60 protein-coding genes and 1 other RNA gene (2 of these 61 running past the window's edge) are annotated in these 56,092 nt (G+C 50.7%); 35 read left to right on the forward strand and 26 right to left on the reverse strand.

The window, feature by feature from the left end; all coding sequences use genetic code 11:
* From VFA_RS04355 to VFA_RS04400, 10 genes are all read left to right on the forward strand, one after another.
* Nucleotides 1-739, forward strand: partial view of a hypothetical protein gene (locus tag VFA_RS04355; protein WP_004725081.1) — the 3' portion only. The gene continues 347 nt to the left of window position 1, outside the view; only the last 739 of its 1,086 coding nucleotides appear in the window; the start codon falls outside the window, past its left edge; it ends in the stop codon at nucleotides 737-739.
* 142 nt (nucleotides 740-881) lie between these two features.
* Nucleotides 882-1,259 carry a hypothetical protein gene (locus VFA_RS04360; RefSeq protein WP_038150923.1) on the forward strand — a complete coding sequence of 126 codons (378 nt, stop codon included), beginning with the start codon at nucleotides 882-884 and terminating at the stop codon, nucleotides 1,257-1,259.
* Between the two features lie 655 nt (nucleotides 1,260-1,914).
* A complete protein-coding gene (gene kduI / locus VFA_RS04365; protein ID WP_004725083.1) occupies nucleotides 1,915-2,754 on the forward strand; it encodes a 5-dehydro-4-deoxy-D-glucuronate isomerase in 840 nt (279 codons plus the stop codon).
* A 71-nt stretch (nucleotides 2,755-2,825) separates the two neighbouring features.
* Nucleotides 2,826-3,815, forward strand: coding sequence for a TRAP transporter substrate-binding protein (locus VFA_RS04370; protein WP_004725084.1), 990 nt, complete (start codon nucleotides 2,826-2,828; stop codon nucleotides 3,813-3,815).
* Nucleotides 3,816-3,871: 56 nt separating this feature from the next.
* Nucleotides 3,872-4,399 carry a TRAP transporter small permease gene (locus VFA_RS04375; protein WP_004725085.1) on the forward strand — a complete coding sequence of 176 codons (528 nt, stop codon included), beginning with the start codon at nucleotides 3,872-3,874 and terminating at the stop codon, nucleotides 4,397-4,399.
* Between the two features lie 9 nt (nucleotides 4,400-4,408).
* The gene (locus tag VFA_RS04380; protein ID WP_004725086.1) at nucleotides 4,409-5,716 is read left to right on the forward strand and encodes a TRAP transporter large permease; all 1,308 of its coding nucleotides are present in this window, start codon (nucleotides 4,409-4,411) and stop codon (nucleotides 5,714-5,716) included.
* 114 nt (nucleotides 5,717-5,830) lie between these two features.
* Nucleotides 5,831-6,595, forward strand: a complete 765-nt coding sequence (locus VFA_RS04385) for an IclR family transcriptional regulator (protein WP_004725087.1) — start codon at nucleotides 5,831-5,833, stop codon at nucleotides 6,593-6,595.
* Nucleotides 6,596-7,006: 411 nt separating this feature from the next.
* The gene (locus VFA_RS04390) at nucleotides 7,007-7,684 is read left to right on the forward strand and encodes an HNH endonuclease (protein ID WP_038150925.1); all 678 of its coding nucleotides are present in this window, start codon (nucleotides 7,007-7,009) and stop codon (nucleotides 7,682-7,684) included.
* A gap of 159 nt (nucleotides 7,685-7,843) precedes the next feature.
* A complete protein-coding gene (locus VFA_RS04395; RefSeq protein ID WP_004725090.1) occupies nucleotides 7,844-8,689 on the forward strand; it encodes an MBL fold metallo-hydrolase in 846 nt (281 codons plus the stop codon).
* A gap of 140 nt (nucleotides 8,690-8,829) precedes the next feature.
* Nucleotides 8,830-9,663: a nucleotide-binding protein gene (locus VFA_RS04400; RefSeq protein WP_004725091.1), complete on the forward strand. Its 834-nt coding sequence runs from the start codon at nucleotides 8,830-8,832 to the stop codon at nucleotides 9,661-9,663.
* A 424-nt stretch (nucleotides 9,664-10,087) separates the two neighbouring features.
* On the opposite strand, the gene VFA_RS04405 is transcribed toward VFA_RS04400, so the two are convergent.
* The 20 genes from VFA_RS04405 to VFA_RS04500 all read right to left on the reverse strand — a co-directional run bounded on the left by VFA_RS04405 (nucleotide 10,088) and on the right by VFA_RS04500 (nucleotide 26,587).
* Nucleotides 10,088-10,363 carry a hypothetical protein gene (locus VFA_RS04405; protein ID WP_004725092.1) on the reverse strand — a complete coding sequence of 92 codons (276 nt, stop codon included), beginning with the start codon at nucleotides 10,361-10,363 and terminating at the stop codon, nucleotides 10,088-10,090.
* A gap of 340 nt (nucleotides 10,364-10,703) precedes the next feature.
* A complete protein-coding gene (locus VFA_RS04410) occupies nucleotides 10,704-11,234 on the reverse strand; it encodes a copper resistance protein NlpE (RefSeq protein WP_004725093.1) in 531 nt (176 codons plus the stop codon).
* Between the two features lie 136 nt (nucleotides 11,235-11,370).
* Entirely contained in the window at nucleotides 11,371-11,658 is a 288-nt protein-coding gene (locus VFA_RS04415) for a hypothetical protein (RefSeq protein ID WP_004725094.1), read from the reverse strand.
* 74 nt (nucleotides 11,659-11,732) lie between these two features.
* Nucleotides 11,733-12,725 (reverse strand): flagellar motor protein MotB, encoded by a 993-nt coding sequence (locus VFA_RS04420; protein ID WP_004725095.1) that lies wholly within the window; start codon nucleotides 12,723-12,725, stop codon nucleotides 11,733-11,735.
* Entirely contained in the window at nucleotides 12,725-13,582 is an 858-nt protein-coding gene (gene motA / locus VFA_RS04425) for a flagellar motor stator protein MotA (RefSeq protein WP_004725096.1), read from the reverse strand. Before motA ends, VFA_RS04420 begins: the two co-directional genes overlap by 1 nt.
* A gap of 9 nt (nucleotides 13,583-13,591) precedes the next feature.
* On the reverse strand, nucleotides 13,592-14,320 hold the full coding sequence (locus VFA_RS04430) for a FliA/WhiG family RNA polymerase sigma factor (protein WP_004725097.1): 729 nt from the start codon (nucleotides 14,318-14,320) through the stop codon (nucleotides 13,592-13,594).
* 10 nt (nucleotides 14,321-14,330) lie between these two features.
* Nucleotides 14,331-14,834 (reverse strand): flagellar basal body-associated FliL family protein, encoded by a 504-nt coding sequence (locus VFA_RS04435; protein WP_004725098.1) that lies wholly within the window; start codon nucleotides 14,832-14,834, stop codon nucleotides 14,331-14,333.
* Between the two features lie 23 nt (nucleotides 14,835-14,857).
* Nucleotides 14,858-15,931 (reverse strand): flagellar hook-length control protein FliK, encoded by a 1,074-nt coding sequence (locus tag VFA_RS04440; protein WP_004725099.1) that lies wholly within the window; start codon nucleotides 15,929-15,931, stop codon nucleotides 14,858-14,860.
* Between the two features lie 2 nt (nucleotides 15,932-15,933).
* Entirely contained in the window at nucleotides 15,934-16,248 is a 315-nt protein-coding gene (locus tag VFA_RS04445; RefSeq protein WP_014204727.1) for a hypothetical protein, read from the reverse strand.
* Complete coding sequence (gene fliS / locus VFA_RS04450; protein WP_004725101.1) at nucleotides 16,232-16,618, reverse strand: flagellar export chaperone FliS; 387 nt, start codon at nucleotides 16,616-16,618, stop codon at nucleotides 16,232-16,234. The genes VFA_RS04445 and fliS overlap by 17 nt, the downstream gene beginning before the upstream one ends.
* Before the next feature lie 20 nt (nucleotides 16,619-16,638).
* Nucleotides 16,639-17,976, reverse strand: a complete 1,338-nt coding sequence (gene fliD / locus VFA_RS04455) for a flagellar filament capping protein FliD (RefSeq protein WP_004725102.1) — start codon at nucleotides 17,974-17,976, stop codon at nucleotides 16,639-16,641.
* Between the two features lie 515 nt (nucleotides 17,977-18,491).
* Nucleotides 18,492-19,319, reverse strand: coding sequence for a lateral flagellin LafA (gene lafA / locus VFA_RS04460; RefSeq protein WP_004725103.1), 828 nt, complete (start codon nucleotides 19,317-19,319; stop codon nucleotides 18,492-18,494).
* Between the two features lie 185 nt (nucleotides 19,320-19,504).
* Entirely contained in the window at nucleotides 19,505-20,317 is an 813-nt protein-coding gene (locus VFA_RS04465; protein ID WP_004725104.1) for an EAL domain-containing protein, read from the reverse strand.
* Nucleotides 20,310-22,403: a flagellar biosynthesis protein FlhA gene (flhA, locus tag VFA_RS04470; protein WP_004725105.1), complete on the reverse strand. Its 2,094-nt coding sequence runs from the start codon at nucleotides 22,401-22,403 to the stop codon at nucleotides 20,310-20,312. The genes VFA_RS04465 and flhA overlap by 8 nt, the downstream gene beginning before the upstream one ends.
* Nucleotides 22,404-22,430: 27 nt before the next feature.
* Nucleotides 22,431-23,561 carry a flagellar biosynthesis protein FlhB gene (gene flhB / locus VFA_RS04475; protein ID WP_004725106.1) on the reverse strand — a complete coding sequence of 377 codons (1,131 nt, stop codon included), beginning with the start codon at nucleotides 23,559-23,561 and terminating at the stop codon, nucleotides 22,431-22,433.
* Entirely contained in the window at nucleotides 23,558-24,334 is a 777-nt protein-coding gene (fliR, locus tag VFA_RS04480; RefSeq protein ID WP_004725107.1) for a flagellar biosynthetic protein FliR, read from the reverse strand. Before fliR ends, flhB begins: the two co-directional genes overlap by 4 nt.
* Nucleotides 24,334-24,603, reverse strand: a complete 270-nt coding sequence (fliQ, locus tag VFA_RS04485; RefSeq protein WP_004725108.1) for a flagellar biosynthesis protein FliQ — start codon at nucleotides 24,601-24,603, stop codon at nucleotides 24,334-24,336. Before fliQ ends, fliR begins: the two co-directional genes overlap by 1 nt.
* A gap of 29 nt (nucleotides 24,604-24,632) precedes the next feature.
* Complete coding sequence (gene fliP, locus VFA_RS04490) at nucleotides 24,633-25,391, reverse strand: flagellar type III secretion system pore protein FliP (RefSeq protein ID WP_004725109.1); 759 nt, start codon at nucleotides 25,389-25,391, stop codon at nucleotides 24,633-24,635.
* A 12-nt stretch (nucleotides 25,392-25,403) separates the two neighbouring features.
* Nucleotides 25,404-25,772, reverse strand: coding sequence for a flagellar motor switch protein FliN (fliN, locus tag VFA_RS04495; RefSeq protein WP_004725110.1), 369 nt, complete (start codon nucleotides 25,770-25,772; stop codon nucleotides 25,404-25,406).
* Nucleotides 25,769-26,587: a FliM/FliN family flagellar motor switch protein gene (locus tag VFA_RS04500; protein WP_038150933.1), complete on the reverse strand. Its 819-nt coding sequence runs from the start codon at nucleotides 26,585-26,587 to the stop codon at nucleotides 25,769-25,771. Before VFA_RS04500 ends, fliN begins: the two co-directional genes overlap by 4 nt.
* A gap of 565 nt (nucleotides 26,588-27,152) precedes the next feature.
* Between VFA_RS04500 and VFA_RS04505 the strand changes: the two genes are divergently transcribed.
* From VFA_RS04505 to fliJ, 8 genes are read left to right on the forward strand one after another with little or no spacing between them, the layout of a single operon-like run.
* Complete coding sequence (locus VFA_RS04505) at nucleotides 27,153-27,977, forward strand: OmpA family protein (protein ID WP_050780248.1); 825 nt, start codon at nucleotides 27,153-27,155, stop codon at nucleotides 27,975-27,977.
* Complete coding sequence (locus tag VFA_RS04510) at nucleotides 27,977-29,308, forward strand: sigma-54-dependent transcriptional regulator (RefSeq protein WP_004725113.1); 1,332 nt, start codon at nucleotides 27,977-27,979, stop codon at nucleotides 29,306-29,308. Before VFA_RS04505 ends, VFA_RS04510 begins: the two co-directional genes overlap by 1 nt.
* A gap of 13 nt (nucleotides 29,309-29,321) precedes the next feature.
* Nucleotides 29,322-29,678 carry a flagellar hook-basal body complex protein FliE gene (gene fliE / locus VFA_RS04515; RefSeq protein ID WP_014204738.1) on the forward strand — a complete coding sequence of 119 codons (357 nt, stop codon included), beginning with the start codon at nucleotides 29,322-29,324 and terminating at the stop codon, nucleotides 29,676-29,678.
* A 3-nt stretch (nucleotides 29,679-29,681) separates the two neighbouring features.
* Nucleotides 29,682-31,421, forward strand: coding sequence for a flagellar basal-body MS-ring/collar protein FliF (gene fliF, locus VFA_RS04520; RefSeq protein WP_004725115.1), 1,740 nt, complete (start codon nucleotides 29,682-29,684; stop codon nucleotides 31,419-31,421).
* Entirely contained in the window at nucleotides 31,384-32,403 is a 1,020-nt protein-coding gene (locus VFA_RS04525) for a flagellar motor switch protein FliG (RefSeq protein ID WP_038150936.1), read from the forward strand. Before fliF ends, VFA_RS04525 begins: the two co-directional genes overlap by 38 nt.
* Before the next feature lie 3 nt (nucleotides 32,404-32,406).
* Nucleotides 32,407-33,150, forward strand: coding sequence for a flagellar assembly protein FliH (gene fliH, locus VFA_RS04530; protein ID WP_004725117.1), 744 nt, complete (start codon nucleotides 32,407-32,409; stop codon nucleotides 33,148-33,150).
* Entirely contained in the window at nucleotides 33,143-34,489 is a 1,347-nt protein-coding gene (fliI, locus tag VFA_RS04535) for a flagellar protein export ATPase FliI (RefSeq protein ID WP_004725118.1), read from the forward strand. The genes fliH and fliI overlap by 8 nt, the downstream gene beginning before the upstream one ends.
* A gap of 8 nt (nucleotides 34,490-34,497) precedes the next feature.
* Nucleotides 34,498-34,938 carry a flagellar export protein FliJ gene (fliJ, locus tag VFA_RS04540; RefSeq protein ID WP_004725119.1) on the forward strand — a complete coding sequence of 147 codons (441 nt, stop codon included), beginning with the start codon at nucleotides 34,498-34,500 and terminating at the stop codon, nucleotides 34,936-34,938.
* A gap of 39 nt (nucleotides 34,939-34,977) precedes the next feature.
* Here fliJ and VFA_RS04545 read toward each other — a convergent pair whose 3' ends face one another.
* Nucleotides 34,978-36,045, reverse strand: a complete 1,068-nt coding sequence (locus VFA_RS04545; protein WP_004725120.1) for a PLP-dependent cysteine synthase family protein — start codon at nucleotides 36,043-36,045, stop codon at nucleotides 34,978-34,980.
* 171 nt (nucleotides 36,046-36,216) lie between these two features.
* Between VFA_RS04545 and VFA_RS04550 the strand changes: the two genes are divergently transcribed.
* Nucleotides 36,217-36,675, forward strand: coding sequence for an Lrp/AsnC family transcriptional regulator (locus VFA_RS04550; RefSeq protein ID WP_004725121.1), 459 nt, complete (start codon nucleotides 36,217-36,219; stop codon nucleotides 36,673-36,675).
* A 250-nt stretch (nucleotides 36,676-36,925) separates the two neighbouring features.
* Here VFA_RS04550 and tesB read toward each other — a convergent pair whose 3' ends face one another.
* Nucleotides 36,926-37,789: an acyl-CoA thioesterase II gene (tesB, locus tag VFA_RS04555; protein WP_004725123.1), complete on the reverse strand. Its 864-nt coding sequence runs from the start codon at nucleotides 37,787-37,789 to the stop codon at nucleotides 36,926-36,928.
* Nucleotides 37,790-37,927: 138 nt separating this feature from the next.
* On the opposite strand from tesB, the gene VFA_RS04560 reads away from it, so the two are divergent.
* Complete coding sequence (locus tag VFA_RS04560) at nucleotides 37,928-38,374, forward strand: YbaY family lipoprotein (protein WP_081454425.1); 447 nt, start codon at nucleotides 37,928-37,930, stop codon at nucleotides 38,372-38,374.
* Between the two features lie 60 nt (nucleotides 38,375-38,434).
* Here the strand turns inward: VFA_RS04560 and VFA_RS04565 are convergent, their stop codons facing one another.
* Nucleotides 38,435-38,737 carry a DNA base-flipping protein gene (locus tag VFA_RS04565; protein WP_004725126.1) on the reverse strand — a complete coding sequence of 101 codons (303 nt, stop codon included), beginning with the start codon at nucleotides 38,735-38,737 and terminating at the stop codon, nucleotides 38,435-38,437.
* Nucleotides 38,738-38,791: 54 nt separating this feature from the next.
* Between VFA_RS04565 and VFA_RS04570 the strand changes: the two genes are divergently transcribed.
* The 3 genes from VFA_RS04570 to ffs all read left to right on the forward strand — a co-directional run bounded on the left by VFA_RS04570 (nucleotide 38,792) and on the right by ffs (nucleotide 41,916).
* The gene (locus VFA_RS04570) at nucleotides 38,792-39,529 is read left to right on the forward strand and encodes a VP0952 family biofilm-associated protein (RefSeq protein WP_038150940.1); all 738 of its coding nucleotides are present in this window, start codon (nucleotides 38,792-38,794) and stop codon (nucleotides 39,527-39,529) included.
* A 128-nt stretch (nucleotides 39,530-39,657) separates the two neighbouring features.
* Nucleotides 39,658-41,688 carry a GGDEF domain-containing protein gene (locus VFA_RS04575; RefSeq protein WP_370447162.1) on the forward strand — a complete coding sequence of 677 codons (2,031 nt, stop codon included), beginning with the start codon at nucleotides 39,658-39,660 and terminating at the stop codon, nucleotides 41,686-41,688.
* A 131-nt stretch (nucleotides 41,689-41,819) separates the two neighbouring features.
* Nucleotides 41,820-41,916: signal recognition particle sRNA small type (gene ffs, locus VFA_RS23115), an RNA gene on the forward strand.
* A gap of 201 nt (nucleotides 41,917-42,117) precedes the next feature.
* Here the strand turns inward: ffs and VFA_RS04580 are convergent.
* Together VFA_RS04580 and VFA_RS23655 are read right to left on the reverse strand one after the other, a co-directional pair.
* A complete protein-coding gene (locus VFA_RS04580) occupies nucleotides 42,118-42,789 on the reverse strand; it encodes a LysR family substrate-binding domain-containing protein (RefSeq protein ID WP_004725129.1) in 672 nt (223 codons plus the stop codon).
* A 47-nt stretch (nucleotides 42,790-42,836) separates the two neighbouring features.
* Nucleotides 42,837-43,007 carry a LysR family transcriptional regulator gene (locus VFA_RS23655; protein WP_086027262.1) on the reverse strand — a complete coding sequence of 57 codons (171 nt, stop codon included), beginning with the start codon at nucleotides 43,005-43,007 and terminating at the stop codon, nucleotides 42,837-42,839.
* Nucleotides 43,008-43,101: 94 nt separating this feature from the next.
* On the opposite strand from VFA_RS23655, the gene VFA_RS04585 reads away from it, so the two are divergent.
* From VFA_RS04585 to VFA_RS04610, 5 genes are all read left to right on the forward strand, one after another.
* A complete protein-coding gene (locus VFA_RS04585; protein WP_038150944.1) occupies nucleotides 43,102-44,052 on the forward strand; it encodes an AEC family transporter in 951 nt (316 codons plus the stop codon).
* A 242-nt stretch (nucleotides 44,053-44,294) separates the two neighbouring features.
* On the forward strand, nucleotides 44,295-45,134 hold the full coding sequence (locus VFA_RS04590) for a PRD domain-containing protein (RefSeq protein ID WP_004725131.1): 840 nt from the start codon (nucleotides 44,295-44,297) through the stop codon (nucleotides 45,132-45,134).
* Nucleotides 45,135-45,238: 104 nt separating this feature from the next.
* Complete coding sequence (locus tag VFA_RS04595) at nucleotides 45,239-47,170, forward strand: beta-glucoside-specific PTS transporter subunit IIABC (protein WP_004725132.1); 1,932 nt, start codon at nucleotides 45,239-45,241, stop codon at nucleotides 47,168-47,170.
* 25 nt (nucleotides 47,171-47,195) lie between these two features.
* Nucleotides 47,196-48,665: a glycoside hydrolase family 1 protein gene (locus VFA_RS04600; protein ID WP_004725133.1), complete on the forward strand. Its 1,470-nt coding sequence runs from the start codon at nucleotides 47,196-47,198 to the stop codon at nucleotides 48,663-48,665.
* Between the two features lie 506 nt (nucleotides 48,666-49,171).
* A complete protein-coding gene (locus tag VFA_RS04610) occupies nucleotides 49,172-51,178 on the forward strand; it encodes a methyl-accepting chemotaxis protein (RefSeq protein ID WP_004725134.1) in 2,007 nt (668 codons plus the stop codon).
* A 36-nt stretch (nucleotides 51,179-51,214) separates the two neighbouring features.
* On the opposite strand, the gene VFA_RS04615 is transcribed toward VFA_RS04610, so the two are convergent.
* On the reverse strand, nucleotides 51,215-52,147 hold the full coding sequence (locus VFA_RS04615; RefSeq protein ID WP_004725135.1) for a LysR family transcriptional regulator: 933 nt from the start codon (nucleotides 52,145-52,147) through the stop codon (nucleotides 51,215-51,217).
* Between the two features lie 95 nt (nucleotides 52,148-52,242).
* On the opposite strand from VFA_RS04615, the gene VFA_RS04620 reads away from it, so the two are divergent.
* From VFA_RS04620 to VFA_RS04650, 7 genes are all read left to right on the forward strand, one after another.
* Nucleotides 52,243-52,719, forward strand: coding sequence for a GNAT family N-acetyltransferase (locus VFA_RS04620; protein ID WP_038150951.1), 477 nt, complete (start codon nucleotides 52,243-52,245; stop codon nucleotides 52,717-52,719).
* A gap of 288 nt (nucleotides 52,720-53,007) precedes the next feature.
* Entirely contained in the window at nucleotides 53,008-53,544 is a 537-nt protein-coding gene (locus VFA_RS04625; RefSeq protein ID WP_004725137.1) for a YbhB/YbcL family Raf kinase inhibitor-like protein, read from the forward strand.
* Between the two features lie 17 nt (nucleotides 53,545-53,561).
* Entirely contained in the window at nucleotides 53,562-54,374 is an 813-nt protein-coding gene (locus tag VFA_RS04630) for a helix-turn-helix transcriptional regulator (protein ID WP_004725138.1), read from the forward strand.
* Nucleotides 54,375-54,446: 72 nt separating this feature from the next.
* Complete coding sequence (locus VFA_RS04635) at nucleotides 54,447-54,896, forward strand: GNAT family N-acetyltransferase (RefSeq protein ID WP_004725139.1); 450 nt, start codon at nucleotides 54,447-54,449, stop codon at nucleotides 54,894-54,896.
* 30 nt (nucleotides 54,897-54,926) lie between these two features.
* The gene (locus VFA_RS04640) at nucleotides 54,927-55,283 is read left to right on the forward strand and encodes a hypothetical protein (RefSeq protein WP_004725140.1); all 357 of its coding nucleotides are present in this window, start codon (nucleotides 54,927-54,929) and stop codon (nucleotides 55,281-55,283) included.
* Nucleotides 55,283-55,885 (forward strand): class I SAM-dependent methyltransferase, encoded by a 603-nt coding sequence (locus VFA_RS04645; RefSeq protein ID WP_038150954.1) that lies wholly within the window; start codon nucleotides 55,283-55,285, stop codon nucleotides 55,883-55,885. The genes VFA_RS04640 and VFA_RS04645 overlap by 1 nt, the downstream gene beginning before the upstream one ends.
* A gap of 59 nt (nucleotides 55,886-55,944) precedes the next feature.
* Nucleotides 55,945-56,092 carry the 5' portion of a tRNA-binding protein gene (locus VFA_RS04650; RefSeq protein WP_004725142.1) on the forward strand. The gene runs 206 nt beyond the window's last position, so only the first 148 of its 354 coding nucleotides appear in the window; it begins with the start codon at nucleotides 55,945-55,947; the stop codon falls past the right edge of the window.

A 56,092-nucleotide genomic window follows, 5' to 3' on the forward strand; every position in this document is an offset into this window, starting at 1 on the left:
AGAGCAAGAGTTTGATATAAATGAAAAAAATGAGATTATCAAACTATTGGGAACTTTATATGCCGCTATTGAGAGAGGGAAGCTTGAAAGTGCACTTTCAGAACAAGAACGAGATCAAGTTATTTCAACTATAAGTAAAACAGTTGAGACTCAGCTTAACGCTAGTTTATTGGAAATGATCGAAAGTAAGTATGGAAGTGTCGTGTATCGAGACAAATTGGCTGATAAAGCTGAGAGGTTACTTAACAGTACTATATCGCGCCTCGAATCATACAATGAAGACCTCAAAAAGAAAGCTTCAGTAAATTTAATTTATGGCATTGCCTCGACTATCGGAGCAATCATGCTTTTAGTTTTTGTGCTAATGAATACACAAGCACCAGAGACAAAATCTCAAATTGACACAGTATTTTATTATACTTCTAGGTTCTTTTTAGTGTTGCTCGTTCAAGGTGTCTCCATCTTTTTCCTGAACTTATATAAATCTACGTTGAGCAATATTCTTTATATTAACAATGAGATTACAAACCACGAGTCAAAGAGAGATGCTTTAGTTATGTCTATAAACGGGAATAATGAAGATAATTTGGCCTCTGTATTAGTTGGTTTATCTTCAACAGAAAGGAACTTTATTTTGAAAAAAGGTGAATCATCGATTTTTGATAGCCGTGTTCAATCTGTTGAAACCCCAATTCCAACTAAAGTAGTAGCTGATTTGATCAAAAGTATTGGGAAATAAATACATAACAAACGCATTAAGACGGATTCGCAACACGTGGCATTTTTACCATGCGTTGGTTTTAGTGATTTAAGTGGTGTCCGGAAACATCACATTGCGTTGCTCACAACTTAAGCGGGCGTTATGTTGAAAGGAAACTAGGATGAAAGAAATAGACCCTTGGGAAAATAATTCCGTTACGAGTAAGAATAAAATTTGGTTTGTTATCGTTCTGACTGTTCTCACCTTGTACGTTGTCTTTGGGGACAAAACACAAGATGAAACTAAAAATAGCGATGTAGCAGTTAAAAGGAATGATTCAATAAAAGAACAGCCTTCACAAAGTTCGATTGAGCAATGTAGAGAAAATATTAGTACCGCCACCCATTATAAGAAGGATCGTCTTGGATATATTGGTGTGGATAAGGGGAATATATCGATGACATATTTGAATGATTTTGGCAAGGCCTATAAATTCAAGTGTGTTGGAAATAGTGTCAAGTTATATGCAGAAGGCTCTGATTCGTGGATAGTAATGTAGTACCGACATAACAAACTGTTTAAGAGAAATTCCCAACGCGTGGTATTTTTACTGTGCATTGGGGTTTTTCTCTCCAGTGCAGTCTCTATGTCTGTCTTTGTCTCCACAATGAAATCAGCTTTGTTATTGAATCCCTTTTCACTAGGGAAAAATTCATGGATGAATTTTTAGGTTTTCGGCGTCGGGAACGCCTAAAACCGTCCTGGGCCACAGCCAAAAATCCAAAGGCATTTTCTGGTTACTCTTTGTGCCAGCAAAGAGTAACTGGCGCGTGACAAACCAAGCTTCGTGATTCGATAACGTTAAAACGCGTCAAATCGCTACCATTTTAAGTCAAATCACTGCCATTTCAATCAAACAGTCGTAATTGTTGGCAAACAAAAGCAGTAAGACGGATTCGCAACGCGTGACGCTACCCACATCAACAATAATTCCTTCCCCAAAGGCCATCCATCGATGGCCTTTTTTGTGTCTGTCGTTCCGATTTACCTGTTGCTTTCTTAACCAAGTGGTCATTTTTTGTCATACTTCAAAAAAATAAACGCCGTTTCAATAATTATGATCGATTCGATCACAAATGATTTTATCTCATATATAAATGATATTGATCAAATATGAATGAGTGTTAGGCTACTTCCAACACCAGGAGGTTTCCATGCACACCAATTACAACAGCAATCCTTTGGATGCGAAAACGTACGATACCGACCGCTTGCGCGCGGAGTTTCTGACGGAAGAATTATTTAGAAACGACGAAATTACATTGGTTTACAGCCATATCGACCGTGTGGTGGCGATGGGCGTCAGCCCGGTTGAGCGTACGTTAAAACTGAATGACTTTGTCGATACCAAAGCCTTTGGCGTTGAGTTCTTCTTACAGCGTCGCGAGTTGGGCGTGGTGAACTTGGGTGGTGCGGCGACGGTGAAAACGGCGGCGCAGGAATATACGCTCAATCACCTTGATGCCCTCTATTTAGGGCTGGGCGAGCAGGATGTGGAATTCACCTCGCTGAATGCAGCAGAGCCCGCCGCGCTTTACTGCCTGAGCGCGCCGGCGCATCACACGTATCCGTCTCGCACCATTTTGCGTGAGCAAGCCCGCCATGTAGAGCTGGGGAGCAGCGAAAACGCCAACGCGCGCACCATTACGCAATACTTGCATCCCGTTGTACTGCCAACCTGCCAGTTGTGCTTGGGCGTGACGCATCTCAAGCCGGGCAGCGTGTGGAACACCATGCCCGCGCACACCCACGAGCGCCGAATGGAAGCGTATCTCTATTTCAATGTTGCACCGCAACAAGTGGTTTTCCATTTTATGGGCGAGCCACAAGAAACCCGTCATATCGTTGTTCGCGACAAGCAGTTGGTTCTGTCACCCAGCTGGTCGATTCACTCCGGTTGTGGCACGCAAAACTACAGCTTTGTGTGGGGCATGCTGGGCGAAAACCAGACGTTCGATGATATGGATTTTGTGGATATGAACACCATCCGCTAACCCCACATAACAATACTAAGACAAGACCAAGCACAGAGAACAATCACTGTACCTTACATGGAGTAATCAACATGCTGATGAACAAATCACTGAAAATTGCCACACTCGCTGCCGTTGTTGGATCTGCTTTAGGGTTTTCCAGCCTCGCGTCTGCGGCGACGGAAATCAAAGCGGCGTTTAACCAATCTGACAAACACCCTCAATATCAGGCGCTGCAAGAGTTTGGTCAGAAACTGAGCCAAGAAACCGATGGCCGTTACAAGCTGACGATTTATCCGAACGAGCTGCTGGGCGACCAACGTGCGGCGCTGGAACTGGTGCAAAACGGTGCGATTCAAATGGCCGTGGTCGCGAACCCGCTGGTGGAAAATTATGACAAAACGTTCCGCATGATCGGCATGCCGTATGTGTACAGTGGCCCGTCGCATCAGGAAAAAGTGTTTACATCCGGCGTATTGGATGATCTGTTTGCTTCCACGCAGCGTTTTGGCTTTGAAGTGCTCACCGCCTACACCGCAGGCGCGCGCAGCATGTACACCAAAGGCGCACCAACGGAAACCATCGCCGACATGAAAGGCAAGAAAATCCGCGTGATGCAATCCGACACCATGATCAAAATGCTGTCGTGCATGGGCGGAACGGGCGTGCCGATGAGCCAAGGTGAAGTGTATACCGCGGTTCAGCAGGGCGTGTTGGATGGCGCGGAAAACAACGAAATCACCTATGCCGACCTGAAACAGTACGAAGTCGCGCCTTACTTTACTGCGACGCGTCACCTGATGGTGCCGGACTTGGTGGTGATCAGCAGCTACTTCATCAACAGCATGCCGAAAGAAGACCAGGCGACGCTGCGCCGCCTTGCCAAAGAGAGCACACCTAACGAATTCAAACTGTGGAATGCGCAAATCGAACAAGCGAAAGCATTAGCGTCTTCGAAAGGGGCGACCTTCACCGAAGTCGATATCACGCCATTCCAGCAAAGCTGTCAGCAACTACAAAGCGATCTGGCGGAAACTGCCGCTCAGAAAACGCTGCTAGAGAAGATTGCCGCGCTGCAATAAGCCGTTTGAACGTTTTAGGGCCGGAGTGCGCTTCGGCCCTGTCAGGGTGAAAAAATATGTCAGAACAGCAAAAGCACGGCTTGATTGCGAAAGTCGACACCTTAAAACATTGGGTAGATAAACTGCTGTCGTGGATCTGCATCGCCATTGTGGCCTCAATGACGCTCTTGGTGACGTATCAGGTGGTGGTTCGCTACCTGTTTAACAGTCCGAGCGCGGTGAGCGAAGTGTTGTCGCGTTACCTGTTTATCTGGTTGATCTTATTTGGATCAGCGTATGTGTTTGGCCTCAAAGAGCACATGGCCATCAATTTTGTAAAACAAAAATTTGCCGAGAAAACCCAGATCGTGCTGGAGATGTTGATCGAGCTGGTCACGGTGGTGTTCGCGATTTCAATCATGATCATCGGCGGTTACAACAGTTCAGTGCGCCAAATGTGGCAAATGGACTCAGCGCTGCAAATTCCCATGGGCGTGATTTATGCGGCGATTCCTATCAGTGGCGCGTTGATGGTGTTTTATTTCCTCTACAACGAAATGCACCTGTCGATTCGACTCAAACAACTCATTCAGACCAACTCGTAGGAGCCTAGGATGGATTTAGCTCTCACAGCGTCGCTGATTATGTTTTGTGGCGTGATTTTCTTCTTGGTGATTGGTGCGCCAATTGCGATCAGCGTCGGGATTTCTTCGTTCGCGGCCATGCTGGTGATTCTGCCGGGGCAGGGCGCGATGGTGACATCGGCGCAGCGGATGTTTGTCGGCTTGGACTCGTTTGCTTTGCTGGCGATTCCGTTCTTTATTCTCGCCGGCAACATCATGAACAACGGCGGTATCGCGATACGGCTGATTAACTTCTCCAAAATTGTCAGCGGCTTCTTTCCGGGCTCGTTGGCGCAAACCAACGTGGTGTCGAACATGCTGTTTGGTTCGATCAGTGGTTCGGGCGTGGCGTCGGCCGCAGCGGTCGGCGGCATCATGTCTCCGATTCAGAAAAAAGAAGGTTACGACACCGCATTCAGCACCGCAGTGAACATTGCCTCGGCACCAACGGGCATGTTGATTCCACCCAGCAACACCTTGATTGTGTACGCGACCGTGGCGGGCAGCGTGTCGGTTTCGGCGCTGTTTATGGGCGGTTATGTGCCAGGCATTTTATGGGGCTTGGGCGTGATGATTGTGGCGGGCATTATGGCTAAACGCCGCGGTTACATCGCCAAAAACAGCATGACGATAAAAGACTGCGTGAAAGTGACTATGGACGCGATTCCGAGCCTGTCGCTCATCATCGTGGTAATTGGCGGGATTCTTGGCGGCATCTTTACCGCGACGGAAGCCTCGGCGATTGCGGTGGTCTACTCGCTGTTTCTCAGCCTTTGTTATCGCGCGCTGGATTTACGTAAGCTGCCAGAAATCTTCCTCAATACCGCGAAGATGTCGGCAATTGTTATCTTCATGCTAGCAACGTCTTCGATTATGTCGTGGGTGATGGCGTTTACGCAGATCCCGGGCATGATCGCCGATGGGCTGATGTCGCTAACCGACAACCCGATCATCATTTTGCTGATCATCAACTTGGTGCTGCTGTTTGTCGGTACGTTTATGGACCCAACGCCCGCGGTGCTGATCTTCACGCCAATCTTCCTGCCGATTTGTGTCAGCTTGGGGATGGATCCGGTGCAGTTTGGTATTTTGCTGGTGTTTAACCTGTCGCTGGGCACCATCACGCCGCCGGTTGGGCCGATTCTGTTTACCGGCTGTAAAGTCAGCGGGATCAGCATCGACCACGTCATCAAAACGCTGCTGCCGTTCTTCTTGGTGATTGTGTTTGTATTGGGCTTGGTCACGTACATTCCGGCCATTTCCATGACGCTGCCAGAAATGATGGGGCTGATTAAATAAACCCTGAGCAAGCACTCATGGTGTGGGTGCTTGCCGTTGAACAAGCGCGGCGTGCAATAGCGGCCGCGCGCGGCTTGTAGTACTCTTAGGCGGTCGTGTTGAGTAAGAATTCCTATGGAAAGCAATAAGAAAACAGAATATCGAGCGCCTGCGTTAGAGAAGGGGCTTGAGATCCTCGAACTGCTGGCCGAGCAGTCAGAACCGCTGTCGAAAAAGCAGATCGCAGAAAAGCTAAACCGCAGTATTAATGAAATCTTTCGCATGTTGTCGGTACTGATGGAGCGGCAATATATCGAGTACGACAGCGAAACCTCGTGCTATTCGCTCACGCTGAAGATGTTCGCGCTCTCCAACCAACACCCGCCGATTGCGCAGTTGCTTAAACGCGCCAACCCGCTGATGGAAGCCTTGTGTCACAAGGTGAATCAATCGTGCCATTTGTGCAGCTACAAAAATGGTGAGCTGCTGGTGATTGCCCGCGAAGAGAGCCCATACAAAATGGGATTCAGCCTGCGTTTGGGCTCGAAGATTGATATCTGCTCGTCGGGGTCGGGGATTGTGCTGCTCAGTTTCAGTGAAGCAAAGCAGCGAAAAGAGATCCTCAAAAAAGCCCGCGCCACGGCTGATGAAGTGGCACACGCGCTAAGCCACATCGACAAAACGGTCGAGCAAGGGTTTTACATCGGCGAAAGCCCGCAGATCTCCGGGGTGACCAACATCAGCGTGCCGATTTTCGGCGTGCTGGGGGAAGTGATGGCGGTGATCACGGTGCCGTACATGACACTCAACTCCAATACGGTGCATCACCACATTGAGGATATTGAACACACCAAGACGCAGTTGTTGAGTGTGGCGGGGCAGCTGAGTCAGAATTTGTGAGTGTTGTGTTTTGGAAGGGGAAGGCCATCGTTTGATGGTCTTTTTTTTTGTCTTTTTAGTGCGGGGTATGGCGGCTTGTTGCTTTAGGTTTGTCGCGTTTTGGCTTTAGGGAAATAGGCGGCTTGCGGTGTGACGCGCCAGTCACTCTTTGCTGGCACAAAGAGTAACCAGAAAGTGCCTTGGGTTTGTGGTCGCATTCCGGGACGGTTTTAGGCGTTCCCGACGCCGAAAACCTAAAAATTCATCCATGAATTTTTCCCTATGGATGAGAGGGATAGGGCGTTTCGTTGGTGTTGAAACGTGTTTGATACCTTCGGCACGTTTTGGCGGTTGGGGTTTGATTAGTTTGCATTAGTGGTTGATGATGTACGTGGTTTTATTCGATGTTATACGTTCAGGTAGTAAAGTAGTATGAGCGAAAGTTGGTCAGAAGAGGAATTAAGTGCCACTGTAAAGGTTTACTTAGAAATGTATGCCAAAGAGCAGTCAGGTGAGAACCTCAACAAAAAAGCAAGTTATCGTGATCTAGCATTAGAGTTTGGTCGTTCGGAGAAAGCTTATGAATATAGAATGCAAAACATTTCGTATATTTTCGCTTTGTTAGGACGGCAATGGGTTTCTGGACTTAAACCAGCAAAGAACGTTGGACGTAGAGTTGGTGAGCAAATAGAAAGTTTGATTGCGCGGCATGAAAACCGTCAAAGCGACCCCACAGTTGGTTTTGAAATTGAGGTTTCTTCTTATCAACAAAAAGCATCGTTTACAAAACCACAGGGAGTTAGTGAACCAATAATTACATATGTTTCTAGTGTAAGTTACGATCGCTCCGCCCAGGTCAAAGCTTGGGTTCTAAACCGTGCTAGGGGCTTTTGCGAGTTATGCAAAACAGAAGCTCCATTTACGACAGTTACGGGTAATCCTTACTTGGAAGTACATCATGTAAAACATTTATCTCTAGGTGGAACGGACACAGTATCCAATTGTGTTGCTCTATGTCCAAATTGTCATAGAGCTCTGCATTATAGCTCTGAGTCCATAAAACTTATTGAAAAGTTGTATAAAATCAACACTGAACTTATGCGTGAGTAAACGTATAACAATGCGTTTAAGAGGGATTCATGCAGCGTGGCATTTTTGATTTGCGGTTATATTTGTGGTGAGAGTGGTCTGCTGAAACTTGGTATGTGCGGCATTCACGCCTTAACGCGGCGTTAAGCGCAGATCGAATGTTCAATTTATTAGGTATTTATGGAACTTACAGCTTTAGTTGATAACACTCGGTTGGACAATAGACCCGACCTCGCGGTTGAAAGGGGGTTGTCTCTTCATGTGAATACAATGGGTCGGCAGATATTATTTGATGCCGGTAGTGGTAAAGCGTTTTGCGATAATGCTGCATTACTGGATATTGAAATTCAAAACGTAGATGCTGCTGTTATTTCTCATCGACATCATGACCATTGTAATGGTATTACACACTTTCTCGATACCAACTCTAAAGCTCGGGTGTATTTTCGAGAGTGCGAAGAAACTGACTATTACTTCAAGGCTTTTTTCTTTAAGAGTAATGTTGGTATCGATAAAGCCTTGTTAGACAATACACAGACGCGATTTACTTTCATCAATGATACAACAGAGATACTCCCTAATATTTTTGTTGTTACAAACATAAGCGACAGGTATCAAAAGCCGAAGGGTAATAAATACCTATTTACAAATTCTAGGCGAGGATGCAAGCCAGATAGATTTGACCATGAACTACTTCTGATAATCAAAGAAAGCGATGGTCTTGTAATCTTTACTGGTTGTGCTCACAGTGGTGTTCTTAATATGGTTGAAACTGCTGTTGAACTTTTCCCTAACACAAGGATTAAGGCTGTTGTCGGTGGTTTCCATTTAGTTGGGTTACCGATATTTAATAGCATCGGTGGTACAAAAGAAGAGGTTGAGGCGGTAGGGCGTAAGTTACAGAGTTATCCCATAGATAAGCTTTATACGGGCCATTGCACGGGTATGAAAGCGTATAGGTTACTCAAAGGTGTACTTGGTGACCGTCTCGAACATCTCCCAACAGGACGTAGTGTAGTCATTTAGTTTCGATGCGCTTAACAAATCAATCAAGGTGATGTGTAGCACTCGGCGGTTTCGGTATCAAGTTCAGTGTGCCTTTCAGGTTTTCTGGAGCACACCTTATTGCAGGCGTTAGCACGAAAATAATATAGACGGAGTCATATGTGAGAAAACCAAGGTTATTTATAGCTTCTTCAGCAGAAAGCTTACCGATCGCTGAGGCTGTTAATGTCAATTTAGATCACGATTTTGAAGTAACTATATGGAAAAACGGCACATTTAAGCTTTCTTCGACAACAATTGATGATTTGGTTGAAAAATCATCAACTGTAGATTTTGCACTATTTATATTCGCTCCCGATGATATTACTTCAATTCGAAGTCGTAAGGAGCATGTAGTAAGAGATAACGTTATTTTTGAGATGGGTTTGTTTGTTGGCGCTATTGGGAAATCTCGTTCGTTTATCCTAAAACCAAGAAATGTAGAAATGCATTTGCCAACAGACCTGTTGGGAGTCACGCCTGCCGATTATGAGGCAACACGTAGTGATAACGACTTGATTTCAGCAACAAATCGTGCGTGTTCATTGATTAAATCGGAAGTTGAAAGGTTAGGGTTAATTAACCATGTGGCTCTTTCTGAAAATAAGAGAATTGTTGCCAATCCTGCTAACTACGAACTAAGGGATAAAGACTATCACTTTTTAGCAGAGTGCTTAAAAAGTCAAACTAGTAACCCCGAGGGCATTTCGTTTTTTAGCATCTACAATGGGCTAAAAGTCGTTAAAGAGTCAGTATTACAGGTTTCTTTAATCAAGTTAGAAAGAATGGGGTTAGTTAGTAAAAGCGTAGAAACTGATGAACAAGGTTACGATTATTATGCCTACGCAATAACTGAACTTGGTGTAGACGAACTTCTAAAAAATGAAGATAAACTCGAACCAAAAGCAATTAATAACGAACTGCAAATGGACTTTGACGACGATATCCCATTTTAGTACTGACAAACTGTTTAAGAAATTCCCAACGCATGGCATTTTCACTATGCAGTGGGATTTTTCTTTACAGTACAGTTACCAGTCTTGTCTTTGTCTCTTCAATGAAATCAGCGTTGTCATTAATCCCTTTTCACTAGGGAAAAATTCATGGATGAATTTTTAGGTTTTCGGCGTCGGGAACGCCTAAAACCGTCCCGGGCAACGACAAAGAAACAACAGGCATTTTCTGGTTACTCTTTGTGCCAGCAAAGAGTAACTGGCGCGTGACAAACCAAGCTGCGTGATTCGATGATGCGAAAACGCGTCAAACCTCAAACACCCTTTTCAAACTCAACCAAAACGCATTCGATAGATACACAAACGCGACACACAATACCCATCAAACCCTTATGTTCAACATGATTGCTGTCGCGTGCATCATCACTTACATGATTTCACTTTTACTCTTCATCAGCTGATATTCATCCACCGCTTTCACCACGTCGGTGCGGTTAATGTATTTGGCGATAAAGTAGGGCGGAACAAAGAACACCAACATGTAGAACGACTCGTCAAATAACACGGTGGCGACTTGTGTTTCGTGGTTGAAATAGGCCATCAAAGCCAGTAGATCCAACAAAACACTGAGCAAAGCAAGTACGGTTGAAACAATTAAAACTAAGCCAAGAAAATCTCTTAGAAACATTTTCGATGCAGTCATGGCTACTCCCCCAAAAACGTCATGCCAAGTTAAAATACTCCTGCTTTTTGTGTGGTTTATTAATCGAGATCACATTTTGATTTTAGTTTGTGAAAAGTAAGTTTGATGCCCTCAGAACAAAATAAAACTTGCGATCAGCCAGACAAATCCAGCGTGGCGATGGCAGCGGGCGATGAGAAAAATAGGCGGTTCGCGGGGTGAAACACTTGGGGAATCGGCGTGCTACGCTACGTTCAATGTTACGTTTCAATGTCACGTTTACCGCCAGTTTCGACACCATAAAAAACGCCAGCATCATGCTGGCGTTTTGAGTCCGGGGGGGCGGTGAGTCCGCGACGACTTATTGTTTTTTCAGGTTGTAGAGTGTGGCCATATCGCCAGTGATTTTCTCGCCGTTGATGTCGAGTTTCATCAGCAGGTTTTCTCCGACGAAGTACTGGTTTGGTGTTTCAGAGCCATCTTCCAGCGTGATCACGCTGCCTTTGGTGTCCCAATGGAATTTGCCGCTTGATGTAAATTGACCGCCGTCTTCCTCTTTCCCTTGGTAAACCTGCGTCAGGGTGTAGGTTTCATCTTCGCTAAGCGTCAGGGTGTAGTCGATGCCAGCGCAATCGGCGCAAGGCAGCGTGCCTTTGTAGGTGCCTTGCCAATCAAGGCTGTTGAAGGCGTTGTGACCGGCTTCGACGGTTTCTGCAACGGCGCCTGCGGCGGCTGAAACGGTGTCGGTGACGGTTGAAACTGCGTTGCTGACTGCCGTTGGCAGCGTATCCACGGTGGGTTGAGATTCTGCTTGCGTTGCCGCTGTATCAGCCGTGTCACAGCCCGCCAAAATAAAAGTCAGTGCACTTAGGGCGAACATCGCTTTTTTCATCATCTTTCCTTATCTATCGAGTGAACGTGTGGACGTTGTTGTTGATGAGTATTATTCAACAGAGAAATGTCAGATGCGTCAGTCTGTCGTCATACTTTTGGCCGAGGCTGTCAGAAAGCTGTTATATCTCGGCCGCTTATATCAAAAAAAAGAAATATAGGAAGCAGATGAACGCCAGCAGCGTTGCCGAAAGCGTCGGGTAGATGATGTAAGACTCCTGCTTGTCGGTGCGCTGAAAGCAGAGAAAGCTGAGCAGAATGTTGTACATCATCAGCAGCAAACTGATGCTGGTGCCTGCGTGCAGTGTCAGGCTGGTGAGTTGCAGCAAAAAGAGCCCCAGCAGGCAGTAATCGATGACGATCAGCCAGAGGAAGGCTTTTTTCAGGCCGTCGGTTTGCGTGGGTTTGCGGGGCTGCTGATACATAACGTGCTCGGTAATCAAAAGGGTCATGGAACCGGGAAAGCTGCCCGAGGCTCAGGCGTCGGGCAGGGGACGCGTTACAACGGTTGGTCGGGCTGCTTTGTGGCCTCGGCCGGGGTCGAATACTGAATGGTTTCTTGACGCAGCACTGGCTGGTTGAACTGCGCTTGATTGCGCGCTTTGTCCAACTCGCCCGGTTGCTGATTGCCAAAGAAGGTCTCCAACACCTGCGCGGCAGGCGTGGTCAACACAAACAGTTCAATACGGCGGTTTTCACTGCCATCTGGTTCGTCGGGGTTCAGTAAAGCGCGATCCGACATGCCGGTGACCTGCAACACACGCTGTTCCGGCATGCCGCCAGCCACCAACGTCTGGCGCGCAATGTTGGCGCGGTTGGCCGACAGCTCCCAGTTGGTGCGATGGCTGAAACGCCGCTTGAACGCCGTGGAGTCGGTGTGGCCGCTGATGATGAGCGGATTTTCGACCCGCTGAAAGACCGGCGCCAGCGCCAACAACAGATCTTCAAAAAACGGCGTCAGCTCGGTGCCACCACGGCTGAACATGTGCTGTTTGTAATCGTCCTGCAGCACAATGCGCAGCCCTTGCGGCGTCACGGAGACGTGTACGTTCCCTTGCGCGCTGATCTGGCGCATCATGGCTTCAATCACTTTAGCCAGAATGGTCAACTGTTCCTGGGTATCGAAGTTGCCAGGAATGATCGCATCCGATTCCGGGCCATTGCCGTTGCCGTTATAGAACGAGGTCACGGTATGGTTGGCATCGTGCTTGCTCGGCACCGACGATTCTGAAGCCAAGTCGATTGGAGAGATGCTTTGCGAGGTATCAAACGGGTTGCCGTAGCTGCGATCAAACACGCTGGCGCTGTGCAGATGCGCGACAATCGCTTTGCGCTCTTCTTTGTTCACCACCTGCATCACCCACAGCACCAGAAACAGTGCCATCAGCGCAATCATAAAATCGGCCATGGCGACTTTCCACGCGCCGCCATGGTGAGGCTCGTCGTGACTGCGGGTTGAGCGCTTGAATACGACATGCTCCTGTTTTTGCATTATCCCTCCTGCTCCGCTAGCCATTTCTCCATGTCGTTGAACGTCGGTTTAATGTCTAGCTGAATATGCTTACGCCCTGCGTCAATCGCCAGCAGGGTCGGTTTCTTCGCCACGTAGGCCACCAGAGTGGCGCGCACGCATTCAAAAGCCGACATGTCACGTTTGACGCGCTGAGCCATGGCGTTACTTGCCGGATCAAGACAGCAGTAACAACCAAAAATGCCGATAAAGGTGCCCACCAGTGCCGCAGCAACGTGGTAGCCGATGAGGGCGATGGACCCATCGATGGCTTGCATGGTGATGATGATGCCGCCGACCGCCGCCAGAATACCAAAGCCCGGCAGTGCTTCTGCGGTGCGCTGCATTGAACGCGATGGCAGCAGCAGGTCGGTCTGAATGGCGTCGATTTCCTGTTCCAGCAGCCCCTCAAGTTCATGAGGCGACATCTGGCCCATCGCCATTAAGCGCAGGTTGTCGGTAATGAACGAAACCAGACGATAATCACGCGCAACCAACGGGTAACGGGCAAAAATCGGGCTTTGGTCGGGGCTTTCAATGTGCTTGTCGAGGGATTTAAAGCCGCCGCTGCGCACGGTTTCCAGCAGCACTTGCAGCACCGCCATCAGCTCCATGTAATACGCTTGCTCATTTTTCGGCTGCGACAACATCATACGCAGTTGGCGGCGCATCTCTTTGAGTACCTGAGGCGGGTTACCGATGATCAGCGAGCCAAGTGCCGCCCCAGCGATGATGAGAAATTCTGCTGGCTGCCAAATCGCCGTCAGGCTGCCGCCCGCCCAAACGTAACCGCCGAATACACACATCAGAACAATGATGGCACCAAGAAACTTTTGCATAAGTGGCTCCTAAGAGGACAAATATTGGTTGAGTTGTTTGAGCGCCTGTTTGTGTAGCTGACAGATGCGAGGCGGCGTCAGATCGAGCACGAGCGCGATTTCGTGTAAGTTGAGTTCGTGTTGATAGAACAGGGTCAACAGCAGTTGGTCACGTTTACTCAGTTGGCCGACCGCCTGTTCTAAACTGCGGCGAATGTGCTCATGCGTCATGCCGTCGTAATGGCCGTCGGCAAATTGCTCGACGCCCGTGTCTATCAACTGATCCAAGCTCTGCATTTCCCCCGCTAAGGAGGCATTTAAGCGCGCGTAGTAATCCTGCTCATCGGTGCCCAGCGCAGCGATGATTTCGCGATCGCTGGGTTGACGACCCAGTTTGCGGGTCAAATCGCGGGTCACGTCGTTGAGTTCGTGCGCTTGCTGGCGCGTTTTGCGTGATCGCCAGTCCAACCGACGCAGTTCATCGAGAATGGCACCGCGAATACGGCACACCGCAAACGCAGGAAAGTTCGGGTCGTCAATGTTGCCATAACGGCGCCCCGCTTCCAGCAGGCCAATCAGGCCAATTTGCTGCATGTCTTCAAGGCTGCAATGCGTGGTGGCGTGTACCCGCAGTTGGTTCGAGACCCGCTTCACCAAGTGTTGATACTGGCTGAGCAGGCGGTTTTCATCGATCGGCTGTGTCGGCGAGGCGACCTCATCCGCCATGGCATATTCGTCCTGATATTGCATATCCAACATAAGCGTGTCCTTACTGCACGACGTATTTGGTCAGCAGCACATCGTCGATGTCGCGCAGAATGTCGGTTTTCTCAAAGGCGTTGAGAATGGTCAGCTTGACCTCGTTTTGCAGGTGCTCAATCGCACCGTCCTGCTGCAAATCTTCATAGGTTTTGTCGCTGAACAGTTTGATCAGCGAATTGCGCACCACCGGCATGTAATCACCAATGTTGGCGATGCGTTCCGGATGACGAGTTTCGACCGCGATTTCCAGCATCAGAAAGTGGTTCTGATTTTTGCCTTTCACGCTCAGCACCACTTTATCCAGCGAATGAAAGCTCGGCGCTTTGGGCGATGGGGTGGTGTCGCTTAAAAACGCCAGCGGCGAGTTCGCCAGCCAGTCGCTGGATGGCTGCTCTTGCTGCGCGCTTTGCTGCTTGAGATACCAGATGCCACCAAACACGGTTCCCGCAGAGACGAGGGCGCTGGTGATGATCATCATGATAAACACGGTAATAAGTTGCTGTTTGGTCATAACCTTTATTCCTCGTTGAAACCTTAGGCGTGAGTGCTGAGCCAGTGCTCAGACAGAGAAGCGGTAAACGGCTCGTCGCCAGTGTCGCGCGCCGCGAAAATGGGGCTGGCAGCAGCCTCATCCTGAGACGAGGATTGGTGCTGGCCGCCTTGATCGGCGCCGACATTGACATCCACGTGCACAAAGTTCTGGCTTTGCAGTTCGGCGCGCAGGCGATCAGACACCTGCATCAGCGCTTCACGGGTCGCCGCGGCATTGGCATTGATCTGCACGCTGAGGCGATCGCCTTCCACGCGCACCACCAAATCCAGCTTGCCGAGATCGGGTGGATCGAGACGGATCTTGGCTTCTTGCAGGTGCTGCTGCGCTTGTAGCGTGACGCGGTCATGCAGCACTTGCAGCATTTGCTCGCCCCATTTGCCGGCTTGGGTATCAATGCGCACGCTGGCCCATTCCGGCGCATTGACCGTTGTGGTGGCACTCGGCGCGTGAACCTGAGCCTGCGCTTGGCCGTGGCTTGGCGCGCCAGAGGCTGGGTGGATGGCCTGATTGAGCGCCGCGTTTAACGCGCTGTCGAGTGGGAGCGCGGCTTTGGTCGCAGCGGGCTGGCTCTCGCTGGTGGCCAGCGCAGATTGCGCGTTGAGTTGCCCCGTTGCTGATTGTCCTGTTGCCGATGGTGCTGCTGCATTGGCGTTTACGTTTTGCGCCGCGGCAGTATTTGCGGTGTTTACGCCGCCGACGCGATGGTTCTCGGCAAACCCTTTGACCCACTGAGCCTGCGTTGGGATCGGTTGATGGGCGCTTAGCAGCGCCGCCAGCGCGGTCAGGTCGCCCAGTTCTTCTTGGGGTTGAGTCGTTAGCTCGGCTTGCTCGTTATATGTTTCCCCGTTTTGCGTTGCAGGGGACGGGCGAACGGCGTGGCCCAGCGTAAAGCGGCTTGTTTTGCTGGCATCGGCGTCGCCAAACGAACGTGCTTGATGAATATCCGAGGCGGCATCTGATTTGCCGCTGCGCGACGATGAGCTGGCAGGTGCTGCACGGCTTGTTGGCGAATGGCTTGCTGGCAAATGGTTGGCGGAAGGCGTCATGGCTTGCATGCTTAACCCTCCATGGTCATGGCGAGCTGATAGGCAAGGGCGCGTTCTTGCTGCGCACTGACCTGTACCATGTCCGATTCCAGTTCCGCAGTCGCCGCTTTCAGGGCGGCCAAAGCCGCCTGATGCGCCGCTTTGGCTTTGGCGATTTGCGGCGCCAGTTGTGGGTCGCGCAGAAACGGCTTGTGGTATTGCAGCAGTTCACGCAGCTCGCTGTCGTAGCGGGCGAGCGCGCTCCAATCCTGCAATTTTGTCGCGATGGTGATCCGCTGAGAAAGGTGGCGGAATCGCTCAGGGGAAACCTTATGCGTATTGACCAAAATTCATCCATCCTTCTTTGATATTGCCCATCACCGTTTCCACGGTGCTGAGGCGTTCCACATCGTTTTGCACGCTGGCCTGATACAGCTCCACCTGACAGAAGTCGTACAACTGGTGCAGGTTGGTTGCCAGCTCGCCACCGCTCTCCATATCGAGCGCGCTGTCGAGGCCGATCAGAATGTTCATGCACTTGTTAATGCCCGCGCCTTTTTCTGCCAATCGCCCCACGCTGATGTGGCCGCGAATGCGTTCAATCTCGTTGAGTAGGCCGTCAATGAGCATGACCACCAACTGATGCGGTGTGGCGGCGGCGGCTTGTGCATCTAAATCGACTTGTTGATACGAGTCGTAGCCCGAGTCCATTAACATAAAACGTCTCCTCGCCAGACTTAGCCGAACATCGACATGGTCTGGTTCATCTTGGTTATGAGTTGGTTCATTTGCGTGAACTGTTTCAGGTAGCGGTCATACGCCATGTCGTATTTGCGCTCGAGTGCCGTCTGTTTGTCTTCAATGCGACTGATGTTCTGTTGCAGCGCATCTTTACGTGACTTAAACAGGCCGTTAGAAAATTGCAGGTAGGGGTCAAGCAGCGAATCTAGGCTATCGAGCAAGTTACCGTCGCCGTTAAAGAACGATTCCAGCGCCGCGGTATTGGTGGTTTGCGCGTCTTCGAACTTGTCGGCGTCGATTTTCATCGTCCCGTCGCGGCTGATTTCGATGCCAAGATCGCTCAGGCGCATGCCTTCAAATTCGCCACGGACTAAGGTTTTCAGTTGGCTCTCAATTGAGCGAATGGTCGGGTCGCTCGCCAGCACGCCGCGTTGGGCATCTTCGCCGCCAATCGAGGTGTAGGTATCGATGGTTTTCATCAGGCTGTTGTAGGCCTCGATGATCTTATTCATTTGTTCTTTGGTGCCTTCTTGGTCCGCACCGACAGAAAGGCTCAATGGCGCTTCGCCACTGGTTTGCGCTTTGGTCACGGTCAGGTCGACGCCGTTGATCACGCCTTCAAAGGTGTTGCTGCTGTTGGTCAGTTGTAGGCCGGAGCCTTGGGCGCCAAGCCAAATCACGGCATCTTGCGGCGCGCTGATCTCGTTGAGGTTGGTCAACGCATCTTCAAACCACGTTTGGCCAGTGCCGGAGACGGCCACGTTGACCGAGTTGGCCACGCCGGTTTCGGTGCTCGATAGCATGAAATAGGTTTGGCCGTTCGAGCGCACCAGCGTCGCGTTCACACCCGGGTTGTTGCTGTCGTTGTTAATCGCTGACACCAGATCTGCCATGGTCGCCACCCCATCACCGTCGCTGTCGAGGGTCGAGAGATCCAATGTCATGGTCTCGCCGTTGATGGTGAAATCGAGGGTGCCGGTGGTCGGCACTTGTGTGGTGGCATCGAGGTTCGCAGGCATGCTGGCTGAGACTTGATGCGCGGTCGCAACTTGCTCCACAAACACCTGATAGCTGCCCGCCAGCGCATTGGCGTCGGCTGTCGCGGAGAAGTAACCTTCTTGCGAGATGGTGGCGCTGTTTTTCACGATGCTGCTGGTGGAACTGTTCATTTCAGTGATCGCCGTGCGAAACGCGCGCAGGGCGGTTTCCACTTTGCCCAACGCCGTCAATTGAGACTGGTATTGGGTCGATTGCGTTTGATAACGTTGCTGAAATGACTGCACATCATATGTAGCCAGCTGTGTTGCCATGGTGATTGGATCCAATGAACTCATTTGGGCGCTCCCTGTTGCTCAGTCTGCTTACCGTGGTGCGCACATCAGATGTCGCGGTAGCGTGTCGGGTTTGATAGAACCTGTCGCTAAATTCGCAAGATGTGTGCCATAGATTAAATTCTTGTAAAACAGTGACTTATTAAATTAATTGGTGAAAAACGGAAGCGGTGTTTCCTCATCGGCAGTTCCGCTTTTCCTCAGAAATCGATTCCTTGCAAATCAATTCCTCGGAAATCAATTCCAAGGAAATCAATTGTTTGGAAATCGATTCTTTGGAAATCAAGTCCTTGTCAATCAAGGTTTCTCAACGGGGTAATGCGACCGTTTGGCGCTGGGAATTAAGGGTGAATGGAAGAAAATGAGGTCGGAATCGACCCGATGAAAGCAAAGGAAAAAAGGCGCCGGCTATGTTGTCGAAAAGGAAGAGGACAGGCGCCACGAAAAAAGTAAAACGGAAAAAAGCCTCCCAACGAGCAGGAGGCAAATACAAACGTACAGATGTATGGCGTCGCTGCTTAGCGAAGCAGTGAAATGGCCATGCTTGGAATCTGGTTGGTCTGAGACAGTACGGTAGTACCGGCTTGCATCAGCATTTGGTTCTTCGTCATGTTGGACGATTCAACCGCGAAGTCAGCATCTGTGATACGGCCTTTCGCTGCGGCGGTGTTTTCAGACACGTTCGCTAGGTTGTTGATGGTGTGGTCCAGACGGTTGATGTTTGCACCCAGTGTTGAACGCACGGTGTTGATGGTATCAAACAGACCGTCAATCACAGTGATTTCCGCGTTGGATGCCGCGTTTGTGGTCAGTGCACCTGTGGTGGTGAAGTCCACGTTACCGAGGTTCGTTGAAATATCTACTGTCAGTGTTTCAGCCGCTGACGCACCGATTTGGAAATCCACCGCTGCCGCCAGTTTACCGCCTTGTAGCAGTTGCTGACCCGCACCGTAAGTGGTTTGCGTCAGGATACGCGTTGCTTCGGCTTCCAGCTCTTGGTATTCAGAATCCAGCGCGGCCAGTTCAGTGGTACCGTTGGTGCCGTTCGCGCCTTGAGTGGCAAGGTCTTTCATGCGGTATGCGATGTTTGTCAGCTCTTCCAGTGCGCCGTCTGCGGTTTGCAGCATTGAGATAGCGTCCTGAGAGTTACGCATCGCTACTGACATGCCGCGCGTTTGTGCTTCCAGTTTGTTCGCAATCGTCAGACCCGCTGCGTCATCCGCGGCAGAGTTGATGCGAAGGCCAGTGCTCAAACGTTCCATCGCAGTAGTCATCAGGTTGTTTGTGCTGTTCAGAGTGTTTTGCGTAACTAGCGATGCGTAGTTAGTGTGCATAGATAAAGCCATCTTAGTCTCCTTGGTTGTCGCTATCTTCAGGCTCTTCGGGATATTCCCTGCTCACTAACTAGAGGCGGATGGTTGCTGGCGAGAATTAATCAGAAATTGAAAAAAATTGACTAAAGGGCAAAAAAGGCAGGGATAAGGTGACGTCTATTCCAGAAATCACCCTATTTTGAGGGGCAAGCCAGGCGTTACCAGCTGTCGTTATCCGCGTCATCGAAGGTTTTAAAAGACAGCGACGTCGGAATATCGCTGAAATACCCAAAGTAATAACTCGCGCCGAGCAGTTTGTACTGGTTCAGTTCGGTCTGGCTGGCGACGCGGCCGGCGACCCATTTAAAGCGGTGCTGACGCAAAAAGCGCACGATGGGCAGAAAGGCGCTGCGATCTTCTTTGTTCTCCAGCGACACCGCGAGCTTGAGCATGTCCGGCTTATAGCGTGCAATCTGCTCAAAGTTTTCTGCCGCGGTGTAGAGTTCAAACCACTGCGCGTACGCGTTCTCGCGAATCTGTTCAACCAGTTCGTCCAACTCAGGGTGCAGCGGATGGGCAAAGTTGATCTGCACCGACGGCACCACATGAGCAAACGCCGCGCGATGAAATTGCAGGATCTGGTCGAGAAACAGCGCGCCCGCTGGCCACAACAGTGCATCGGCACGAATCGGCACCACCACGTTGCTGATGAGATCCGGATGAAAGGTTTCCATCTGAAAACGGGACTGACGCAGTGCCAGATACAGGCTGTAAAGATCGAGGCAGAACGCCATCGGCTCCGACAGCTCAAACTGATACACGCTCTGTTCGCCCTGACTGCCAAACCGCAGCGTGAGGTGCTGATACTCCACCTCGCCACTGTGCGCCTCGCGAATCGCCTGACAGGCGTGGCGAATGTCGTTGCGCTGAAAGGCGTCAAACACCAGCGCGTCGTCCTCCGTGACGATGTGCTGCTCAATAAGGTCGCGCAGATAATGGTACAGCGCTTGATGCGAAGAGAGATTAGCCAAGGTTTCCTACCACGTTGATCTGTTTGTTTTCCGGAATTTCGTTGTACGACAGCACCGCCAGTCCGTGCGAGAACGTCCGCGCGTAACGGGCAATCAGCGGACGCAGTTGTGGCATCACCAACAGGATCGGCGCCATGCCTTGCTGTTTCAACTGCTGCTTAATCAGCGGCAGGTTCTGCTGGAACTGGCCGAGAATGTTCGGTTCGATCGGGAAGCTGTCCAGCATCACGCTGCCGCTCGCCTGCGCCTGATGCAGCGAGGTCATCAGCATCTGCTCCAGTTCGTCGGACAAGGCATACACCGGAATCTCGCTCTTCTGGCCTGCCAGCAGGTTAATCAGCGTGCGGCGCAAGGCGCAGCGCACATCGGCGGCGAGCAGAATCGGGTCTTTGGTATTTTCCGACGATTCAAGCATGGTGTTGGCGATGGTGCGAATGTCTTTCAGCGGCACCTGATCGAGCAGCAGCTGACGGTACACTTTGAGCTGCTGCGCCGGGCGCAGCGCCGCGGCGAGCGCTTCCGCCAGTTTCGGCGCTTGCGCAGTCAGGCGCTGATTCATCGCATCGACATCGTCGTGGTTAAACAGCTCCGCCAGATGGGTTTTCATCACCTTACTGATGTGGGTCGCCACCACGGTGGCATCATCCACCACCTGATAACCCATATTTAGCGCGCGCGCTTTCTGCGGGTGTTCAATCCACACCGCCGGCAGGTTGTAGGCTGGATCGCTGCCGAGAATGCCGTCGATGTCGCCATAGGTTTCACCCACGGCGATTGCCATCAGGCGGTCGGGTTCAATCAAGCCCTGTTCGACCAGTTCGCCATTGAGCGAAATGGTGTATTGGTTGGGCTTGAGGCTGAGGTTGTCGCGAATCGCCACTTCCGGCAGCAAAAAGCCAACCTGCTCGGAGAGGTTACGCCGCACACCGCGAATGCGCTGCGTCAGCGGTGCGCCGTGATCTTTATTGACCAGATGCACCAGACGATAGCCAAGCGCCAGCGACAAGGTCTGCACGTGGGGAATGTCTTCCCAGCTGAGTGGCGAGTCGCCTTCGTTTTGCATCGCCTGCGAAATCGCTTCGACTTCATCGAGTGAGGTGTCGATCGCCGGGCTTTTGGCCTGACGCCAACCAGCAAAGGCCAGCGCCGCCGCAAAGGTGAAAAACGCCAGATGGGGCATGCCCGGCACAATCCCGATCACCACCATGATGCCCGCGACGGTAAACAGCGTGGCCGGCGTGGCCAGCAGTTGCTTGTGCATGGTCTGCGACATGTCGTTGTCGCTGTCGTTAATGCGCGTCACGATAATCGCCGCAGCGGTGGCCAGCAGCAAGGATGGAATCTGCGCCACCAAGCCATCACCGATGGTCAGCAGGGCGTAGGTTTTAAACGCTTCAGAGGCAGGCAGGCCATGTTCGAATACGCCAATGCTGATCCCGCCGATGATGTTGATGAACAGAATCATCAAACCGGCGACCGCGTCACCGCGCACAAATTTCGACGCACCGTCCATCGAGCCGTGGAAGTCCGCTTCGTTCGCCACTTCGCGGCGGCGATCGCGCGCGGTGTCTTGGTCAATCAGGCCGGCGTTGAGGTCGGCGTCAATCGCCATCTGCTTGCCCGGCAGGGCATCGAGCGTAAAGCGCGCCGAGACTTCGGAGATCCGTTCGCCCCCTTTGGTGATCACCACGAAGTTGATGATCATCAGGATGATGAACACCACCATACCGACCACGTAGTTGCCGCCGATCACCACTTCACCGAACGCCTGAATCACTTTACCAGCCGCGTCGCCGCCGTTGTGACCTTCCAACAGCACGATACGGGTTGATGCAACGTTGAGCGTCAGGCGCAGCAAGGTTGCGACCAGCAGAATGGTCGGGAAGATGGAGAAATCGAGCGGGCGTTTGGCGGTGGTGCTGACCAACAGCACCAGAATCGCCAAGACGATGTTAAAGGTAAACAGCGCGTCCAACAGGAGCGGTGGCAGTGGCAGAATGACCATTGCCAGTACCATCAGCAGCACAATCGGAATACCGAGGTATCCCTTGCCGGAGTTTTGCCATTGTTTTAACCGGTTGAGCATGGTTATCAGTCCTTCATTCAATGCAAATCAGTGCTGCAGATGGTTCGGAATCGAAAAGTGTGGCAGTGGCAGCGGCTGTTCACCGCTGCCACTGCGAAACGCTTTCAGCTGCAGGACGTAGGTCAGAATATGGGCCACCGCCACATACAGCTGGCTGGGCACAGCCTGCTCGATGGCAGTGGTGTAGTAAATCGAACGCGTGAGTGGCGGCGAGTGGATAATTTCCACCTGGTTGTCGCGTGCGAGGCGCTGAATGTGCAGCGCGGTTTCATCCACCCCTTTGGCGACCACAAACGGCGCGTCCGACAGCGCCGGATCGTATTTCAGCGCCACGGCGTAGTGGGTCGGGTTGACGATCACCACGTCGGCTTTGGGCACCATTTTGTCGATGCGGCGACGGGCGAACTGTTGCTGAATCTGGCGAATACGCTGTTTGATTTCCGGGCGGCCTTCGTTGTTTTTGTATTCTTCTTTGAGCTCCTGCTTGGTCATCTTCAGCTCTTTGAGGTGTTCCCAGCGCTGGTAAGGTATATCAATCACACCAAACACCAACAGGGCAAAGCCCATTAGCAGCAAGCCTTCAAACAGGATGTTCATGATCAGGATAAAGCCCTGATTGAGCGGCAGCCCCTGCATGCCCAGCATGGGTTGCAGATGGTTATCGAGATAGCCGTACAGCACGGCGAAAATGACGCTGACTTTGAGCGTCGATTTCACCAGTTCAACCAGCGAGCGGGTGGAGAAAATCCGGCTGATACCGCTGATCGGATTGAGTTTGTTCAGCTTTGGCAGCAGGTTGGCCGGGCGGAACAGCCAGCCACCGAGAATCATGCTGCTGGCGAGCGTCACCACGATGATGACCAGAAACATCGGCATCAGCAGCTCAATCACCATACCGAGGCTGTGACCCAACTGTTCAACCATCTGCATCGGATTGTCGAGATCGGCGCGGGTCAGCGACAGGTTATAGCGAAACACGCCCGCGATGGATTGCCAGATGGCGGGCAGCTGGGCGTAGAAGTAGATGGCCACGGCGAGAAAAATCACCGCGGTGGTGAACTCTTTGGCGCGGGGAATCTGGCCTTGCTCGCGCGCCTTTTTGACTTTCTGCGGCGAGGCCTTCTCGGTTTTGTCCTGAGACGAAGCTTGATCGCTCATGCGCCCCCCGCCATAAACTGATGGAGAAAGCGCAGCGTGTCATGCACCAGCGAGCCGTAGCGTCCCGGCACTCCGGAGACCGAAATCAGCACGCTGAACAGGCCGAGCAACATGGTCATCGGAAAGCCGAGTGCGTAAACGTTGAGGCTGGGTGCGGCGCGGTTCATCACGCCAAAACTGATGTTGGCCAGCAGCATCGAGACGATGGCTGGCAGCGCCAACGCCAGCGCCGCTGAGAACATCCAACTGAAAATATGGACGATACCTTGCAGCGACAACATCGTGATCCCGGAGCCGACCGGCCACACGGTAAAGCTCTGGATCAGGACATCAATCACCACTAAATGGCCTTCCAATGCCAGAAACAGCAGGGTGGTGAACACCAGAAAAATGCGGCCGAGAATGGCGACCGACAGGCCGTTCACCGGGTCGTTCATCATCGCCATGCCAAGGCCCATTTGCAGCGAAACAATTTGGCCGAGTAGGGTAAACACGGTGAACAGCATGTGCAGGATCAGGCCGAACATCAGCCCCCACACCGCCTGTTCAAACGCGAGAAACAGCGAGGTCATCGACATCAAATCGACCGCGGGCATCGCGGGCATCAAAGGCGCGGTGATCACGGTGATGGAGAGGGCCAGCAGGCTGCGCACCCAGACCGGGATCAGCAGGTCACCGAAAAACGGCATGGAAACAAACACGGCGCCGATACGGAAAAAGGGCCACCACAGTTGCCCAAGCCAGCTGGAAATCTCGGCAAAGCTCAGCTCCATCAGCCAATCATCCCCGGAATGTTATGGAACAGAAAATCAAACAGTTCCATGAACTTGCGCAGCATCCAGTGACCGGCAAAGATGACCATCAGCAGCGTCACCATCAGGCGCGGCAGAAAGCTCAGTGTCTGTTCGTTGATCTGGGTGGCGGCCTGAAAAATCGCAATGCCGAGGCCGACAATCAGACCCGGCACCACCAACACACCGACAATCAGGATCACCATCCACACGGCGTTGGAAATCAGGGTCACGACAGTTTCTGGAGTCATACAGCGTTCCTTAAATGTGCCGAGTCACGCTACTGCGCGAAGCTGGCCGAGAGGGTGCCGACCGTCATCGCCCAGCCATCGACCAGTACAAACACCACCAGTTTGAACGGCAGCGAGATGATCAGTGGCGAGAGCATCATCATCCCCATCGCCATCAACACACTGGCGACCACCAAATCGATGATGAGAAACGGAATGAACAGCATGAAGCCGATTTGAAACGCGGTTTTCAGCTCACTGATGACAAACGCCGGCAGGACGACGGCAAACGAAATGTCGTCGACGTTCTGATCCAGCGGCTCGTTAGCAATGCGTAGCATCTGCTCCAGCGAACTTTGTTGTGTCTGCGCCAGCATGAAATTGCGCACCGGTTTTTCCGCGACGGAAAACGCCTGCATCAGCGTAATTTGGCCTTGGTCATACGGTTTGAACGCATGCTCATACACCTCGCTCCACACCGGACGCATGATGAGCAGCGACAGCGCCAGCGCAATGCCAACCAAGACGCGGTTAGGCGGGCTCTGTTGCAGGCCGAGCGCTTGGCGCAATATCGCCAGCACCACGATGATGCGGGTAAAGCTGGTGGCCATCAAAATGAACGCCGGCAGAAAACTCAGCGCCGTCATCAGCAGCAGAATTTGCAGCTTGACGCTGTACTCTTCCTGAGTGCTGCCGTCGGACACCGTGAACAGGGTCAGGCCGTTATCGGCCGCCAGCGTCGGCCATGCACACAGCATCAGCACGAGCGCCAGCGCGCCAACCCAGCGCAGGGAACGCAGTTGAGTCATGACACCGCCCTGTTATTGGCCCACAGCGGTGAGGGCGCTGTCGAGCACATCAATCAGGCGCAGACCGTATTTGTCGTTCACCACCACCACTTCGGCGTGGCCGAGCAGGGCGCCGTTGACTTTCACATCCAGTGGCTCGCCGTTGAGTTTATCCAGTTCAATCACGCTGCCTTCGCCCGCTTTCATCAGCTCGCCAAGGGCGATTGCTTTGCTGGCAACTTCCAGCGTGACGGTGACCGGAATATTGCGAAAGAAGCTCAAATCGCGTTCCACGTTTGGCGCGGTGTCACCCTCGGTTTCAGGTTCCAAATCTTCCAGATGAAACTCATCGAAATTGAGCGCTTCGTCATCAAAGCTGGCATTGTCTAGAGCGTCACTCATCTTAGGGATTCCTTATCTTGGTTTAAAATCAACACCAGTTGGCCTTCTTGCTCGGCAATCCGGCCAGAAAACAGGCGTTCGTGACCGATGCTGACCGGCACCGTGGAGAGTAAATCGATGGGGAGAATGTCATTTGGCGTCAGGCGCAACACGTCGCTGAGGGGCATGGTTTTCTTGCTCAGCAGCACATTGAGACGCACAGGCGTGTGTTGCAGCGAGCGGCGAAACTGCGCGTTCAACTCGGTATTGGGTTGCAGATCCAGTTGATCAATCAGGGTTTGCACCAACTGGCTTTCCATAATCAGCGTCAACACACCATGCTGGTCGGCATAACGCACCGACAGTTCTGCTTTGAGGCCGATACCGTTGCCGATGTCGCCCTCGTGCAGTTGCCACATTTCTTGCGGTGCGACCCAATGGGCCACGACTTTACCGATGCGCTCTTGCAGGCGGCGATCGCTGCTGGTCAAGACACTCTGGCTGCGCGCCATGTTGGCACCGTAAAAGCGATCAGCCAGCGTGATCAGCATGTGGCTGTCAAGGCGCACAAACAGCGCGCCGCCGTCTTGATGACAAAACTGGGTCACGCTGCGCTTGTCGATGTCCGAAGGCTTCACGCTGTGTAGTTCTACCGAATCCAGCGCCACATCGATGTGATGGGTGGTCAGCCAGTTCTGGAGCTCACTGGTTAAGCCGTTACAGGCGTCGGTGATAATGGTGTCCAGTTTTTCCCGAATAATATGAATCGGTTTTCCTAATAGTTCCACGTTTAAGGTCTTCACCTCGGGAATAGGCGTCTGGATTTGATTTTCCATTTATATTTTACCGTGCGTTGACAGAGAGTGTTTTCTTTGTGGAGCACAGTCTACACAGAATTTTTTATTTATTTTTAGTGCCTAATTATAACTTTGTGACGTTAGTTCACATGTTGATTTGAAGTGCCAATTTAGTTCTTCAATAACAATATGAAAGCGAGTAGGTTGGTCGATAAATAAATATAGATATAAATGAATAAAAAATGATCAGCCTAATTTATAGGCTGTTTTTTCGTGTTTAAGATGGCGAATGAATCGCTGCAGAAGATGTCACGGAAGATAATTTTTTGTATTAGTTGGTTGTTTATTCATCAGGTTCATTATGCTTACTGCTTGATTTTACAAGGCTTGTAACGTAGTGAACATTGAATCAGATTGGGACATCAATATGAAAATGTATGCCAGTTATGATAATTCGATGGCATATTTAAATGACAGGAAAGTGTCAATGGAAGGTAAAAAATATTTTTATCATCACGTGTTAAAAATATGTTCTTTTACTTCTTGTGCTTTAGGTTTATTTCTATCTACGCCAGCTTTCTCTCAACAAGAGATAAACGTTCCGATGGACTTGTCATCTTGGATATATAAAGGTGATGCATTTAATTGCAATTTGGTGCATACGGAAGTTCCGCAGGGGAAGTTTTATTTCCGCTCAGTCACAAATAATAAAGTTACCTTTGAATTTCGCTTCAATAATAGCCCGGTGAGTTGGCAGCACGCAGCGTTGTCGCTGCTGACGCCGCCGTGGATTGTGCCACAGCAGGCAACCCCGGTGAGCGAAGGGCTTCGCCACCAAGGCAACCGCTTCTCTTTTTCGACCCAGATTGACACGGTATTGCACGCCATTGACCAAGGGCAGTGGCTGCAACTGTCGCTGAGCGGAAGCGCCCCTTCCGAGTCGCAGCGGGTCACGCTGCCTTCCATTCGCGTGCACAACGTCATCACCCAATTCAAAGCTTGTCAGCAACGGCTGCCGGCGATCACCTTTACCGAGGCGCGCGATACTTCTCTCTATTTTGCGTCGGGTCAGCAGTCGTTGAGCGCGGCTCAGCAACGCACACTGCGTGATTTGATCTCTTATGTTGCGCGTGACAAACGGGTGACGCATCTGCTGATTGATGGCCACACCGACAATGTCGGTTCACGTTTAGCCAACCTGAGTGTGTCGCGCAGCCGTGCCGAGCAAGTTGCTGCGGTGCTGGAAACACTCGGGGTCGCGGCTGACAAAATTCAGATTCGCGCTCACGGCTCGCGGTATCCCGTGGCCAGCAACGCGACCGAATCCGGCCGTGCCCAAAACCGCCGCGTGGTGATCCGCTTAGTCCGTGACGACGAAAGCGTGGTGGCCGCCACTCCTCCAACCAACGACTCAATGAAGGTTCAGTAATGACGAAGTCAGATATTTTGTTGGTTGAGCCAAACGAACTACTCGCTCAACCTGTCATCGATGTTTTGATCGAAGCCGGCTACCGCGTGCGCCATGCACGTACCGGCCGCAGTGCGTTATTACAAGAGGCCGCCGCCATCACGGTGGTGAGTGCCAACTTACCGGACATGGGCGTGCGTGAGTGGGTCGCGTGTCATCAGAAGCAAGCAGGCGCGGGTGTGGCAATTGCGATTGTCGATCAGGATCAGGGCATTCTGGCGGCAGAAACCATGAAAGCGGGCGCGACCGATTATCTGCTGCGTCCGTTTGAATCCAATCAGTTATTGAATCTGCTGCGCCGCGTTGAAGCACTTGGCAAACCGATGGCCAACATCGTCGCAGAATCCTGGCGCAGTAAGCAGGTGCTGCAACTGGCGCATCGCGCCGCCTGCACCAGCGCCAGCGTGCTCATCACCGGCGAGTCCGGCACGGGTAAAGAAGTGCTGGCGCGTTACGTGCACCAGCAATCTAACCGCGCAGACGGTCCGTTTGTGGCGGTCAACTGCGCCGCCATTCCGGAATCAATGCTGGAAGCGGTGCTGTTTGGTCACGTCAAAGGCGCGTTTACCGGCGCACTGGTATCGCAAAGCGGTAAGTTTGAAGAGGCCAACGGCGGCACCATTTTGCTCGATGAAATCGGCGAAATGTCACCAGCCGTGCAGGCCAAGTTGCTGCGTGTCTTGCAGGAGCGGGAAGTGGAACGGGTGGGCAGTCACAAAGCGATTCAGCTCGATATCCGCGTGATTGCCGCCACCAACAAAGACTTGCGCGAAGAGGTGCAGAAAGGCCAGTTCCGTGAAGATCTCTATTACCGTCTGGATGTGCTGCCTTTGCACTGGCCACCGCTGCGCGAGCGCAAAGAGGACATCCTGCCGATCAGCCAGTTCTTTATCACCAAATATCAGGATGGCAGCAAATGCCATCTGTCTCAGGACGCGCGCGTGGCGCTCAGCCAATACCACTGGCCGGGCAACATTCGTGAGCTGGAGAACGTGATTCAGCGTGCTCTGGTGATGCGTCACGGCGATTACATCACCGCGCAGGATCTGATGCTGCCGGTGGAGTTTCAGTCACCTTCACAGCCTGTGGCATCTGATGCGGCCTTTGGTCACGTCGAAGCGAAGAAACAGGCGGAATACCAATACATTCTGGACAAACTTCGTCAGTTCGGTGGCAACCGGACGAAAACGGCGAATGCTCTGGGCGTATCGACCCGCGCACTGCGCTACAAATTGGCGGCGATGCGTGAACAGGGCATCGACCTTCAGTCAGTACTAGGCTCAGCCGCCTAAAGGAGAGGTAAACATGGCAAATCAACCTATCGGGAATGCAATGTCCGCCGAGCAGTTAATGCTCACCAAAATGGACGCGATGCGCGTAGAGGCGACGCCGGACTTCGTCGTCAGTGCGAACCCGCTGGACGTCAAAGCGGTCAATCCGCCCCTGTCGTTTTCATCGGCCATGACGCAGGTTCTGGATGTGGTGAACCAGCATCAAGCGGTCGCCAGCAGTAAAATGACCGCGGTGGAAACCGGCAAGAGCGACGATTTGGTCGGGGCGATGATCGCCAGCCAGAAGGCCAGCCTGTCGTTTAACGCGCTGATGCAGGTGCGCAACAAAGTGGTTGCGTCGTTTGAAGACATTATGAAGATGCCGGTGTAAATCATGTCTGAACTTACTACTCAAGTGGCGGGTGCCAGTGGCATCAGCCCGAATGGCGCTTCGGTCAGAGGCATGGACGATGTCAGCCGTAAATTGAAACAGCTGTGGTCAAGCAGTCAGCGCAATCTGGTGCTCTCTGCGGTGCTGGCCGCGATTGTGGCGGCGCTGATTGTGGTCGCGCTGTGGAGTTCGTCGCAGAGCTTCCGTGCGCTGTATGGTCAGCAAGAGCAGTTTGATGTGGGCGATATTGTCTCGGTGCTGGAAGCGGAAAGCATCAGCTACCGCTTGCAAGAGCAGAATGGCCAAGTTCTGGTGCCGGAAGGGGAAGTGGCGCGCGTACGCATGCTGCTGGCTGCCAAAGGCATCAAAGCCAAGCTGCCGACCGGACTGGATTCACTGCAGGAAGACAGCTCGCTTGGCACCAGCCAGTTTATGGAAACCGCCCGTTACCGTCACGGTCTGGAAGGTGAGTTAGTGCGCACTATCATCGCACTCAATGCGGTGTCGAACGCGCGTGTGCATCTGGCCATTCCTCGTCAAACGCTGTTTGTGCGCCAGAACGGCGAAGCGCCGTCGGCATCCGTCATGCTGGAACTCAAAGCGGGTGAAGACCTTAAACCGGAGCAGGTGGAAGCGATCATCAATCTGGTGGTGGGCAGTGTGACGGGCATGAAGCCGGAATTCGTCTCGGTGATTGACCAGTATGGCCGCTTGCTGAGCGCCGACGTGGCGTCGGGTGATTCAGGCAAAGTGAACGCCAAATACCTTGATTACCAGAAGAATCTAGAGAAGCAGGTGATTCAGCGCGCGGCAGACATGCTGACGCCGATCGTCGGGCCAAGCAACTTCCGCGTGCAGGTGGCAGCCGACATGGATTTCAGCCGTGTGGAAGAGACACAGGAAATCCTCGATAACACGCCGGTGGTGCAAAACGAACACACCGTTCAGAACAACTCGATTGACCAGATTGCGCTCGGCATTCCGGGGTCGCTGAGCAACCAGCCGCCAGTGACTGGTGAGAAGCCGACTCAGGACAGCCAGAACTCGAACGCGCGCTCTGAAATCAACCGCCAGTACGCCGTGGGCAGCAGTGTGCGCCGCACGCAGTACCAGCAAGGCCAGGTGAAAAAACTCAACGTTTCTGTGCTGTTGAACTCGGCGGCTGCGCCGAATGGCACCGCGTGGAGCGACCAAGAGAAGACGGAGATCTCCGCCATGCTGATGGATGCCGTTGGCATCAGCGCCGCACGCGGTGACAGCCTGAGCCTGATGAGCTTTAACTTTACGCCGATTGAGATTGAAGCGCCGCCAAGCATTCCATGGTGGCAGGACCCGACCGTGCAGCAGCCGCTGCGTTACGTGATTGGCGGCCTGCTGGGCATGGCGATGATCTTTTTCGTGTTGCGTCCGCTGATCATGCATCTCACCGGTGCGGATCGTCGCAGCCAAGAGCTGGAATTTGCGCCGCCGCCAGAAGAGCCTTACTACGAAAATCTTCAAACTCGTGAAGAGCGTGAACGGGAAGATGCGCTCAACCGCCGCTTGGAGGAGAAAGGCATCAAAGCATCCAGCGGTCTGGACGTGAGCAGCGACATGTTGCCACCGCCGGGATCGCCGTTAGAAATTCAACTGAAACATCTGCAGCTGATTGCCAATGAAGAGCCAGAACGCGTCGCAGAAGTCTTGAAACAGTGGGTAAATGTGAATGAACACAGCACAGTCAACGCAGAACCAAGAGCTTAATCATGTCGAGCAGACCGCACTGGTCCTGCTCGGAATGGGCGAAGATGCCGCGGCGAAAGTGCTGCGTCATTTCAGCCGCGATGAAACGCAGCGCGTGACCAAAGCGATGGCGCGCCTCAGCGGCATCAAAAGCGACAACGCGAAAAACATCATTCAGCAGTTCTTTGATGATTTTCGTCAGCACAGTGGCATTCGTGGCGCGTCAAAAGAGTACTTGTCCAACACGCTGCGCAAAGCGCTGGGTAACGATCTGGCCAAAGGCCTGCTCAACACCCTGTATGGCGACGAGATTCGCAATAACATGCAGCGTCTGCAATGGGTGGACGCGGACATGCTGGCGCGCTTTATCAGCAACGAACACCCGCAGATGCAGGCGATTTTCCTCGCCTATCTGCCGCCGGACAGTTCGTCTGCGGTGTTGAAATGCCTGCCGCAGGATTATCACGATGAGCTGCTGTACCGCATCGCGCGTCTGCAGGACATCGACCATCAGGTCGCCAACGATCTCAATGAGCTGATTGAACGTTGCATTGAACAGGTCTCGGTGACGCAAAGCGCGCCGCTGTCCGGCGTGAAGCAGGTCGCGGATATCATTAACCGCTTTGAAGGCGATCGCGCCACGCTGATGGAAATGCTCAAACTGCATGATGAAGATGTGGTGAGCGAAATCGAACAGAACATGTTTGACTTTATGGTGCTCGGCCGTCAGCGCGAAGAGACCATGGACCGTCTGGTGCAACAAGTACCGATGGAGCTGTGGGGCATTGCGCTCAAAGGGGCGGAGATCACGTTGCAACAGGCGATCAAACGCTCGATGCCGCAACGTATGGTCAAGGCGCTGGAAGACGATATGCAGGTGCGTGGTGCGGTGGCCCTTAGCCGGGTTGAGCGCGCGCGTCAGGACATCATGCAGATTGTGCGTGAACTGAGCGAAGCAGGCGAAATCGAACTGCTGCTTTATCAGGAACCGACGGTGGAGTAAGCCATGTCAGCAGAAAAAATTATGCGTCTGCCTACGGGCAGTTATCGTCTGCACCGTTTCCCACCACTGGCTCAGCCAGTGAAGGCGCCGGACGATCGGTTGCCCGATGACGAGTGGCAGGACACGCAGGTGGATATTCAGCAGCAGCTCGAAGCCGGTTTTCAGCAAGGGTTGCAGCAGGGCTATGACGAAGGTTTGCGTCAGGGGCTGGAACAGGGCAAGCAACAAGGCATGATGGACGGCCAGAAAGAGGGGTTTCAGAAAGGCTTTGTCTCCGGCGAACAGTCCGGTAAGCAGCACTTTTTGGACGCTGCCAAGCCGGTCAACGAACTGTATCAAACCCTGTCGCGCTGGCAGGCGGAACGCGAGCAGCAGCAGCGTCACATCATTTGTGAGCTGGTGCAGAAAGTCGCGCAGCAGGTCATTCGCGCTGAACTGACGCTGATGCCGCAGCAGATTCTGTCGCTGGTGGGCGAAACCCTCGATGCGATGCCGGGCAAAGCGGAAAGCGTGACCGTGCATCTGAATCCGCAGGATCTGGACCGCATTCGCGACATCAATGCCGATCTGCCCAAGAGCTGGAAACTGGTGGCGAACAAAGAGCTGCCCGTGGGCGGTTGCCATCTGGTCACGGACGATGCCGAAGCCGATGCCAGCTGTGATTCACGCCTGCAAGCGTGCATGGACAATGTGAAACAGCATTTGCTGGAGGAAGTCACCGCAGGGCAAGAGGTGGCGGATGAGTAATCCGCACAGCGGCGGAATGCTGACGGACCGCCTCAACGATGCCATCGCGTCGCTCGATTCCGTGCCAGTGGCGCGGGTGACCGGGCGACTGGTGAAGGTGAACGGCCTGATGCTGCAAGCGGTGGGCTGCCGCTTCAAACTCGAACAACGCTGTCTGGTCGAAACCGCTGAAGGCGACATGATCGAAGCACAAGTGGTCGGTTTCGACCACAATGTCGCCTATTTAATGCCCATTCGCCGCTTGGGGGGCTTGTTTGCGGGGGCAAAAGTGGTGCCGCTGGAAGGCGACAGCACGGTGCAGCTCAGCAGCCAATGGCTCGGCCGGGTGGTGAACGGGTTAGGCGAAGCACTGGATGACGGCGCGCCGCTGCGCGGTGGCGACCGCGTGTCGCTCGAACCCAAGCCGATTAATCCGCTCAAACGTCGCCCGGTGGACACGCCGCTCGATGTCGGCGTCCGCACGATTAATGGCCTGCTGACGGTCGGCAAAGGTCAGCGCATCGGCCTGATGGCCGGCAGTGGCGTGGGCAAAAGTGTGCTGATGGGGATGATCACCCAGAACACGGAAGCAGACGTGATTGTGGTCGGGCTGATTGGGGAACGCGGCCGCGAGGTGCGTGAATTCATCGAGCGCAACCTGACTGAACACACACGCCGCAAAGCGATCATCATTGCCGCACCAGCGGATGAGTCGCCGTTGATGCGTCTGCGCGCGACGCTGCTTTGCCACCGCGTGGCGGAGTATTTTCGCGATCAGGGCAAAGATGTCCTGCTGCTGATGGATTCGCTGACCCGCTATGCGATGGCGCAGCGTGAAATTGCCTTGTCGCTTGGCGAACCGCCTGCATCGCGCGGGTATCCACCGTCGGTATTCAGCGTGTTGCCGCAACTGCTTGAGCGGGCGGGCAACAGCGACAACCCGGATGGCAGCCTGAGCGCCATTTATACCGTGCTGGCCGAAGGCGACGATCAGCAAGATCCGGTGGTCGACTCGGCGCGCGCGATCCTCGATGGTCATGTGGTGTTGTCGCGTCAGTTGGCCGAGCAAGGGCACTACCCGGCGATTGATGTCAACGCGTCGATCAGCCGCTGTATGTCGGCGGTGACACCGGAGGCGCACGTCACGGTTGCCAATCAGTTTCGTCAGCTTTACGCCAACTATTTGCAGGTCAAAGAGCTGCTGCCGCTCGGCGGTTACCAGCCGGGGCAGGATGCGGAGCTGGATCGCGCCGTCGCCATGTATCCTCATCTCAAAGCATTTCTGCAACAGTCGGCCAAAGAGCGTGTCGATTACAACGCAAGCCTGACCCAACTGGCTCAGCTGTTTCAAATGCCGTGAGATAAGTCATGAAAGAGAAGATTCGCGCCGTCGGCAAACTGCAACAGGTCGAAGAGAAAACCCGCGACCGCATCGGGCAGCAGCTCGATTCGATGCGCCAGCGTCATCAATATCTGCAAGCGCAGCTCAATCAATTGGCGAGTCTTAAATCCAGCGCTGGCGATTCAACGCTGCATGCGCCAACGCTCAACAGTGCGCTGTTGATGAACCTCAATCGGGTCGACCACATGCTGCAAAAACTGCTGCGTCACCATGAGCAGGAACAAGCGGTGATGGCGGCGCAGTGTCATTCGGTGCAACAGGTGCTGGAGAGTAAACATGCGCGGGTCAAAGGGTTAGAACAGGTGCTGGAGCGCTGGCGCAAAAAGCAGGCTTTTGAGCGTGCGCGCAAAGAGCAAAAGCAGATCGAAGATATCCTCAACGCGCGCCATCGTAAGCGCGCATTGTGATTCGAATGGGGCGACGCCAGGAGCTGCCGTCAGTTGAACTTAAGCCAGTTCGCCAGTGGCCTGAAACGTTTCCAGCTTGGCCAGATACGGTGACAGATCGGCGATATTCTCCGCCAGCCAGGCTGGGTTGTAGTAGGTATCGAGATAACGCTCACCGCTGTCGCACAGCAGCGTCACAATCGAGCCGGTTTCTCCGCGGCGTTTCATCTCACTCGCCAGTTGCAGCGCGCCATACAGGTTGGTGCCGGTGGAGGCGCCCGCTTTACGGCCGAGAATTTTTTCCAGCCATTGAATGGTCGCGATGCTTGCTGCATCCGGCACCACACGCATCTCATCCACCACATTCGGAATAAAGCTTGGCTCAACGCGAGGGCGGCCAATGCCTTCAATTTTGCTGCCGCACTTGAGCGTCAGGTTCGGATTGCGGGTTTGGTAAAAATCGTAAAACACCGAATTCTCCGGATCGACCACGCACAGTTTGGTGTTGTGCTGCTGATAGCGAATAAAGCGGCCAATGGTTGCTGAGGTGCCGCCTGTACCCGGGCTCATCACGATCCAGCTTGGAATCGGGTGATCTTCCATCTTCATCTGATGAAAAATGCTGTCGGCGATGTTGCTGTTGCCACGCCAGTCGGTGGCGCGCTCGGCGTAGGTGAATTGGTCCATGTAATGACCATTCAGCTCTTTGGCCAGACGGCGCGACTCGTCATAAATCTGATCCGAGCGGTCGACCAAATGAGCCTTGCCGCCGTAAAACTCAATCTGCTCAATCTTCTTACGTGCGGTGCATTTGGGCATCACGGCAATAAATGGCAGACCCAGCAGGCGCGCAAAGTATGCTTCAGACACCGCGGTGCTGCCGGAGGATGATTCGATGATCGGTGTGTCCGGACCAACCCAGCCGTTACAAATGGCGTAGAGAAACAGTGAACGCGCCAAACGGTGTTTGAGTGAGCCGGTCGGGTGAGTGCTTTCATCTTTCAGATAGATGTCGATGCCAGCCACGCACGGCAGGTCGAGTTTGATCAGGTGCGTGTCGGCAGAGCGTTGAAAGTCGGCTTCGATTTTGCGAATCGCGCTGTTAATCCATTGATGGTCGGTGCACATAGGTCTCTCCATGAGCGTGAATCCCAAACCCAGCGCAAGGTCGCGCAACGTTTGGGAACATTGAAATCGGTATGGGAATAATTTAGCTGTAAGGGGAGAGAAAAACTTTGCTAATTTGCCTATGGTTTTGTAGGTTTGGAGAATAATTTTCTCCCGAATGGCGTTAAACGTATGCAACTCGACAAAATTGATCGTCAGATCTTGGCAATTTTGCAAAAAGACAGCACGGTGTCGCTCAACGATTTGGCGGAAGCGGTTCATCTCACCACCACGCCTTGCTGGAAGCGACTGAAAAAGCTGGAAGAATCCGGCATTCTCAGCAAACGGGTCGCGCTGCTTGATCCGGAAAAACTCGACTTGTCGTTTATCGCCTTTGTGATGGTCAAAACCAGCGACCATTCGCACGAGTGGTATCGCCGTTTTGTGGCGACGGTGGATGACTACCCGGAAGTGATGGAGTTCTACCGCATGGCGGGGGAGTACGATTACATGATGAAAGTGCTGGTCAAAGACATGAAGCACTTTGACCAGTTTTACAAAAAGCTGGTGAACAGCGTCGGCGGGCTGAATAATGTCACATCGACTTTTGCGATGGAATCGCTTAAATACACCACCGAGCTACCGCTTTAACGCGCAACCACCGAACGCCGCGGTGAGCGGATGTTCGGTGATTGACGGCATCGTGAGCTTAGCCAAATAACCAAGCGAGCAGCAAAACCACGGCCAGCAAGACCGCGAATGCTTTGAGTAGCGGTTTGATGTCTGTGCTACCGCCATTGGGTGGTTGATTACAGCATCCCATCATGTCCCCTCCAAAGTGAATGTCGGTAGCACTTTAAAGCCTGACCTTGGGTGAAGGTAAAGCCTCAGTGCGAAAAACTCAGCTGTTTTTAAATCGCATCACGCCTTCTTGCACGGCGGTAGCGACCAGATGGCCTTCCCGGTTGTAGATTTCCCCACGCACTAAGCCGCGCGTGTTGCTTGCCGTCGGGCTTTCAATCGCATACAGCAACCATTCATCCATTTTGAACGGACGGTGGAACCAAATCGAGTGGTCAATGGTGGCCACTTGGAACTTCGGTGTCATCAGCGTCACTTCATGCGGGTGCAGCGCCGTGACCAAAAATCCCCAGTCTGAGGCGTAACCCAGCAGGTATTGGTGAATGAGTTGGTTGTTAGGCAGTTCGCCGTTGGCACGAATCCACAGGTACTGTTTGGGTTCCGCTTTTTGCGGATTCAGCGGATTGATGACGGTCACCGGGCGCATCTCAATCGGCTTTTCACCGCAGAACACTTTCTTCACTTTTTCTGGCAGCAGGTGCGCAATTTGCGCCGCCAATTCGGATTCTGAGGCAAAGTTCTCTGGCCCCGGAACATCCGGCATGGTTTTCTGGTGCTCAAAGCCCGGCGCTTCACCGTGGTAAGAGGCGGTGAGGTAGAAAATTGGGCGGCCGTTTTGAATCGCTTTCACGCGACGTGTGCTAAAACTGCGGCCATCGCGCAGGTTCTCAACATCGTAAATGATCGGTTTTTCAGGATCGCCAGGATGGAGGAAGTAACTGTGAAAAGAGTGCACGGTGCGATCGGGTGCAACCGTGTAACGCGCCGCCGACAACGCCTGACCGATCACCTGACCACCGTATACTTGTGGTAAGCCAAGGTTTTCGCTTGCGCCGCGGTAGAGACCCTCTTCCAGTTTTTCTAGCTGTAGTAAGTCCAACAGCTCGTTTAATGGTTTGCTCATGGCTCCTCACCTGTTTGGTTATGTGCGTTGTTATTTTGTGAGTTCGGTCAAATATTTGTCAAGACCTAGCGTGTGTCATGACAGTTTATGAAACGGATCTTATAATGCCTGCGATTTCCTTGATTCAAGTGAGGCACTATGAAAAAGGCATTAATTTTGGCGTCATCGGTTTTACTGGGTTCGGTTCTGGTGGGTTGCCAGAACGCGGAGGAGACTAGCCCAATGACGCAAACCACACCCGCTACTATGCAAACCGTCAGCGGCACCATGGCATACCGTGAGCGCATCGCGCTGCCCGACAACGCGGTGGTGACCGTGACTTTGCAAGACGTTTCTCTGATGGATGCGCCAGCGAAAGTGATCGCGACTCAAACCTTTGAGACGAAAGGCAAGCAAGTACCGTTTGCGTTTGAACTGGCATACGACAGCGCGCAAATCGACGCGCGTCATACCTACAGTGTCAGCGCTCGTATTGAGCTAAACGGCAAACTGCGCTTTATCACCGACACCCATTACGGTGTGATTACTGATGAGCATAACACTAACCAAGTGAATTTGAAGCTAGTCGGCGTTCGCGCTAACTGAGTGGTTTCATGACCGCTTTGTGCTGATCACGTTCACGGCGTGATGAAGCCAATGGCAGCCTTAGGGCTGCCATTTGTATTTCTTGAGGGAAATTCTTCCCTCAGCACTGACTGCAATGCCTTCCGCGACCAGACGTTCTCGCTGTCGGTCCCAATCGGGGCCGATGAGTGAAATCTCGCCTTTGCTATTAATCACCCGAAACCACGGCAGTTTGCTATCTTTGGGTAAGTTGCCCAAGGCTTTTCCCACATGGCGCGCGTAACCCGGATAACCGGCCATTCGCGCAATTTCGCCGTAGGTTGAAACTTTTCCGTGCGGAATTTGGTGAATAACAGCAAAGATCTGTGCTAAAAATTGGTCCATAATGAGAGTGTCCCTAGTTCAATAGTTACCACGGAAAGGTATAAGGAGCTGGAGTTGGTATTGTCCACGTTTCAATTTCTAATCACAACGGTATTGGTCATGGTCTGTGCCCGAGCGCTTGGCTTAAGCGAGGGTGACATTCCATTCATCACCTTCGTTATTCCCGCACTCTGGATTCTGCCACGTGGCGGCGTGAGTGGCTTCGTTCTGCTGGCTGGGATGGCTGCTTTTGGCATTACCCTTCCGCACCAACCCGTTGCGCTTTCTGTGAGCATGTGGGTTCTCTTCCCCATGATGATGGTAGCGTTTTCACGAGGCAGCAATAAAGGCATTATGGCGGTCAGCGCTTTGATTGTGCTGACCTTGCAAGTGGGCATCATGGTGACGCAATCGGCAGGAAAACTGGGCGGCGCCCCTTGGATGACCATCGTCCAGATCGTGTCGGTGATGGCTGTGTGGTGGGCGGCTGCGAGCTGGAAACCGAGCCATCGCCATAGCTGGTGGGCGCTGGGGCTAGTCATTCCGTTGTGGGTCGCTGGGCTCACATTCGCATCGGTGATTGCGTTGTGTCTGACTGGCTTGGTCGCCATATTGGAGAGCCTATCGCAGGTCAAATCGTTTCACTGGAGCAAGCTGTTGTGCTGGACATTGCCTGCGGTGAGTTTCATGGCGGTGGTGCTGTCGCCCGACATTGACGTGCCGAACTCAGTGTTTGTGGTTTGGCTCTGTTTGTTGTCGACCGCTTGGATGACGGACTACATTTTAAAAAGCACAGAAGAACAGCCGTTGTAAACGTATGCATCAAAAATCGAATCTAGTGCAAACTTATGGGGCTTGCCATCATAAGTCCTTAGCATACGCGTGAAGTTTCGGTATTATCAGCGGTTATTAAAATTACAATTCTATAAAAAACAACGTCAATGTTTAAAACGCTAACAACCCGCGTCTGGTTGTTGCTAATGCTGTTCTTCTTCACAGTGCTGGCTCAAGCTGCGCAACCGAAAAATGATCAACCTTATTTAGTCGCGACTGAAGCGGACGATGTCGTCACGCGTGTGCTATTTGATGCGATCGCGTACCAATTTAATATCGATATTCAGTATGTGAATTACCCCAGTTTCGATGCGATTTTAAAATCGGTCGAATCTGGTGAAAGTGATTTCGCGGCGAACGTCACGTACACCGATGAGCGCGCCAAACGCTTTGATTATTCGGCGCCCACCAATATCGAATACACCTACCTTTACAGCTACACCAATGCCACGCTGGACGAAATCAAACGTATCGGTGTGCCAAAAGGGACGATTTACGGTGAGCTGATTCGAGAAAACTATCCGCACCTGACACAAGTGGAATACGACGGGTTCAGCGAAGCCAAAGTACTACTGGAAAATGCCGATGTGGATGGGGTCGTGGATGCGATTAACCAGCTCAAACCCATGCTCACTCGCGGCTTGGATGCGCAGTTGCTCAACGATCGCATTTCGATTCAGCCGGTGTCGCTGATTGTGCCCAAAGGCAAGCATGCTGAGTTACTCAAATCATTCGAAACCTTTGTGCACTCCGCCAAAGTGCAAAAACTGCTGCGTGAATCGATTCAAAAATATCAATTCGACATTCGCAAACAGGCGCTGCGCCAAGCGGTGATCGACAGTGGCGTGAATCAACAGCGCCCGCTACGCGTGAAGTTGGAGAACCTGACTCAATATGCTAATTACGGCAATGATGGCTCGGTGAAAGGCATCAGCGCTGATGTTGTGTTCCAAGCGTGTGACATTCTGCTGCTCAAGTGTGATTTGGTCAGTACTGCCGATGAAACGTGGGAAAGCATGTTTGCCGACATTCAGGATAAGCACATTGATATCGTGGCTCCGATTTCCATTTCTGAGCAGCGTAAAAAAGTGGTCTACTTCAGCGAAAGTTATTACCACCCACAAGCGGTGATGGTGAAACGTGAAGGCTACAAAGAGAATGTGTACAGCAATGTCTCGGAGCTGGTGGTGGAACGCATCGGTGTGGTGAAAGACGATTTCTTTGAAGAGCTGATGCAAATCATGCTGCCAAACAAAGGCTTAGTCACTTTCTCCAACCAAGAGGAGCAGATTCAGGCGCTGCTGGACAAACAAGTCGACTACATCGTGCTGAGCAAAGCCAATTTCAATCAGATCCTGCGGGATGCCGATTCGTTGCTGCCGATTGTGGAAGATCCCATGATTGGCAGTTTCTATGCTTACGATATTGCGATTGGTTTTCCAAAGAATCCCGTGGGTGCAGCGCTGGCGCCGCTCTTCACGCGCGCGATTAAAATCATCGACACTCAAAAGATCATCAAAAAATACGACTATCAACCCGACTGGCGTGCGACGCTGTTGACCGAAAAGCGTTTTGCCCGTCACAGCCAATGGCTGTTCATTCTGTTGGTGCTGGTGCTGGTGAGTGTCGCGCTGTACCTCAATGTGCAATCGAATACCGACAACCTGACTCGCTTGCGCAATCGCCGGTCGCTGTATCGTCGCTATCGACGCGGTTTATCGGCACGAACCACGCTGGTGTATCTCGATGTGAACCAGTTTAAACCCATCAATGACACCTATGGCCATGAAATTGGTGACAAGGTGCTCAAGCAGCTTGCGGTACGGATTCAACACGTGTGGAAAGGCAAGGGCAATGCGTACCGCATTGGGGGTGATGAGTTCATTTTGGTCGGTGAGGCGCGCGGTGAAGCATTGCAAGCCATCATCGAGCAACTACAACATTTCCTGTTTATCTGCACCGAGCGCGATGTGAGCTTTGATGTCAGTGTTGCGATTGGTGTATCGACGGATCGTGAGCGGTACATGTCGCTGCAAGAAGTGCTGCATCAAACCGATATTGCGATGTACAAAGAGAAGCATAAACGGCCATTCGAGAGCGTGGTGCGCTCAACGAAAGAAGTGATGGAAGTGAATTAATCAAATTGTTCAAATGGTGGGCAGTTGACGGTAAATCAATGCTTTTCCCCCGATTTGGGGTTGCAATAGCAAGGGCGATACCGGATAATCCTCACCACTCTTCGGCGACAAGCTGAAGTGACCTATGGGGGCCCTGGTCCTCCCGCAACACTAGTTCGTGAATTTGGTCAGGTCCGGAAGGAAGCAGCCACAGCGAATGACGTGTGTGCCGGGATGTGGCTGGGGCTTCCACCCATCTGCTGAACCCTCAGTATTTCTACCGCTTCATTTCTATACCACCAGTATTTCCATACCGTCATTATTTTTTACACCATCATGATTGATTCATTTGAACCTCATCAAGTGGTCTAAATCTCATTGATTTTTCTAATGGCTTGTCGTTTGGCACGGTCACAGATGTCCCGTGTTCGTGCGCAAATTTCTGGTGCTTCAATACATATTAAAGTCGCTTTTTATCCGTTCAATTAGGTTCAATAATGCTGGATTGAGGCTGTCTTTTCTCCAAACGATGACATATTCCACAGTAGGAGCATTGGGTAAATCTCGGAACGTTACGTTAGGTATTTGAATCTTCTTTAGTGGTTCAGGGACCAGTGCTATCCCTAGTTCTTCTGACACCATATTAACGATGGTTTGCTGTAGTTGAGTTTCCAAAATTACTTTGGGTTCAAAATTGAATTGGCGGGCATAACTTTGTAGTGCATTCCGTAGTTCAGGCGCAACGCTTAATGGTGTTGCGATAAAGGATTCTTGTGCAAGCGCTGCCCCAGAAACGGTGTCGCTTTTCGCGAGTGGGTGCGTGGATGGCACCGCTAAGCAAAGCTTCTCTTCTCTGAGTTTTAATACGTTTAAGCTTGTATCACACTCTGTTTTCCACATGATTGCGGCATCAAATTTAGCGGCTTGAATCAGTTGAACGAGTTCTGTGGGAATGACCTCTTGCAGGTGCAAAGCAACGTCGGGGTATTGGGCCAAATATTTCTTTGTCAGTTGAGGAATTATATTGTACGCCGCATGCATCATAAACCCGATGGAAAGTTGCCCGGCTTTACCTTGAACAATGTTCTGAACGTTCTTATAAGCATCTGATAGAGAAGCCAAAATCTGCTTAGAGTCCTTGTAAAAACTCTCTCCAGCCGGTGTTAATGTCACCCCCTTGGGATGTCTGATAAAAAGGGGGTAGATAGCTCATTTTCCAAGAGGCTAATCTGCCGACTAAGCGGTGGCTGCGTAAGGTGCAGCCATTTCGCGGCTTGACCAATATTCCCAGTTTCAGCGACAGCGACAAAGTACTTGAGTTGTTTAATATCAATGTTCATACAGAAAAGGTATCAAGAGGTGTGAATAATTATATTAGATTAAATGAAGGTGTGTGGATAGAGTGAGTTTTTTCTTCTAAACAATGGGTATGACGTGGTATCTACATTTTTGATTATATGCCCCATATTTGCTTTGATTTTCAGTGGCTGGTTGTTGCGTTCTAAAGGTTGGGTTAGCGACCAAGCCACAAAAGAGTTGAATAAATTTGTTGTATTTCTCGCCCTTCCGGCGCTGCTCTTCAAGATCGTCGCAACATCTAAGTGGAAACAATTGTGGCGTCCTGAATTTATTACTGCGTTTCTACTGGCGACAGCCATCCTTTTCATATTCACGTTGTTGTTTCAGCTAAAAAGAGGGCGTGTATTAGCCGATGCTTCAATTGATGCACTGAACAGTAGTTATGCAAACACTGGATTCATGGGGTTTCCATTGCTGCTTGCTATTGTGGGTGAGGAGTCTCAAACCTATGCGCTGAGTGCAACAATCATTACCGTGTGTATACTGTTCGCCTTCAGCATTATCTTGGTTGAATGCGGTTGCAGCAGCGGAAAAAATCAGCGACAGATTGCGATGACCGTTGTGAAAAAAGTGGCGAGTAACCCAATTATTGTCGCGCCTGTCATTGCTTCTATTGTGCCAATTCTTGGCTTACATCTGCCTCTGTTCATGAGCCAATCATTAGATTTACTGGGGGGCGCAGCAGCACCTTGTGCTTTAGTGACGATTGGTTTTTTCATTGGTGGAAGAAAAGTTAATCGGCCGAGTGCGTTTATCACCAAACGAACTGTAGCGTTTGTGTTTACGAAGTTGATTGTCCATCCAGCGCTAGTCTTACTTCTTGTGAGTGCTCTATTTTCACTCCCTGAGCCAGCATTACTCTGTATCTTGTTGCTTTCTGCGTTGCCTACGGGGACAGGGCCTTTTATGGTGGCGGAATATTATGAACGCGAATGTTCGTTAACATCAGATGTAATTTTGCTTTCGACAGTGCTGTCTCCTATCACGGTCGCTCTCTTGGTGTACGCTTTTCAACTGAGCTCCTAGATTTAGTCAGTAAATCGGCTTTTGTCTCTTTGATAAGAAAAGCGGATAGAGTTCACAGATGCAACAATCCTGAATAGACGTTACCCAGCGATTCATGTACTTTGAAAAACATATATACAGATTGTTACCATTAGGGCGAAACTGTATGCATAACACAATAAAGCTAGTGATGGCTGGCTTTGTGTTTTGTATAGCAGGTTCGCCTTTTTTGTTTTTTAGTATCCTAGCGAGAACACAAAGGCATGTTTACAATACTACAAGTGCTCAATAACAACGTGGTCAGTGCCGCCGACGAGAGTGGACGGGAGTTAATCCTGACAGGAAAAGGGTTAGGTTTTAAAGCGCAACCCGGCAAAGCCATCGATCCACATGTCGCAGAAAAAGTTTTCGTTTTAAATCAAGGCGATGCGACATCTGAACGACTTAAAGTATTGATGGAAAGTTTGCCTCTCGAAGTTGTTCAGATGACAGAATTTATCTGCGATGAAGCGGAAAAAGCACTGAACAGAAAATTTGGCAATGGTTTGTTCGTGTCGTTGTCGGATCATTTAGACTTCGCCATCAAACGCTCTAAAGACGGTTTAAGTATACCGAACCCTTTTGAATGGGAGATTCGCAGTTTTTACGATAAAGAATTTAAATTTGCTGAAGGTATCATTCAAAAAATACTTTTAAATTGGGGAGTGCTGTTAGAAAAATCTGAGGCTTGTAGTATCGCGTTGCATATTATTAATGCAGATAATAGCAATTTAAATGATTTTAAGTCACTGACAAAAATTGTTTATCAAATACTTAATATTGTTAAGTATGTTTTTAATGTTGAACTGGATGAAAATTCACAAAATTATCATCGATTCGTTACTCATCTTAAGTTTTTTGCCCAACGTATTGGTAAAAAGGAGGTCATTACAAATCACGATTCTTTACTGTCGGACTTGTTAATCAAAGAATTAACTAAAACTCATCAATGTGTTGATACGATTTCTGAATTTGTTCGAAAAACATACGGTCACCCGATGAGTGACTCGGAAAAACTGTATTTAGTCATTCATATTGACAGAGTTCTGAACGACGTTAGATAGTTACATTTATTTCCACAAGGCTTGTTACTGTTCAATCAGGCAAACACCAGAGGGATTATTCGCTGCGCTAGCAGCCAATTAACATTTCTTTCTGGAGACATACCATGTCAAATAAAAACTTAGCTAATCAGATTGTGAGATTAGTTGGTGGTGAAAACAATATTACGGTGCTTTTTCACTGTATCACGCGTTTAAGATTCAATTTAAAGGATCTCTCGAAGGCTGACCAAGATGCGATCGCAGATCTCGACGGCGTATTTGGTGTCAATCTTTCAGGTGACCAATTCCAAGTCATTCTTGGCGATAGAGTTAGCAAAGTTTGTGATGAAATATACGCAGCGATTCCTCGCTTACGTAAATCATCGCAAGAAGGCAATGCTGAAAACGAAACTGTTGAAAAGTCGGGGAAATTAGCCTTCCTGATGGAAACTATCAGTAGTATATTTTCGCCAATTATCCCAGCGATTGCCGGTGCAGGTATCCTGAAGGGGATCCTTGCTCTCTTACTCACGTTTAATATTCTTCCCAAAGATAGCCAAAACTACCAGATATTAAATGCTATCAGTGATGGCGTTTTTTATTTGTTGCCAATTGTGTTGGCTCACAGTTGTTCCGTACGTTTTAAATGTAATTCTTATGTAGCAATGGCGATTGCCGCTGCTTTGTTTCACCCAAGCCTGTCGGGTTTATTTGCTGCGAGTAAGCAAAGCGGTATCGATATCAGCTTTTTTGGCCTTCCAATTACACCGGCCTCTTATGCATCTTCGGTTATTCCAATTATTTTAGCGATTTGGCTGATGTCTTATGTCGAGAAATTCATCGACAGATTTATGCCGGGTTCATTGAAAACCATGTTTGTGCCTTTATTCACACTTATCATTGTTACGCCGATTACGTTAAGTGTATTAGGTCCAATAGGTTTGTTCTTGGGGGGACACCTCACTGGTGGTGTATTGTGGCTCCTTGAAAATATGGGATGGCTTGCCGGTCTTATCTTGGGCGGCACAATGTCAGTACTTATCATCACAGGGATGCATTACACCCTTGTTCCTGTGATGGTGAACAATGTCAGCACCATGGGGTTCGACCCAATAAAGCCAATATTCTTTGTTGCTAACTTAGGCCAGGCTGGCGCTGCATTTGGTGTTTTCCTGAGAGCTAAAGATAAGAAACTTAAATCACTTGCGCTCTCAGTCAGTCTGACTGCGGCAATGGGTATCACCGAACCAGCAATGTATGGTGTCAACATTCGTTTGAAAAAGCCATTTTTCGCAGCGTTGATTGGTGGTGCTTTAGGTGGTGCTTTTGCTGTGACTGCTGGTGTAAAAGCCTACGCATTTACGATGAGTGGTTTACCGGGTATTCCAGCCTTGGCTGGCCCAACGTTTTTCTATGCTATCGGCAGTATGTTGATTAGTTTCATTGCGGCGGCGGCAATTACTTTTGTGGTTGGTTTTGAAGAAAAAACTGATGCAAAAGAAAGTGCTGATACGAAAAAAAGTACATCAGCACTGAAAGATCTAGAGATTACATCTGTATCAAATCAAACGAAATTGTCTGTAGAAGGTAGCGCTCAAGAATCTATTTTCGCACCGGCCAAAGGCGAATTTGTAAAATTAGAAGACGTCAGTGACCCGGTATTTGCGACAGAAACCTTTGGTAAGGGATTCGCCATTAAACCTTCTGAAGGGGTCGTTACTTCACCTGTTAACGGCACGGTGACTTCAATTTTCCCGACTAAACATGCATTAGCAATTACCAGTGACAATGGCGCTGAAATTCTGATTCATATTGGTGTTGATACGGTAAAACTCAATGGTAAATATTTTTCATCGAGCATCCAAGATGGGGATGTGATCTCGATTGGACAACCACTTGTGGAGTTCGACCTAGAGGCGCTTGAAAGAGAAAGCTTTGATACGAGCGTCATCATGGTGGTTACCAATACATCGGATTATCAGGAATTCATACTGAATGAAAACGTTAAAGCAGATGAACACGTTATTCAATTAGCCACCCAACCCAGTTTTGCTTAATGCATCGATAAAATAAGGAATAGACATGAATACATTAAAAGGTTTCCCAGATAATTTTCTATGGGGCGGTGCGACTGCTGCAAACCAGATTGAAGGTGGCTCTGATAAAGACGGTAAAGGGTTGTCGGTTTCTGACGTTTACATTTTTGATGATAAAGCACCCAAAGAAACTTGGTCTGATCAATGGTTTATGATGACGCATGCCCAAGTTCAGGAAGCAATGGACCCGAACTCAACAAAATACTATCCAAAGCGTCACGGCATTGATTTTTATCACCGTTATGAAGAGGATATTGCGCTATTTGCAGAGATGGGATTTAAGTGTTTTCGAATGTCATTGGCTTGGACACGTATTTTCCCAAACGGTGACGAAGCTGAGCCTAACCAAGCGGGTTTAGAGTTTTATGACCGTGTATTTGAATGCCTAGAGCAACATAACATCACGCCAATCGTGTCACTCTCTCACTATGAAATGCCTCTGAATTTGGCGGTGAGCTATGACGGATGGACTAACCGTAAGGTCATCGATTTTTATTTGAATTTTGCGACGACCGTGTTTAATCGTTACAAAGATAAAGTGAAATATTGGATGATGTTTAATGAGATCAATTGTGTGAAACATCACCCATACGTGAGTGTCGGTATCATTGAAGAAGGCCACCCTAATATTGAACAAGCAAAATATCAAGGTGCCCACCATCAGTTTGTAGCAAGTGCATTAGCTGCTAAAGCATGTCGAGAAACGATACCTGGCGTTCAAATTGGTTGCATGATCAGCTACCAAATGTTGTATCCAAATACTTGTCGACCCGAAGATGTACAAGCCTGTGAAGAACAACAACGGGTTTCATTATACTTCTCTGACGTCTTAGCTCGAGGTGCATATCCTCCGTATGCTGAACGCATGCTTAAAGCAAAAGGTGTGACTTTAGAGAAGCATGTTGGCGATGACGAAATTCTAGCTGCACATCCGGTTGACTTCATTTCTTTCAGTTACTACATGTCCAGTACTGTCAGTGCCAACCCTGAACAATTAGAGGGAGCTCAAGGGAATTTGATTACAGGTGGTATTAAGAACCCTTATTTACCAAGTAGCGAATGGGGATGGCAGATCGATCCGAAAGGCCTGCGTTTGGCGTTAAATCAATTGCATGACCGTTACCAAAAACCTTTGTTCATCGCAGAAAATGGTCTAGGGACTTCAGATAAAGTGGCTGAAGATGGGTCTATTCAAGACGATTACAGAATTGACTACTTACGCCAACATATTGAACAGATGAGAGAAGCGATTAATGATGGCGTTAACTTGTTCGGTTACACATGGTGGGGACCATTAGATATTGTGAGTGCTAGTACCAACCAAGTGTCAAAACGATATGGATTTATCTATATCGATCAAGATGATAATGGTAATGGTACACGTGATAGAAAGCGTAAGAAAAGCTTCTTCTGGTATAAAAAAGTTATCGCATCTAACGGTAACGATTTAAGCTAACCCCCATAAAACAAAGCTGCATGCGTCGTCGCTCCTGATACGTTTGCAGCTTTGCTTTTCAATCTACCTCGCATTGAGATAGCTCTAGATTCTAGCTTCTTAGAGAAATGAACCCACATTTAATCTTGCAGACTTGTCGTGGCCAACTCGAAAGTGCGCTGTAACTGACACAAAATGAAAACTATCGGTGTTACGCAATAAAATGGTCAAACAAAGGACGACTCATTTCGATCCCGCATCGGTGAAACCTATGTGGTTTCAATATTTTTTTCGAACGGAACAGACGAATGGAATGCAATTGTCTCCCATCGAACGGTATACGATAGATGAAATCATCGAGGGCAATAATTCAATCATGTTCCCTTATTTAAGGTGTTTTCTGTGTATTTTTACGCACCTTGAGAAAGTTGAACTAGACTCAATGGGATAGAAAAATGCCATGATGATGTCGTCAATGTTTGCTGAATAAAGAGGCTATGATGAGACTCCACTCGATAAGATTAAAGATGATGTTGCCCATTATTTTTCTCACCATTTTGGTTGTCTCCGTTTTTATCTTTATGCAAGTCATCATCAAGATCGACGAACGAGCGATGGAAAAACAAACGAAGTCTTATTTTGAAGCCATTGCCGTAGTATTGAATGCTGACCGCGATATATATCAAGCGCGATTAGCTCAAGCAGAAATGCTCTCTAATTACGGGGACAAGCAACAACAGCAACAAGATTTCGAAGAGAACGCTCAACAAGTCTATGACCGTTTTCAACGTTTCCGCGAATTTTTGGCCGATGAACCTGAGTTAATCGAGCCTTTTCGTGACTTTGACGCACTCTATGAGGCGTGGTTGCAAAGTAGTCGAAATGTGTCGTCCGTTTATCGTGCAAATCAATCAGTGAATGATCGCTTAGTGATTGTTGATAAAGATTTTTTTACGATGCGCAATATGCTTGATCAAGCAGAAGCGAAGATTCGTAACCATGTGTCGGCATGGCGTGAAGACACCATTGATCGGGTGATGCTCAAGCGTTATCTGGATGCGCTTGCCGAAGTGCTGAATGCGGATCGCGACCTGTATCAATCCCGTCTCGCCCAACAGAAGTTTGTTTCTGGTATTGGCGATGCGAATCAAAATCTCAAAGATTTCCAAGACAATGCGCTGCAAGCAAATAACCGATTTCAATCGTATCGTACCTTAATGGCTTCCGAACCCGAATTAGTTCGCCCTTATGATCAATTTGATAGTATTTTTTCCGGTTGGTTTAAATTGAGTTCTGAATTAATGGATTCAAGTGAAATAAACGTTTCAGAGAATAAGAGTGATGTTTTAGTTGAAACGGATGATAAATTTGAACGGATTCGCGCGGTATTGGATCAAGCGGGAGAGGCGGTAAAACAACAAGGGCGAATAGAAGAGCAACAGACCGCAGAGGAAATCAAACAATATCAAGATATGACCATCATCATCGTCATTATCGGTTTTATGGTTGCTTTTGTGGTGAGTTATTATATTCCTAAAAGTATTACGAAGAATGTCACCAATATATCGCAAAGAATTCGAGAAATATCGGATGGTGATGGTGATCTGACCGCGCGAATTAACTCGACGACGAAAGATGAACTGGGCGATTTGTCACATGAGTTTGATACGTTTGTCGGGAATCTACAAACCATTATGAAGACGGTCCAGTTGAAGAGTTCTGCGTTAGGTGACTCAACGCATCAACTGGAGGCGGTCGCCAATTCGGTGAATCAAATTACCCAAAGATTGGTTGAATCCAGCGACTCCATTGTGAGCGCGGCCAGTGAGATGTCGATGGCCAATGCCCAGATGGCCGATGTTGCTTCTCATACATCGAATGAATCCACATCGGCTGCTGAACACATTGACCGGGGGCGAGGCGTGGTGAAGTCTTCGCATGCCAGCATCGATTCGCTCGTCGCGAATATTGAGGTCACGATGACGAAAGCTGAGGAACTGGAGAAAAACTCCGAGGCTATTTCATCAGTACTGGAAGTGATTCGTGGCATTGCGGAACAAACCAATTTGCTCGCATTGAATGCCGCGATCGAGGCGGCGCGTGCAGGCGAGTTTGGACGAGGGTTTGCCGTGGTGGCCGATGAAGTTCGTCAACTCGCGACCCAAACGGGTGAAAGTACCAATCAAATTGAGAAGATGATCAGTCAATTGTCGGACAGTGTTTCCGATGCGTTTATGGCGATTAAGCAGAGCAAATCGAATGCGCATAGCGCCGTGAATAACTTTGATAGTGTGATACAAGTCTTTGATGCCCTGAACGATTCACTCAGCTCCGTCAGGGCGTTGTCAGAACAAACGGCTTTGGCAACGCAGGAACAGTCGAGTGTCTCGAACGAGATCAATCAGAACTTGATTGCGATGAAAGAGCAAACTGACGGCGTGGATCGGGCATCAAAAGCCATTCGTCAGCAGTTCAATGAACTCAATAGTGTCTACCTTGAATTAAACACTCAAGTCTCAAATTTCAAAGTATGAATCCGCTGAGTGTGTCGTCCCAATCCCCCTCCATCATCACCATGGATTGAGGGGGATCGCCGCAAGATCGCACAAGCGATGAATCAGCCAATTGACTTTGGGGTCTTTCTCTCTGACCTTGTGCCAATAGAGTTTGATGTGATACTGCGGAATCGGGATAGGCGGCGCGACAAACGCCAACTGCAGCGTGTCAGCTAAGGTCTCGAGGTAACTTTCAGGCGCGGCGAGAAAGTAGTTCGTGCCCTTGAGCAAAAATGGCGCACTCAACACGCTGGGTAACGTGACCGCGACCTGCCGTTTTTTGTTCAGCTTGCCGAGTGTGGCGTCCACAATGCCTCGCGGCTCGTTCCACGGCGTCACCAACACATGTGGATAGGCCAAAAAGGTGTCTAGATCCAAGGGGCGACCCGCCATCAAAGCATCGTGTTGGTTGTCCATCGCAATGCAATATTGCCCACTCTGCCAAATCGCATTCCCGATGTGATTCGACTGCTCCGCTTCATGATCAAAGCCCAACGAGAGATCAATCTCCCCAGACTCCAGATGCTCGGTGGGAATCTGTTTGTCGCTTTGAACCAGCCTTACCGTGATATTGGGGAAATGCTCCGCCAAATAAGCGGTGAGCGTTGGCATCACGCACCAAGCACTAAAATCATAACCAGAGATGACAAAATGATGCTGACCTACGGCGGGATCAAATGGCGTGGCAGTGTTGAGGCCGCTGTAGAGCAATTCGAGTGCGGGTTGAATCGACTGCGCTAGTTGTTCGGCTTGGTTGGTCGGAATCATTTTCCCGTTGATGCGAATAAACAGCTCGTCATTGAGCCGACTGCGCAAACGCGCCAAGCTGTGGCTGCAAGCAGATTGGCTGATATTGAGCCGATCTGCCGTCATTTGTACCGATTGTGTTTCGTACACGTAGTAGAACACTTTCATCAGGTTCAGGTCGATGTTGTCAAATTTTTTCATGAATAGCGTACAGGTGAGTTATGCAAACAATGCACTTAAATCATAACAAGCTCGCCTTTATACTGCGAGTCATGGCCGTAAAATAGGAAAAAGACATGATGCAAATTAGACCAGCGACCGTGGACGATGCGGGCGTCATTTTGAAATTTATTAAAGAGTTAGCAGAGTATGAGGAAGCACTTCACTGCGTGGAATCTACCGAGCAAGATATTGTAACCAGCCTGTTCAGCGCACAGTCGACCGCCCACGCGCTTATCTGCGAAATTGACGGGGCTCCGATAGGCTATGCGGTTTATTTCTACAATTACTCGACCTGGTTGGGTAAAAACGGGCTCTATCTGGAAGATTTGTACGTCACCCCGGCTTTCCGTTCCCACGGCGCCGGTAAATTGTTGATGAAAACCTTAGCGCAGCAAGCGATCAACACCGGATGTGGCCGTTTTGAATGGTCGGTGTTGCATTGGAATCAACCTGCGATCGATTTTTATCAGCACATCGGCGCTCAAGAGCAGTCGGAGTGGCGAATTTATCGCTTAACGGGGGCATCGTTGGCGCAGTTTGCGCGCAGCTAAACCCGAGAAGCGCGAGTCCTAAAGGGGAACGATGCGCGGTTCGTTGACCGGCACTGGGCGCACCAGCGTAGCTTCCCGCTAGACGCGATCGTGGATTGTCTGCCGAAACTGATGGAAGCGGCGTCAAGGGGCTGGGGTTGCGGTGCGATGAATTCCTTATTGATCTCTCCATATCATTTAGCATTAAGTATCAAATATTGCTGATTGTTATGTTTGTTTGATACTTTTAGGTCGGCAATCGTCGTGATGCATGCTTACACTGAATCAGACCAACGAAGGAGAACAGCAATGAAATTTTTCATCAATAGCATCATGACCGTCAGCCTACTGGCCGCGGGTTCCGCGCAGGCCTTTCAATTGACCAGCAACGACATTCAGGAAGGTCACCCGATGGCGAAGACCTTTGAGTACGCCGGGTGGGGATGTGACGGCGGTAACCTGTCACCCCAACTGATGTGGAAAGATGCGCCAGCAGGCACCAAAAGCTTTGCCATCACAGCGTATGACCCGGATGCACCGACAGAAAGCGGCTTCTGGCACTGGATTGCGTTTGATATTCCGGCATCGGTGAATGCCGTGCCGCGCGGTGCCAATATCGCAAAACTGGGTGGCAAAGAAGCGCGTATCGATTATGGCGTCGCAAGCTTTGGTGGCGCTTGTCCGCCAGTCAACGACGGCATGCACCGTTATCAATTTACCGTTTGGGCGCTGCCGCAAGCATCACTGCAATTGGATGCCAACACGCCGCCAGCTGTGTTTGGTTTTACCCTCAACAGCATGGCGCTGGGCAAAGCCAGACTGACCGCCACATATACGCGTCAATAAATTTTGCGAGGGAATGGATGAATCATCAGTATCAAGTCACCGTATTTCGTGCCGGACAGCAGCAACCGCTGCGGAATGTTCGCATCCATTCCCCGAGTCTTATTCAGATCACGGCAGGCAGTAAACGACTCTTTTGGCAGGATGAAACGAGTGAACTGAGCGCGACTCAGGTCTTGCTGTGCAGTTCAGGTATGTCGCTGAGTTTTGAAAACATGCCACACAAAGGGCGGTTTTCATCGCGCATGTTCAGTTTTTTCTGCGCGCCGCCGCCCGCCATGCTTGAATTGAGTCTGCGCAATGCCGAGCAAGGCACCTCGTTCATGCTTTTCCACGATGCTGCATTGCGCGACACGCTCAATGCGCTCTATGCGTTTGACCGCCAAACACTGAGCGCCGAAACCCAGCAATATTGGGTGCTGGGTGTGTATCAGCAACTGGCGGAGCGCGGCGCTTTGCATCACCTCTTTGCCTCGTCGCAAGATTCGCTGACTCAAAAACTCAGTCGCTATTTGTCGCATTCGCCCAGCAACGACCACCTGCTGGATGACGTGGCCCGCCACTTTGCGATGAGTCGCGCTACCATGATTCGAAAACTGCGCCAAGAGGGCGTTCAGTATCGTGAAGTGCTGGCTGAAGTGCGTTTGAATCACGCCCTTCGTTTAATACAAGAAGGGCACAACAACGTCGCAATGATCGCAAGCCTGTGTGGGTATCAGTCGGAAGGCCGCTTTAGCCAGCGCTTTAAAGATAAGTTTGGTATTTCGCCCAAAGGGTATGTCAAAACACTTGATGGCCATGAAACGAGTGCCGTCTCCAGCCGATTGCAGTAAAGTGTGAGATTCACGCCGCTGCATATGCTCGCGGTTGGGCACTTTTCCTGTCGACCATTGACTTGAGGCCACATGCATTACTTACGTGTTGAACCTGATGACATTCCGATGTCACTGCTGTTGGAAGCCGATCCGTCGCCGCAAAACATCGCAACGTATTTGCAGGACGCGTGGTGTTTTGCCGTCACGCACCACGGCGCCGTGATTGGCGCGTGCGTGGTGAAAGCGCTGGATGAGACCACCGCTGAGATTTTCAATGTGTCGGTCGCTGCGCCATTTCAGCAGCAGGGAATCGGTTCTGAACTGCTGCGGTTTGCGTTGCATGAGCTGAAAAATAGCAACGTGCAGCGTGTTGAGCTAGGCACGGGCACTTTTGGCTATCAACTGACCTATTATCAACGGCTCGGTTTTCGGGTGGATGGCGTGCTCAAAGATCACTTTCTCAAGCACTATCCGGAGCCGATTTTCGAACAGGGCATTCAGCATCAAGACATGCTGCGTTTGTCCTTGAATTTAAACTGATCTTGCGCGATTTCAACTGGAGAACAAAACGTGATTTTTACTCCCCCATCTCAACCGATTGAACATGGCCGGGCGCTGTGCGACGCGCTGAAAGATTTCCTCATCGCCAACAAAAGCACCTTTCAGGACAAGTTGATCCCTGATCTCTCCTACATCGATGATATGGCGCACAACGTCAACGGCATCGAGATTCAGTCGGTGCATCATTTGGCGGAGAACCGCTATCAAATCGAATACAGCTACGATTGGGAACTGTTTTTGGGGTGTTCGGATATCAATCAGTCCGGCATCGGCCACGACCACATTCGCTTTACCCTCAGCCCCGAAGGCAACATCAACATGGAATACCTGTTCCCTGATGAACTCGACACTAGCGACGAACTGTGATGGAAGACAACACTAAGATTTGGCGAGAATATTACGAACAGGCTATTTCACGTCCGCATCTCCGGCGAACAGAGTTGGCGGTCAAACTTAATCAATCCCGCGCGCGTGTTGCGGTGGATTGTGGTTGCGGCACCGGGAGCGATATCCAGTATCTGGCGCAGCAGGGATATCAAGTGCACGGATTCGATGTGAATGCCGATGCGACAGCGCTATGTAAAGCAAGGTTTGCGGCGAATGCGTTGGTTGAGATTGAGCAGGCCGCTTTTGAGTCTTTCGACTACCCCAAAGCGGGCATTGTGATTGCCAACTCCAGTTTGTTCTTTGCCAACCCTGACCAGTTTCAGGAGACCTGGCATAAGATCGAAGCGTGTTTGGAAGCTGGCGGCGTGTTTGCTGGTGATTTCATGGGTGAAAAAGACAGCTGGGCGAACAACTATCGCAGCCCGACGACACCGCTCACCGAGTCGCACGTGACGTCTCTATTTGCCCATTTCGATGTCGTCAGATTCTTTGAACGTGACGAAAGCGCCAAAACCGCATTGGGCAGAATGAAACACTGGCATACGTACTCCGTTGTGGCGGTAAAACGCGCTTTACCGTGAGTAGAACGCGAAACCTCCGACTTTCTAGCCACCATGTCACTTTTGAACGAGGAGAAGAGATGACACCTGCACCGATTAAACCTGAGATCAGCTTTGATGATTTTGCCAAAGTGGACATTCGCGTCGGGCGTATTGTGGAAGTGTTGGACGTTCCAAAGTCCGACAAGTTAATGAAACTGATCGTCGATTTTGGCGATCACACCCGTT

It is taken from the genome of Vibrio furnissii CIP 102972 (assembly GCF_000176175.1).
GTDB classification, from domain to species: domain Bacteria; phylum Pseudomonadota; class Gammaproteobacteria; order Enterobacterales; family Vibrionaceae; genus Vibrio; species Vibrio furnissii.

What these genes read in the sequence shown, in the direction of transcription:
- VFA_RS04360 (WP_038150923.1), top strand. Translation starts at nt 882, where the DNA reads ATGAAAGAAATAGACCCTTGGGAAAATAATTCCGTTACGAGTAAGAAT.
- kduI (WP_004725083.1), top strand. Translation starts at nt 1,915, where the DNA reads ATGCACACCAATTACAACAGCAATCCTTTGGATGCGAAAACGTACGAT.
- VFA_RS04370 (WP_004725084.1), top strand. Translation starts at nt 2,826, where the DNA reads ATGCTGATGAACAAATCACTGAAAATTGCCACACTCGCTGCCGTTGTT.
- VFA_RS04375 (WP_004725085.1), top strand. Translation starts at nt 3,872, where the DNA reads ATGTCAGAACAGCAAAAGCACGGCTTGATTGCGAAAGTCGACACCTTA.
- VFA_RS04380 (WP_004725086.1), top strand. Translation starts at nt 4,409, where the DNA reads ATGGATTTAGCTCTCACAGCGTCGCTGATTATGTTTTGTGGCGTGATT.
- VFA_RS04385 (WP_004725087.1), top strand. Translation starts at nt 5,831, where the DNA reads ATGGAAAGCAATAAGAAAACAGAATATCGAGCGCCTGCGTTAGAGAAG.
- VFA_RS04390 (WP_038150925.1), top strand. Translation starts at nt 7,007, where the DNA reads ATGAGCGAAAGTTGGTCAGAAGAGGAATTAAGTGCCACTGTAAAGGTT.
- VFA_RS04395 (WP_004725090.1), top strand. Translation starts at nt 7,844, where the DNA reads ATGGAACTTACAGCTTTAGTTGATAACACTCGGTTGGACAATAGACCC.
- VFA_RS04405 (WP_004725092.1), bottom strand. Translation starts at nt 10,363, where the DNA reads ATGACTGCATCGAAAATGTTTCTAAGAGATTTTCTTGGCTTAGTTTTA.
- VFA_RS04410 (WP_004725093.1), bottom strand. Translation starts at nt 11,234, where the DNA reads ATGAAAAAAGCGATGTTCGCCCTAAGTGCACTGACTTTTATTTTGGCG.
- VFA_RS04415 (WP_004725094.1), bottom strand. Translation starts at nt 11,658, where the DNA reads ATGTATCAGCAGCCCCGCAAACCCACGCAAACCGACGGCCTGAAAAAA.
- VFA_RS04420 (WP_004725095.1), bottom strand. Translation starts at nt 12,725, where the DNA reads ATGCAAAAACAGGAGCATGTCGTATTCAAGCGCTCAACCCGCAGTCAC.
- motA (WP_004725096.1), bottom strand. Translation starts at nt 13,582, where the DNA reads ATGCAAAAGTTTCTTGGTGCCATCATTGTTCTGATGTGTGTATTCGGC.
- VFA_RS04430 (WP_004725097.1), bottom strand. Translation starts at nt 14,320, where the DNA reads ATGTTGGATATGCAATATCAGGACGAATATGCCATGGCGGATGAGGTC.
- VFA_RS04435 (WP_004725098.1), bottom strand. Translation starts at nt 14,834, where the DNA reads ATGACCAAACAGCAACTTATTACCGTGTTTATCATGATGATCATCACC.
- VFA_RS04440 (WP_004725099.1), bottom strand. Translation starts at nt 15,931, where the DNA reads ATGCAAGCCATGACGCCTTCCGCCAACCATTTGCCAGCAAGCCATTCG.
- fliS (WP_004725101.1), bottom strand. Translation starts at nt 16,618, where the DNA reads ATGTTAATGGACTCGGGCTACGACTCGTATCAACAAGTCGATTTAGAT.
- fliD (WP_004725102.1), bottom strand. Translation starts at nt 17,976, where the DNA reads ATGAGTTCATTGGATCCAATCACCATGGCAACACAGCTGGCTACATAT.
- lafA (WP_004725103.1), bottom strand. Translation starts at nt 19,319, where the DNA reads ATGGCTTTATCTATGCACACTAACTACGCATCGCTAGTTACGCAAAAC.
- flhA (WP_004725105.1), bottom strand. Translation starts at nt 22,403, where the DNA reads ATGCTCAACCGGTTAAAACAATGGCAAAACTCCGGCAAGGGATACCTC.
- flhB (WP_004725106.1), bottom strand. Translation starts at nt 23,561, where the DNA reads ATGAGCGATCAAGCTTCGTCTCAGGACAAAACCGAGAAGGCCTCGCCG.
- fliR (WP_004725107.1), bottom strand. Translation starts at nt 24,334, where the DNA reads ATGGAGCTGAGCTTTGCCGAGATTTCCAGCTGGCTTGGGCAACTGTGG.
- fliQ (WP_004725108.1), bottom strand. Translation starts at nt 24,603, where the DNA reads ATGACTCCAGAAACTGTCGTGACCCTGATTTCCAACGCCGTGTGGATG.
- fliP (WP_004725109.1), bottom strand. Translation starts at nt 25,391, where the DNA reads ATGACTCAACTGCGTTCCCTGCGCTGGGTTGGCGCGCTGGCGCTCGTG.
- fliN (WP_004725110.1), bottom strand. Translation starts at nt 25,772, where the DNA reads ATGAGTGACGCTCTAGACAATGCCAGCTTTGATGACGAAGCGCTCAAT.
- VFA_RS04500 (WP_038150933.1), bottom strand. Translation starts at nt 26,587, where the DNA reads ATGGAAAATCAAATCCAGACGCCTATTCCCGAGGTGAAGACCTTAAAC.
- VFA_RS04505 (WP_050780248.1), top strand. Translation starts at nt 27,153, where the DNA reads ATGGACTTGTCATCTTGGATATATAAAGGTGATGCATTTAATTGCAAT.
- VFA_RS04510 (WP_004725113.1), top strand. Translation starts at nt 27,977, where the DNA reads ATGACGAAGTCAGATATTTTGTTGGTTGAGCCAAACGAACTACTCGCT.
- fliE (WP_014204738.1), top strand. Translation starts at nt 29,322, where the DNA reads ATGGCAAATCAACCTATCGGGAATGCAATGTCCGCCGAGCAGTTAATG.
- fliF (WP_004725115.1), top strand. Translation starts at nt 29,682, where the DNA reads ATGTCTGAACTTACTACTCAAGTGGCGGGTGCCAGTGGCATCAGCCCG.
- VFA_RS04525 (WP_038150936.1), top strand. Translation starts at nt 31,384, where the DNA reads ATGAACACAGCACAGTCAACGCAGAACCAAGAGCTTAATCATGTCGAG.
- fliH (WP_004725117.1), top strand. Translation starts at nt 32,407, where the DNA reads ATGTCAGCAGAAAAAATTATGCGTCTGCCTACGGGCAGTTATCGTCTG.
- fliI (WP_004725118.1), top strand. Translation starts at nt 33,143, where the DNA reads ATGAGTAATCCGCACAGCGGCGGAATGCTGACGGACCGCCTCAACGAT.
- fliJ (WP_004725119.1), top strand. Translation starts at nt 34,498, where the DNA reads ATGAAAGAGAAGATTCGCGCCGTCGGCAAACTGCAACAGGTCGAAGAG.
- VFA_RS04545 (WP_004725120.1), bottom strand. Translation starts at nt 36,045, where the DNA reads ATGTGCACCGACCATCAATGGATTAACAGCGCGATTCGCAAAATCGAA.
- VFA_RS04550 (WP_004725121.1), top strand. Translation starts at nt 36,217, where the DNA reads ATGCAACTCGACAAAATTGATCGTCAGATCTTGGCAATTTTGCAAAAA.
- tesB (WP_004725123.1), bottom strand. Translation starts at nt 37,789, where the DNA reads ATGAGCAAACCATTAAACGAGCTGTTGGACTTACTACAGCTAGAAAAA.
- VFA_RS04560 (WP_081454425.1), top strand. Translation starts at nt 37,928, where the DNA reads ATGAAAAAGGCATTAATTTTGGCGTCATCGGTTTTACTGGGTTCGGTT.
- VFA_RS04565 (WP_004725126.1), bottom strand. Translation starts at nt 38,737, where the DNA reads ATGGACCAATTTTTAGCACAGATCTTTGCTGTTATTCACCAAATTCCG.
- VFA_RS04575 (WP_370447162.1), top strand. Translation starts at nt 39,658, where the DNA reads ATGTTTAAAACGCTAACAACCCGCGTCTGGTTGTTGCTAATGCTGTTC.
- VFA_RS23655 (WP_086027262.1), bottom strand. Translation starts at nt 43,007, where the DNA reads ATGAACATTGATATTAAACAACTCAAGTACTTTGTCGCTGTCGCTGAA.
- VFA_RS04590 (WP_004725131.1), top strand. Translation starts at nt 44,295, where the DNA reads ATGTTTACAATACTACAAGTGCTCAATAACAACGTGGTCAGTGCCGCC.
- VFA_RS04595 (WP_004725132.1), top strand. Translation starts at nt 45,239, where the DNA reads ATGTCAAATAAAAACTTAGCTAATCAGATTGTGAGATTAGTTGGTGGT.
- VFA_RS04600 (WP_004725133.1), top strand. Translation starts at nt 47,196, where the DNA reads ATGAATACATTAAAAGGTTTCCCAGATAATTTTCTATGGGGCGGTGCG.
- VFA_RS04610 (WP_004725134.1), top strand. Translation starts at nt 49,172, where the DNA reads ATGATGTTGCCCATTATTTTTCTCACCATTTTGGTTGTCTCCGTTTTT.
- VFA_RS04615 (WP_004725135.1), bottom strand. Translation starts at nt 52,147, where the DNA reads ATGAAAAAATTTGACAACATCGACCTGAACCTGATGAAAGTGTTCTAC.
- VFA_RS04620 (WP_038150951.1), top strand. Translation starts at nt 52,243, where the DNA reads ATGATGCAAATTAGACCAGCGACCGTGGACGATGCGGGCGTCATTTTG.
- VFA_RS04625 (WP_004725137.1), top strand. Translation starts at nt 53,008, where the DNA reads ATGAAATTTTTCATCAATAGCATCATGACCGTCAGCCTACTGGCCGCG.
- VFA_RS04630 (WP_004725138.1), top strand. Translation starts at nt 53,562, where the DNA reads ATGAATCATCAGTATCAAGTCACCGTATTTCGTGCCGGACAGCAGCAA.
- VFA_RS04635 (WP_004725139.1), top strand. Translation starts at nt 54,447, where the DNA reads ATGCATTACTTACGTGTTGAACCTGATGACATTCCGATGTCACTGCTG.
- VFA_RS04645 (WP_038150954.1), top strand. Translation starts at nt 55,283, where the DNA reads ATGGAAGACAACACTAAGATTTGGCGAGAATATTACGAACAGGCTATT.